Consider the following 50,894-nt stretch of genomic DNA (forward strand, 5'->3'; position numbering starts at 1 on the left):
CTCGTCGCTTTGTGCGCCTCGTTCGTCCTGGTCGGCTGCCCCGACAAGCAGCCCGCCGGCCAGGCGGATTCCGGCGTCGCCGAAGCGCCTCAGGACGTGCCGCCCGCGGCGCCTCCCCCCGCGTCCTTCACCGTCCGCTACCAGCTCACGGATGCCGGCACGGACCTCATTCCGCTGACCGCCGAGGAACGGCCCACCATCGAGCCCACGTCCTCGCTCGAGCTCCACAGCTCCATCGGCCTGCGCAATTACCGGATCCGCCTCTTCGATGAGGCCGAGCGCGCCATGATCTCCGATGACTCCGCCGAGGAAACCCCCGAGGCCGTCATCTACCGGATCGCCCTGCCGAACCCCCTGAAGTCCGGCCACAAATACACCCTGGTCGTCGATCCGCAGACCGGGACCAGCTTCACCGACACCCTGGGCCGCGAAGTTCAGGAACTCCGGCTCGAATTCCAGGTCGCCGGCGAAAAGGAAAAGGACAAGCCGGCGCCTGCCCCCAAGAACGAGAAGAAAAAGCGCCGGTAACAGGCCCTACCGGTCAATCGGCGTCAGCCGCAGCTCCGAATGCAGCGCCTGCAGCCGCCCCTGGATGAGCTGGATGTTCTTCGGCCCCATGCGCAACAGGTGCTTCTGGGCCCGGCTCAAGCCCTCGAGCTTCGGATCCGCGTACGCGTAGAGCCCGCCCTGCGGGACGACCTCCACGTCGCCCTCCGGCACCGGCACCGCCAACAGGTTCTGGATCGCCTGCGTGAACGTCTGCTCGAAGGTCCGTCCCGGCGGCGCGATCTCCGCGTAGACCCGGTCCACCAGCGGCTTCAGCTCCAGCCAGGCCCGCCCAGCCCCCGGCAGGTCCAGCGAGCCCACGACGCGCGCTACACCGTCGTAGCGCTCGTAACTCTTCGGATCGATTGTGGTTTTTCCCTTCGCTTCGATCACCTGGAAGCCCTCCACGGGCGCCAGGAACGACAGCACCATCCGAGGGCTCTCCCCATCGGCGATGTTGCTCACCGCCGTGGTGAAGCGCTGGAGCAATCCCTCCACGCTCAGCCACTTCGCGAAATCGGGATCCGTGGACAGCGGCCCCATCAACGCGCGCACCTTGGCGTCGCCCTCCGGCACCGATGGCGGCTCCAGGCTCGGCGGCGTCCCGGCATCCACCTGGACGGCCACGGGCGGCGGTGGCGGCTCGCTCGGCGGCACCTCGCGCTGCCGCAGCCGCATCACCGAATAAGCGACCCCGATCCCCACCAGCACCACCAGGGCCGCGATCAACACCACCGGCTTGCCGCGGGGCTTCTGCGTGGGCGGGAGTTCGCCTCCAGAACTCCCCGGCGTGGGACTGCCCGGATTCGACGGCTGGCTCATGGGACCCTCCAGAATGGCCCCATTCTGGCCCAACCCCGGCTCAGCCGTCGCGCAGATCCCGATCCTGGCTGCGCACCCGCGCGAGCGTCTGCATGTCCCGCTCCGTGGGGCCCAACTCCAGGATGATCTTGCTCACGTCGTACAGCACCTCGCCCCGATCGAACACCGGCAGCCGGGGCACGTCCTGGTTCAGCTCATCCGCGCCACGGTTGTACGCCACGTCCATCAACGTCCGGAGCTGGAACGCGTCATAGAGGTTGTACTCGACCAGGAACCGCAGGGCCTCCACGTCGCCCCGCGCCAGGTACGCGCGCCACAGCAGCACCGCGTCCCACCCGTTCACGCCCTTGAGGTGCGGCGGCCGGCCCACGCCCAGGTTGTCCTCGATCTCCTTCAGCCCGCCGCTCATGCGCAGCCGCTTCGTCACGAAGCGCAGATCCACATGCGCCTCCGGCACCGGGAACCGCGACTCGCCAAAGTAATCGCGCAGCACCGGCGCGTCGAAGCACGTGCCGTTGAACGACACCCACAGCCGCTTCGCCGCCATCGCCTCCGGCAGCGCGTCCATGTTCCGGCCCTTGATGAAGACGTGCAGGCCCTCGCTGTCGAACAGGCTCACCACCGTGGGCGCGTTGTCCTGCTTGCCGTCCGTCTCGATGTCGAAGAACAGCGCGTCCTGGGCGAAGTCCGGGTACATCCGCCAGTGCTCCCGGGACGGAATCAACTGCGCCAGCGCGCGCAGATCCCGCCGCTCCAGCGCCTCGCGGGACTTGCCCAGGACCTCGCGGGCCAGCTCATCCGCTTTTCGGCTCAGGGCCGGAGCACCCGTACCAGCCGCCGGAAAGTCGTCCCAGGTCTTGATGCCCTGAGACCACAGCTCCTTCTCCCGAAACGGCCCGACACCGGGAATCTGCTGGAACGTCCTGAACAACATCACGCCGACAGCTCCAGCCTTCCCGCCACCAGGTCCTCGAGCAGCGGAATGTCCGCCTCGCAGAACGGCAGCGCCTGCATCTCCGCCGGAGTCATGAACCGCAGCGCATGCGCGCCCAGCGGCTTGGGCTCACCGGACACCATCCGGGCCCCGTAAAGCACCAGCTCCACCGTAAGGTCCGGGTACGTGTGCCGGCCTTCCCAGAGCCGCCGGCCCACGTCGAGCTCCACGTCCAGCTCCTCGCGGCACTCGCGGGCCAGCGCGGCCTGCTCCGTCTCACCCGGCTCCACCTTGCCACCGGGGAACTCCCAGAGCAGCGCCCTGCTGCCACCCGGGAGCCGCTGCTGGACCAGGAACCGCGCGCCATCACCGGGCTGGGGAATCAACGCCGCCACCACCCGGACCGTCTTGACCACCCTTCCCGTCAACCGCCGCCCCCGCGCAGGTGCAGCGCGTACAGGTAGCCGTTGTTGGACAGGATGTACGCGGTGGAGCCCTCCACGCGCGGCGCGGCGCTGATGCCGTCGCCCGGGTTCCACGCCATGCGGGACTGGCCCGTGCGCGGATCCACGAAGAGCAGCGAGCGGTGGTTGGGGACCAAAAGCATTCCCCGGGCAAACACCGGAGCCCGCCCGGCCCGTTCCCCGAGATTGAGCGACCAGAGGAGCCGCCCGTTCTCCGACAGGTAGGCATCCAGCCGGCCTTCCCCCGTCGCGAAGAGCAATTCGCCCCGGGAGGTCAGCGACGTGAGCCCGCTCACCGCGTAATTCCACTCCACCTCGCCCGTCTCGGTGCTCAGGGCAAACAGCCCGCCCTGGTACGAGGTGACATAGAGCCGGCCCGCGTCATCCACCACGGGGGTGGCGTCCACGTCCAGGAACTCGGTGGCACCGCCCGCCAGAGAGCGCTCCCACTTCGCGGTCCCCTTGTCGGCGTCGAGCGCCACCAGGTACCCGTCCGAGAAGCCCAGGTACACCGTGCCGTCCTTCACCACCGGCGTGGAGAAGCCCTGGATGGTGAAGCCCGAGGGGGGATCGCGGCGGTACTGCCAGGCCCACTTGCCCGTCTCCCGCTCCACCGCGAAGAGCGTGTCGGCCTCCGAGGCCACCAGCACGAAGCCGCCCGCCAGCACGGGCGTGGTGCCCAGCGCCTCGCCGGCCTGGTACTTCCACTTCAGCTCGCCCTTGCGCGCATCCAGCGCGTACAGGAAGCCGTCGCCCGCGGGCACGTAGGCGATGCCCTCGTGTACCAGCGCGCCGGCCGTGAAGCGGTTGCCCGTCTTGAAGGACCACTCCACCTTGCCGCCGGCGGACACCCCGCGGATGTACCCATCCCGGGTGAGCGCAATCACCCGACCGGAGTCGGGATCCACCGCCGGGGTGGCGAGCTCCCGGGGCTCATACTCCCAGGCGGGCGGCTCGACGAGCGGCGTCCACCAGTCCACCTCGAAGAGGTTGGCCGGAGGCTGCTTGAGATCGGCGCTGACGGGGTTGCCGTACAGGGGCACGGCGCTGCACGCGCCCAGAAACCCGGTCGCCGCCGCCGCCCCGACCCACCGCTTCCACGCGTGCCGCTTCATGCCCCCCCGTCCTGCCCGGTCGCGCTGGGAGGCGCGGGAGGCGCGGGGATCTTCACACCCTCGGCCGCCAGCAGCGCCGTGCGCTCCGTGGAGAGCCGGGCCGCCGCGCTGTTCGCGTGGTCCACGGGGATCTTCACCAGCAGGCCGGCCGCCTCTTCCTTCTTGCCCTGGGCAATCAGGATGCGGGCGCGGTGGTACTCGCCCATGCCGGCCAGGTAGCCGCCGACGCTCGCCTTGGACATGTCCTCGAAAGCCTTGAGCGCCTCGTCGTACTTCTGCTGCGCCTCATAGGCGTAGCCGCGGCCCTCGAGGGCATCGGCGCGCAGCGGATCCTTATCGGCCGCGCCCTGGAGGAACGCGTCGAAGGAGGCAATGGCCTCCGCGTGCTTGCCCAACCGGTACTGGGCCTTGCCCAGCGGCAGGGCCGCGGTCGTCGCCGACTGCGTCTTGGCGTGGTCGGTGCGGAACTTGTTGAGCGCCTCCTCCAGCGCCTCGTCCTGCTTGCGCACGGACTCGTAGGGGGGCTTCTCACCCGGGGGCGGCGTGGGCTGCACGCCCTCGACGGGGGGCACCACCGGCCGCTCGAGCGGCTCGAGCGCCAGGCCCAGCTGCTTGGCGGCCTCGACTTCGCCCTTGTCGGAGAAGTAGCTCACCACGGCCGCGATCGCCCCGCCGATCAGCAGCAGCACCACGATGGTGAGGACGGCGGACTGGCGCTCGATGAGCCACTCTCGGGCATCCTCCCCCACACGTTGGAAGGCGTCGGGCTGCTTGAGCTCCCGCTGGGTCATCTTCTCAGGGTTGGCCACCGCGTATTCCTCTTCTTCTCTGGGACGAAAGGCGGCGCAATGTACGGAGCGCCAGCCGGGGGTGTCAACGCGAAGCCGCCTCAGCGCTTGCCGGACTTGGACTTGGGCTTGGACTTGAGGGTGAGGCGCTTGCGAGCCACGCGCTTGGCCTGGCCCGGCCGCTCCTTGAAGAGCAGGCGCAGGGGCACCCGCAAATCGAACGTCTTGCGGAGCTGGTTGGTGATGTAGCGCTTGTACATGTCCGGCACGCGCTGGGGGTAGTTGCAGGTGAGGGCGAAGGTCGGCGGCGCCGTGCCCACCTGGGCGATGTAGTACAAGCGCAGGGGCTTGCCGGCGACGATGGGGGCCGGGTTGGCGTCCACCATGTGCTCCAGCAGCCGGTTGAGCTGGGGGGTGGGCGCCCGGTAGCGGAACTGCTCGGCCAGCTCCACGGCGATGTCCAACACCTTCTCCACCTTGGAGCCCGTCAGGGCCGAGGTGAAGACGATGGGGGCATAGCCCACGAACTTCAGCGAGTGCTTGAGCGCCTCGCGGAAGGCCTCCTGGCGACGCTGGTCCGTGCCGATGAGGTCCCACTTGTTGATGACGATGACCAGGGCGCGGCCCTTCTCCTCGGCCAGGCCCGCCAGCTTGGCGTCCTGGTCCACGGCCGGCTCGGTGGCGTCCATGAGGAGCACCGCCACGTCGCTGCGCTCCATCACCTTGAGCGCCGCCACCACCGAGAACTTCTCCACCCGGTGGGCGATCGAGCTCTTGCGGCGGATGCCGGCGGTGTCCGTGAGGACGACCTTCTTGCCCTTGTACTCGAGCGTCGAGTCGATCGGGTCTCGCGTGGTGCCCGGCACCTCGCTGGCCACCACCCGCTTCTCCTTCAGCAGGGCGTTGACCAGGGTGCTCTTGCCCACGTTCGGCCGGCCGATGATGGCGATGCCAATGGCATCGTCGTCCTTCTTCTCGGCGTCCTCGCCCTCCTTCTTGGGCGGCAGCTTGTCGAGCAGCGCCTCCACCAGCCCGTTCACGCCCAGGGCGTGCTCGGCCGACAGGGGCAGCACATCGCCCAGGCCCATGCGGAAGAACTCCCCGGAGAGCGCCTGGACCTGCACCGACTCGCTGTCGAGCTTGTTGGCGGCCACCACCACGGGCTTGCCGCTCTTGCGCAAGAGCTCCGCCACCGCCTGGTCCGCCGCCGTGAGGCCGGCGCGCCCGTCGGTGACGAAGAGGATGGCGTCACACTCCTCCACGGCCAGCTGCGCCTGCTCGCGCACCTGCTTGAGCAGCGAGTCCTTCTCGCCGGGCACGAAGCCGCCCGTGTCGATGAGGGTGAAGGCCCGGTCTCCCCACTCCGCGTCGGCGTAGTGGCGATCCCGGGTCACTCCGGGCACGTCCTCCACGAGCGCCAGGCGGCGCTTCACGAGGCGGTTGAAGAGCGTGGACTTGCCCACGTTGGGGCGGCCGACGATGGCGACCAGCGGTTTCATCACTCGTATCCCAGCTTCTTGAGGCCGGCGGCGCTCTCGCTCCAGCGAGGCTCCACCCGGACTCGGAGCGAGAGGTACACGTGCGCCCCCAGCAACCGCTGGATGGCCTTGCGCGCGTCCGTCCCGATGGTCTTCAACATCTGTCCCTGCTTGCCAATGATGATGGCCTTCTGGCTGTCGCGCTCCACGTAGATGGAGGCGGCGATCCGGATGAGCCCCGCGAGGCCACTCGGAGGCGCGTCCGGCAGCGGCTCGCGCTCGGACTCGTCGAACACGTCCACCAGCACCGCCGTGGAGTACGGAATCTCCTGGCGGCAGTGGCGCAGCACCTGCTCGCGGATGTACTCGGCCACCAGCGTGCGCTCCTGCTGGTCGGTGAGCATGTCCTCGTCGAAGACGGGATCGCCCTCGGGCAGGTGCCCCAGCACCGCCTGGAAGAGCCGGTCCACCCCGTCGCCCTCCCGGGCGGAGATGGGCACCACCTCCGCGAACGGAAACTCGTTGCGGTAGCGCTCGATGAGCGGCAGCACCAGCGCCTTCGGAATGGCGTCGATCTTGTTGATGACCAGGAAGGTCGGCTTGCCGATGCGCTGCAGCCGCTCGAGGATCATCCGGTTGCCCGGGCCGATCTCCGGCTTCTCGCCGGGCACCGACTCGATGACGAAGAGGACGAGATCCACCTCCTCGGCGGCCTGGAGGGCCGTCTCCACCATGTAGCGGTTAAGCTCGCCCTTGGCCTGGTGGATGCCCGGGGTGTCGATGAAGGCCACCTGCCCCTCCGGACGCGTTACCACGCCCAGGATGCGGTTTCGGGTGGTCTGAGGCTTGGGCGAGACGATGGCGATCTTCTCGCCGGTGAGCTGGTTGAGCAGGGTGCTCTTGCCCACATTGGGTCGCCCGATGAGCGCGGCAAAGCCGCTGCGGTATTTCTTCGAAGCCATCGTTCTGAAGGTGGTCTGGGAGCCCTCCCAAGGGAGGACTCCGTGAAACTGCTCGGTCTGCATGCACTCCCCTGCCCGCCTGACGGGCAGGCGGGTTACCGCGGTGACGACGTCGAAATCGTGACCTTGTTGATTCTCACATCCTCCGTGGGCCGGTCGTTCGGGTCCTTCGGAAGCTCATTGGCGATACGGTCCACGACCTCATACCCGCTTACCACCTCGCCGAAGATCGTGTGTCGGTTATTGAGGTGGGGGGTGGGCACCACGGTGATGAAGAACTGGCTGCCGTTGGTGTTGGGCCCCGCGTTGGCCATGGCCAGCAGCCCCGGCTTGTCGAAACGCCTGCCGCTCTGGAACTCATCCTCGAAGCGGTAGCCCGGGCCACCGTTCCCCCGGCCGAGTGGGTCTCCCCCCTGGACCATGAACTCGGGGATACACCGGTGGAAGATCGTCCCGTCGTAGAGCGGGGTGCCGACCTTGCGCTCGAACGTCTGGGGGTGTTTCCACTCCTTCTCGCCCGTGGCCAGCCCGACGAAGTTCTCCACCGTCTTCGGGGCGTCCTGGGGGAACAGCTTCACGACGAACTGCCCCTCGGTGGTGTCGAAGGTGGCGTACAGTTCCCTACCTTCGCGCGCCTCGTCCATCATGCCCATGGTGGTGCTCCGGAAATGCTCGTGAAGGGGTCTACTGCTTCAGGTCCTTGGGCGGCTTGTCGCTCAGCTCGATCTTCGTGAGCGTCACCGGGGTGAGCGGCCGGTCCTTGTCATCCCGGGGGACCTGGGAGATCGCCACCGCCACCTCATAGCCCTGCACCACCTCGCCAAAAATCGTGTGCTTGCCGTTCAGGTACGTGGGCGTGGAGGTGGTGATGAAGAACTGGCTGCCGTTGGTGTTCGGCCCCGCGTTGGCCATGGCCAGCAGCCCTGGCTTGTCGAAGGTGCGCCCGCTCTGGAACTCGTCATCGAAGCGGAAGCCCGGGTGCCCCCGGCCGGTGCCGGTGGGGTCCCCGCCCTGAATCATGAACTCGGGGATGACGCGGTGGAACACGGTGCCGGGATAGAGCGGCTGCTTGGACTTCTCGCCCGTCACCGAGTGCTTCCAGAGCTTCTCGCCCGCGGCCAGCCCCACGAAGGTCGCCACCGTCTTGGGGGCCTCCTTGGGGAAGAGCCGGACGACGATGTCGCCCTGGCTCGTCTTGAAGGTGGCGTAGAGGTCCTTGCCCTTCTGGGCCTTCTTCATCCACTTGCCAGCGGGAGCGGCGCCGCTGGCAAGGGTGGCGGCCAGGAGGAGCGTGGTCGCGAGGAGGCGGGACATGGCGGGCGACCTTATTCGCCACCCTCCCCCCCGACCAAGGGGTTTCACTGGGGGGTGTCGTCCTTGCGAAGCATCTCCAGGGTGGCGCGGGCGGCGGCCTGCTCCGCCTCCTTCTTGCTGCGGCCGCTGGCGCGCGCGTACAGCTCCGAGCCGATGCTGACCTCCACCTCGAAGGTCTTCTCGTGGTCCGGCCCCGCTTCGGACACCACCCGGTAGCGCGGCGAGAGCTTGAGCCGGTTCTGCACGTCCTCCTGGAGCTTCGTCTTGTAGTCCAGGCCGCTGCGGCCCTGGGCCACACCCTCCAGGGCATCGGAGAAGTGCCGGTCCACCAGCGTCATCACCGCGTCCATGCCCGTGCCCAGGTACAGCGCGCCGATGACGGCCTCCATGGCGTCCGCCAGCACCGAGCTCTTCTCCCGGCCGCCCGTCATCTCCTCGCCCCGGCCCAGCAGCAGCAACTCGCCCAGGTTCAGCGCCCGGGCGATGCGCGCCAGCCCCTCCTCATTGACGATGAGGGCGCGCAGCTTGGACAGCTCGCCCTCGGAGGCGTTGGGGAAGCGCTCCATGAGCCGGTGGCTGATGGCCAGGTCCACCACCGCGTCCCCGAGGAACTCCAGCCGCTCGTTGTCCTGCATCCCGGAGTCCCGGTGCTCGTTGGCGTAGCTCTTGTGGGTGAGCGCCGCCAGGCCCAGGTCCTTGCGGAGGAAGGCCACGCCCAGCCGCCCCTCCAATGTCTGCACTCGCTCCTGAAGGCTCGGCTTCTCCACGCGCCTACTCCGAGAGCTGGCTCGCCAGTTCCTCGGCGAGCGCGTACGGATCGGCCTTCCGCTCGGCGATGCGCCCGGCCACCTCGTCCAGCCGGCCGCGCTCCCGCTCGAGTCTCGCCAGCGCCCCGCGCAGCAGTCGCTCCCGCAGCAGGGCGATGAACTGCATGGCGGCCCGGGCCCGCTCCTTGTCCTTGCGCAGGCCCGTCTCGTCCAGGAAGGCGCGGTGCTGCGCCACCGCCTCCACCAGCTCGTCCACGCCCGTGTCCTTGGCGGCCACCACCTTGAGGATGGGCGGCTCCCACTCGCGCGGGCCCTGCTCCTCCTCCACGTGGCGCCCCTCGGCCTTGGCCCGCACCATGCGGTGGTGCGCGTCGTGGTCCATGGGCGCGGCTTTCACCGCGTGGCGCAGCTCCAGCATCATCCGCAGCTCGCGCACCATGCGGTCCGCGCCGTCCAGGTCCGACTTGTTCACCGCGAAGATGTCGGCCACCTCGAGGATGCCGGCCTTGATGGCCTGCACGTCATCGCCCATGCCCGGCACCGTCACCACCACGGTGGTGTGCGCCATCTGGGCGATGTCGATCTCGTCCTGCCCCACGCCCACTGTCTCCACGAGGACGACGTCCTGCCCCATGGCGTCCATGACGCGGATGCAGTCGCCGGTGGCGCGCGACAGGCCGCCCAGATTGCCGCGCGTGGCCAGCGAGCGGATGAAGACGCCCGGATCCGTGGCGTGCTCCTGCATGCGGATGCGATCGCCCAGGATGGCGCCGCCGGTGAAGGGGCTGGTCGGGTCCACCGCCAGCACGCCCACCCGCTTGCCCTGCTTGCGGAACCTGGCGATGAGCCGGTCCGTCAGCGTGGACTTGCCCGCGCCCGGCGAGCCGGTGATGCCGATGATGTAGGCGTGACCCGTGCGTGGAAACAGGGCCTGCAGGTCCGCCTGCGCGGTGGAAACCCCGTCATCGATGTTGCGCATGAGCCGCGAGGCGGCCCGGATGTCACCGTCGATGACTCGCTGCGAGAGTTGCGTCGCCGTTGCCAAGCTCACTCCTGTGGCGCGTCCACGCCCACGGCCTTCACGGCCTCCGCGGGGACCTTCAGCAGGTCCGCCACCAGGCGGACGACGCCGGGGAAATCATCCAGATCGAATCGCTCCGACCACACCTTGCCCTTGGCGCCCGCCAGCAGGCCCCGGAACGTGCGGCCGGCCAGCCGGGCGGCGGCGAAGCGGTAGGGCTCGCCGTTCACCGACAGCTGCACCAGCACCTCCAGGCTGCTGCGCGGAGGCACCAGCGCCTGGGACCCGAAGGCCTCGGCCAGCTCCCCGTAGCTCACCAGCCCCTTGCTGGCGGGGATCGCCGCCTGCGAGCGGGACAGGGCCTCGTCCACCAGCGCCAGCAGGTAGCTGCTCAGCCCCGAGAGCTCTCGGAACTCGGACAGCTCGAAGCGGTGCCCCGCTCCGACCGTCAGTACCTCCTCGGCCTTCCGCACCTGCTCGACCTGGAAGTGCCCCTCCCGGTTCGCCGCCAAGGTGAAGGACATGGCTCCGGCCTTCAGCTCCGCGGTCAGCGCCAGCGTCTCCGGGTCCACGCTGGGGCTCAGTCCCAAGGCTTGGAGCTGCGCCGAGCGGCGCTCCAGGTGGAACAGGGACTCATCGAAGTCGTCGCTGATGCGCTGCGTCAGCGCCTCGGCGCTCTCCACGCCCTCGAGCCAGATGGAGGGCAGCCCCACCACGGCCGGAGGCGCCACGGGGACCAGCTGATCCCCCGAGACCTGAAACGTCACGCTCGGGATGGGCTGGTGGGTGAGTGGGTTCTCCAGGGCGGAGCCCTCCCCCAGCTCCAGCACCGCCTGGTCGCCGGCGGTGCCCTTCTCCACGCGCAGTCCGAGCTGCTCGAGCCGGGAGGTCGTCATCCGTCAGGCCTTGAAGATCTCTCGGGCGATGATGGAGCGCTGCACCTCGCTGGTGCCCTCGCCGATCTCACACAGCTTGGCGTCGCGCAGGTAGCGCTCGACGGGGAACTCGCGGGTGTAGCCGTAGCCACCGTGGATCTGCACCGCCTTGTTGCAGGCGCGCATGGCCGCCTCCGAAGCGAAGAGCTTCGCCATGGAGGCCTGCTGCGTGTACGGCTGGCCCGCGTCCGCCAGGTACGCCGCGCGGTGGACGAGCAGTCGCGCCGCATCCATCTCCGTCTTCATGTCCGCGAACATCCAGCGCAGGCCCTGGAACTCGGCGATGGGCTGGCCAAAGGCGGTGCGCTCCCGGGCGTAGCGCACCGACTCCTCCAGCGCACCCCGGCCCAGGCCCACCGCCAGCGCGCCGATGGTGATGCGGCCCTTGTCGAGGATCTTCAGCGTGTCGATGAAGCCGCGGTCCACCTCGCCCAGCCGCTGCGAGTCCGGCACCTCCACGCCCTCGAGGATGAGCTCCGCCGTGTCCGAGGAGCGCATGCCCAGCTTGCCGTGGATGGAGCGCTGGCTGAAGCCCGGCATCCCCTTCTCGAGGATGAAGGCGGTGATGCCCTTCTGCTTCTTCTCCGCCGAGGTGACGGCCAGCACCACGAACACATCGCCCACGGTGCCCTGGGTGATGAACATCTTCGAGCCGTTGAGCACCCACGTGTCGCCCTTGCGCACGGCGGTGGTCTTCATGCCGGCGGCGTCCGAGCCGGAGCCGGGCTCGGTCAGGCCCCACGCGCCCAGGAACTCACCGGTGGCCAGCTTGGGCAGGTACTTGCGCTTCTGCGCATCGTTGCCGAACACGCGGATGTGGCTGGTGCCCAGACCGTTGTGCGAGGCCACGGTCAGGGCCAACGAGCCGTCGTAGCGGGCGATCTCCTCCACCGCCACCGCCACGGCCAGGCTGTCCATCGCCGCGCCGCCATACTCCTCGGCCACCAGCATGCCCATGACGCCGAGCTGCCCCAGCTCGCGCACCACCTCCATGGGGAACTTCTCCTCCTTGTCCCATTCGCGGGCTTGGGTCTTCACCTTCCGCTCGCAGAAGTCCTTGAGAGCGGCCTTGAGGGCGCGGTGGCTTTCGGGAAGTTCGAGGTCCATGGTCGACGGTATCTAAGCGCAGAGAGTACCCGGCCATGTGGCCACGCCGGGGGGGAATGCAAGTTACGCTTCTCACACTGTCCGGGCCACGCTCATGGTGGCCCGGGAGAGCGTCCAGAGCTGGACGCTCGGCTGGCCTCAGACCGGGTACACGCCGTGCTTCTTCTCACTCCGGGGCTGGGTGCGGCGGGCGTAGACCTCGAAGCGCGTCGTCAGCTCATGACGCAGCCGGTCACCGGGGACGATCTCGTCCACCACCAGCTCGCTGGCCAGCTTGTAGATGTCCACGTCGGCCCGGTACTCGTCGCGGAGCTTCTGCACGTAGGCGGCGCGCTCCTCCTCGGGCTTCTCCTGGATCTTGTTGAAGTACACGGCGTTGACGGCGGCCTCGGGGCCCATGACGGCGATCATCGCCTGAGGCAGCGCCAGCGTGGCGTCGGGGGCGAAGCCCGGGCCGGACATGGCGTAGAGGCCGGCGCCGTACGCCTTGCGCACCACCACACAGATCTTCGGCACGCTGGCCTCGGACACCGCGGAGATCATCTTCGCGCCGGCGCGGATGATGCCCGCGCGCTCCACCTTGGTGCCGATCATGAAGCCGGGCACGTCCGCCAGGTAGAGCAGCGGGATGTTGAAGGCGTCGCACAGCCAGATGAAGCGCGCGGCCTTGTCCGCCGAGTCCACGAAGAGCACCCCGCCCTTGTACTTGGGCTGGTTGGCGACGATGCCCACCGCCCGGCCGCCGATGCGCGCCAGGCCGGTGATGATCTCCTGGGCGAACAGCTTCTTCACCTCGAACCAGCTCCCCTCGTCGATCAGCTCGGCAATCAGAGCGTGCATGTCGAAGGGCTTGTTCTGGTCGGCGGGGATGATCTCGTCCACCCGCTTGCCGCTGGCCTTGGGCGCCAGGGCGTCCTTCTGGGGCGGGAGCTGGCTGAAGTTCTCCGGGAAGAAGCTCAGGTACTTCTTGGCCGCCTCGATGGCCTCCGGCTCCGTCTTCACCAGCACGTCGCCGCAGCCGGACACCGAGCAGTGCATCTTCGCCCCGCCCATCTCCTCCAGCGTCACCTTCTCGCCAATGACCATCTCCGCCATGCGCGGGCTGCCCAGGTACATGGAGGCGTTGCCGTCCACCATGATGACCAGATCGCAGAAGGCGGGGATGTACGCGCCGCCGGCCGCCGAGGGGCCGAAGAGCAGGCAGATCTGCGGCACGAAGCCGGACATGTGGACTTCGTTGTAGAAGATGCGCCCGGCGCCGCGTCGGCCAGGGAACATCTCCACCTGGTCGGTGATGCGGGCGCCGGCCGAGTCCACCAGATAGAACAGCGGGCAGCGCAGGGTGCGGGCCGTCTCCTGGATGCGGAGGATCTTCTCCACCGTGCGGGCGCCCCAGCTCCCCGCCTTCACCGTGGAGTCGTTGGCCATGATGGCCACGGTGCGGCCGGCCACCTTGCCCACGCCGATGATGACGCCATCGGAGGGCAGCTCGGCGTCGGCGTTGTTGGCGAGCTTCGCGTCCTCGATGAAGGAGTCCGGGTCCACCAGCAGCCGGATGCGCTCACGCGCGAACAGCTTGCCCGCCTCCTGGTTCTTCGCGTGGTACTTCTGCGCGCCGCCCTTCTCTACCTCGGCGATCTTCTCGAGCAGCTTCTGGTCGTAGGACATGGCGGGGGGCCACATACCAGAAAGGCGCTTGGCTGGCTGCTCTCTCCTCGGGGGGAATGACCGCAAGCAGGCCTTCTCGCGCTCGCCTGCTCACTCGCTGGGAAAGATTTTTCACAGGGATGCCGGGCAGAGCACCCCTGCCTACCTTGAGAAAGCATCGGGGGGCGGTGACGCAGAGGGGCTCGGCGCCCCCCGAGTGTTCTGGCCCAGGAGGGAAACATGCTGTTCGCGAAGAAGGCGAAGTGGGCTGCCAAGAGCGGCCTGTACCGGAAGCTGCTGGCGGAGAAGATCATCAACGACATTCCACGGTTCGCCAAGGACAAGTGGGATGACTTCGACGCCGATGACGTGCTGCGCCATATCGGTCTCACCACCACCAAGCCGGTGAAGAGCAGCCTGGGCGGTCTGGGCGCGTTCATCATCGGCGCGGCCGTGGGCAGTGTGGTGGCCCTGATGCTGGCGCCCACGCCCGGCGTGGATCTGCGTACCCAGGTCAAGGACAAGGCCATGGGCTACCTGAACAAGCAGAACATCAACCTTGGCCAGGAGAAGACGGCCAACGCCTGAGTCGCTTCAGGTGGAAGTTGGAGCTTCACCGGAGGCCGGTGCGCGCTGCGTGCCGGCCTCTGTTATTTCGCTATCGCGCGCGGCCGCGAGTCCGGGGAGGCCCGGCACCGGGATCGCCGCGCAGCCGCGCGCCCTGCTCGGCGAGGCACCCGGCGTTGCGGAACTCGTTGGCGTTGGCGGAGGCCCTCATGAGCGCGCCTTTCGCCGCCGACGCTCCCGAGGTGCCCTTGGCGGCGTTGTAGGCCGCGCGGGCGGTGAGCACCCGCTGGTCCAGGTGCGACTGGTACTGGGCTTGATGGGACGGAGGCGGCGCATGCCGGCCCGGGAAGTTGGCGGGGGGCGTGGCGGCGGCGGCGTTGTCATCCGTCGCGTCCGCCACGTCGCGCTTCATCTGCTCCTCGGCCTTCTTGCGCCAGTTGTTGATGCACTTGGCGGCGGTGTTCCCGTCCACCACCTCGCCCGGGGCGCAGGTGGGGGATGACACATTGCCCAGGCCCGAGCCCGCGGCGCCTCCGGGGCCCCCGGCGCTGGCCGCCGAGCCTCCGGCCCCGGCTCCGCTGGAGGCACCCGCGCCGGGGGGCTGATTGCGAGCCTCCCGCTCCGCGCCGCGCCACTTCTTCTGGTGATCGCTGACGTAGCTCGAGGTGCGGCTGTCCTCGTCCGCGTGGCGGTCCCGCTGGCGGTAGTGCTCCTCCGGGCGGCCGTTCTCGTAGTTGTGCTGCCGCCGATCGGCGGTGTTCGAGTTCTCCAGGCCCGTGTGCCGCCCATGCTCGTGGCGAGGGTTGGCGGCTCGGCCTTGCTGGGGCACCGCCGGCGCCTCGTGGCTGATGTAGCCGTCCACGAGGTTGCGGCAGGGATCGCCACGCGCACTGCGGTTCAAGCCATCCGTGGAGCGCCCGGTCTCACGGAAGTTCGAGTCACGCACCATGTGGCCGGACTGGCAGGAGGCGAGGTACCGGTCCCCGGGCGTGGGCCGGTGCAGCGGGGAGCCGTCGCTGGCGGTGCCCGAGTCCCGCTCGGGCTGGGTGGCGCTGTCCCAGCGCTGGCACTTCTCGCGGGCGTTGCCGCAGAGCCGATCCACGTGCGAGTACGAGCCGAACCAGTCCGGGTTCAGCTTGGCGTTGATGAGCAGCTGCTGGCAGTGCCGCGAGAAGAAGGTGCTCCCGCCCCCTTCGAGGTAGTTGGCGGGTGTATGCGGCGCGGGAGTTGGGGCGTCACTCACCTGGGACTCCTACCAGAGCGGGGGTCGATCACTGAGGCGGGAGATGAAGCCCTCCAGGGGAAGGCGCCGGAACTTCTTCCCATCCTGGGAGTCCGCCAGGCACTCCGGGCTCGTCACCAGCAGCCGCTCGCGCACGTCGAACGCGCTGGCCCTCAGCGAGGCATCCGCCTCTTCGAGCGTGGGGCCCTGGAGCCGCAACAGTCCGTCCTCCTCCCCCGCGAGCCAGACGGTTCCGGCGTACTTCGCCACGTCCGTCACCATGCCCGGGGACTCCACCACCTCGGACCAGCCGTACACCGAGCCCTCCATCACCCCATTGTCCCCGCAGGCATACACCTCGTCCTCGGAGACCGCGTGGATGCCCGTGAGCACGGCCTGCGTGAAGGAAGGGACGGTGTTCCACTTCCCGCCGTTCCACCACGCGATGAGGCCGTTTCGCCCGACGGCATAGATGAAGTCGCGAGCCAGCCCGTGCATCGCGATGATCTCGCCCGGCGAGTCCCACTCCTGCCACCGCTTGCCGTCCCAGCAGAACAGCGCGGACTCCCGCTGGCCGACCTTGGGGCCCCACGCCAGCACGAACTGATCGTCCAGGCCCCACACCCCCATGGCCAGGAAGGGCAGCGCGTGGAACTTCCAGTCCGGGTGGAGCGGATCCTCGGCCCGGTTGATGTGCATCCCTCCCCGGAGGTGGCTGCCCTCGGCCACGTACACGCTCCCGGAAGGCGAGCGCCACAGACCGGTGAGCCACCCGACCTGGCCCAGCAGCGTGAAGACCTGCCCGTTCACCACCTGTCCCACCCAGGACTCGGCATGGTCCTCCACCCAGCCCGGGCCTTCCCAGCGATCGGCCAGGAAGTGGCAGTCCCAGGCCGAGGGTCCGCTGGCCTGCCGGAACTCGTGTGCCAGCTTCATGGAAGCTCAGGCCCCCGTGGCGCGCTTGACGTTGAGGTGGGCCTTGAACTGGTTGACCTCGGGGTGCGCCTGCTTCAGCGCCGCCATGCTCTGCTCGACGCGCTGAGTGACTTCAGGGTCCTCTTTGCGGAGCTTTCGACCGAAGACGAACATGTACATGATCGTGTCGGGCAGCGAGGGGTGTGGCACCGCGCGGAAGAAGAAGATGCGCAGGGTCGCCGGATCGTCCACGTCGATCTCCGCATCCGGCGTGAAGTGGCTGTTCTTCTCGAGGTAGTCCTGCAAGAAGCCTTCGGCGGTCTCTGCGACCTGCGCGATATCCATCGGCGACCCTCCTGCTCGCGGAGGCCTCTTGCGCCTCCGTGAATCCACGGCTGATAGTCCTACAGCCTTCGAGGGGTTGCCAGGAGCCAATGTGCCGACATCGGGAGGGATTTGAGGATGCGAGAGTCGCGTGGCCCAGGGGTCGACGTGCTCGCGGACAGTCCCGAGGTGAGCGTGACTCGCTGCGCGCTGGGGCTGACGCTGTACCTGGACGAGCCTTTCGTCTGGGCGAGCGAAGGCGCCCGGGCCCTGCTCGAGTGCTACCTGCAGCTGGCGCCGAGGGAGGCGCTGTCCTGGTACACCACCTCGACGCTCGATGCGTGGCACCGCTTCACGCCGGAGGCGGCCGAGAGCATCCTGGAGTCGCTGCCCGTGCCCTGGTCCGAGGAGCGCGTTCGCCACTTGTTCACCTTCCGTCTGGCGGACGAGCTCGGGGCTCCCGGACTGGGCTTCCTATATAAGGAGATGGATGCGGCCCGGGGGCGGCGGGGCTTCCTCCAACTGCTGCTGCCCGAGCGGCATGACCCGAAGGATCTGCTGCGGCTGGCGAACGAGATCGGCGAGCGCTGGCCCGTGCTTTGTGGCGTGGGTGGCTACATGGGCACCTGGAACGAGTGGCTCAAGCCCACCGCGTTCTGGAGCCTGCTTCGCTGGAGCAAGCGCTTCCTGGGGCTCGATATCCAGGATCCGGATCCCATGTGCTGGTTCGCCGCCGACGGGTTGCCTGGCAGCAACTGGCTGACGCTCGTGGGAGATGGCCTCGCCGAGCGGATCGGGCTGGACGTGCCGGCCCTCCAGGCGCAGCGGTGGACGGAGGGCACTCGGGTCCATGCGCTGCGGCGGGCCACGCTCATCCAGGCGGGTGCCGCGCCCACGCTGGGAGATGTCAACGCGCTGAGCTACCCCGCCGCCTACGCGGAGGTGGCTCGGGTGCTGGAGCCCTACTTCGTGAAGGAGGCGCCCGAGTACTGGGGCGGCTTCCACGAGGAGAAGAAGACGGCGCAGTGGCTGCGGCGCCTCGTCTACCCCGAGGACCTGCGCTGACGCGGGGGCTCACTCCTCCCGGGAGATGAGCACCACGCCGCGATCCCCGCTCGCGCTGGAGCCCGTGAGCAGGCAGGTGGCGGCTCCTGGATCGCCGCGCAACATGCCCTCCACGGCGATGGCGAGGCCCGTGGGCATGGCGGCGGCTCCGAGATCGCCCAGGCACTCCGAGAGGAACTCCAGCGCGGCCGTCGGCGGCATCACGTCGTGCGCCACCCGCGGCCAGGCGAGCTGGAACTCGTGGATGCGCAGCTCCTCGGCCGTCATGTCCGAGAGCCACCAATCCAGGGTGCGCTGCTCCTCGCGCAGGCGCTCGGACACCACCCGACCCGCGCGGGTGAGGCCCGTGGCCATGCAGGGAACCTCGTTGTCCCACCTGGCCGGCTCGCGATCGGTGGCCACCGTGTCGAGCCGCGCCAGCACGGGCCAGCGCGCCCGCTTCGCCACCTCGGGACGGGCCAGCGCGAAGAACGCCGCGCCCTCCCCTGCCAGGGCGGCATTCAGGTTCTCGCCGTCGAAGAGGCGCTGCTGGGCGATGAGCGTCTCCACCACCTCGGGATCGTAGGAGGTGTCCACTCCTCCCACGAGCGCCACGTCGACCTGTCGATTGCGCAGCACCGCGCCCGCCTCCAGCAGGGCGAAGGCGAGCGAGGCGTGTCCCCGGGGCTCGACGTGGACCAGGGGCTTCAACCCCCGCTCCTCCAACGGCTTCACCAGCGCCCGCTCCACCTGGAGGCGCTGTTCCCGGAAGGCCTTGTCCCCCAGCCGCTCGGGCAGGCAGATCACCAGCGCCACGGTGGCGTTCGGGGGCAGCTCGCCCAGGGAGTCCAGCAGTTGGGTGAGCGTTCGGGTGGCGATGGGCGCGAGGCGGGCGGCCCCGGAGTCCCTCGTGGGCAGGGTGCGGATGGGCGCCATCGTCACCTTCTTGCCGTTGGGCGCGCGGAACGGCGTCTCGGAGAAGGCGGACAGCTCCGCGCGCCGGAAGGCCCACGTCTGGTAGGGCGAGAAGGCCAGCCCGTTCCACGCGGCCGTCCCGACGATGACGGGGGCCGCGCCGAAGCGGCCTCCGAAGTGGGCGGACTCAGGAGGGAGCGGCGCGCTCACACCGGCTCCTTCTCGACGACCTGGATGTACTCCAGGCGGCGCGAGGGCCGGGGCACGGGCACCACGGTGCGCCACGTCAGCTCCAGCGTCTGCTCGTCCGAGGGCCGCAGCAGCACTGTGTCCAGCACCGGCCGGTACTCGGTGTTGGTGCGATCCGTGCGGGCGCTCACGCCGAAGTGCAGCTTGGGCAGGGCGAACTGATACAGCCCCTCGGCCGAGAGGTTGAGCAGGCGCACCATCTCGCTCCCCTTGAGGTACTCGGGGCAGATCAGCGCGGGCGTGGCGAGCTGGTGGTGGCGCTCGTCGAAGTCCAGGGGTAGCAGCGGCATGCGCTCCTTCATCCACCGCTCGTCCATTGTCCCGGTGTAGCGCCGGCGAGGCTCCCAGTGGCGCCCCAGCGCCCCTACCCCCGCGGGCGCGGGTTTCGTCCGCACCGTGGAGATCAGATCGGCCGGATCCTCGATCTGCGGGCCAAGCTGATGAACCAGGGCATTCGAGTCGCGCGTGACGCCACGGCCCAGGGGGTTGCGGGGCTCCTCCAGCGGCGGCTTGCTGGGATCGCTCGCGTCCACGCCGCCGTAGGCGTACTCCCAGCGCAGGGGCAGGCTCGTGAAGGGCTCGGGCGGACCGAGCGTCAGCCCGAGGGCGCCCTTGTACCAGACGCGGGTTCCGAACACGCGCAGGCTCTTGGCGACGGGCCCCACCTCCACGTGGACGTCGAGCTGCTTCACCGGCTCGCCGCCCTTGCTCATGGCGTGGCCCACCACCACCACGTCCGTGGAGGGCTTGCGGATGCACACGTCCGCCGGGAGCTTCACGCTGGAGGCCTCGGGCTTGTCCTTGTCCCAGGGCTCGTCGGCGTAGCGCACCTCCGCGCCACCGACGCGCGTCACCCGTGCGCTGCCCGGCTCGATCGAGAACAGCTCCTTGATGAGGACCACCACCAGGTTGCCCCCGTCCATTCCCAGCTGGGGGACCAGGGCCACCGTGGAGCTCGTGGCGTTGTGCAGCTCGGGCGTGTTCACGTCACCTCACCTCGCATACCGCGTCGCCCAGCCGTCGGCCTTGCTCCGCCGGGCCCCGGCCTCCACGTGTGTCTTCCATGCCTCCAGCTGGGTGAGCTGTCGCGCGACGAAGTCCCCGCGATCCAGCGGGATGGCTCCGCCCGTGCGCACGGCCAGCTCCACGTGGGCCAGCCGCCGCTGCGCGGGGAGCGCGTCCTGGGACTCCAACTCCCACAAGGAGATCCGTGGACTCCAGACGTGCCCGAATCGGTAGCGCGTGCCCGCCTTGGCGTTGCGGTCGTGCTTCGACCACCACGCCGACCAGATCGGAGCCTTGTCCGTGAGGTCCGGCACGAGCCGGGGCGGCTCGAAGGCGCGCAGGAAGGGCTGTGCCTCACGCGGGTACTCGGGGTCCGGCAGGTCCTCCGTCAGGGAAGCGCCCGTGAGCCGCTGCAGTGCCTCCAACGCCGCGGCCTTCGCTTCGGGCTCCTCTCCCGCGAGGTGCTTCAGCAGCGCGTCCATGAACTCGAGGCTGCCGAACCAGCCGAGCGCCCGCAGCACCGTGGGCGCTCCTCCCGCCGCCAGCGCCGCGCGAAATGCCTCCGCCCCGTTCTCGTCCGAGGCCACGGCCAGGAAGAGGGCGGCGTCCGCGAACCCTCCCCTCCCCTCCTGAGTCAGGGCGTAGGCGCGCTCCAGGCCCGTCTCGCTGCGCCTCAGTAGAGCGCTCTCCAGCGCCGCGCGGACGACCTCCTCATCCTCGTGACGCAGTGCGTAGGTGAGCGCCTCGTGAGGAGCATCGCCCTGCGTGGTCCCCAGTCCCTGGCTGGCGGCTCGCACCACCTCCAGCTCCGGATCCTCCAGGCCGCGTATCGCCTCGGCCGCCGAGAGTGCCCCTCGCCGCGCCAGCACGCGCAGGCCGATGGCTCTCCGGGCAACCCCTTCAGCCGCCAGCCATGGTCGCACGGCCCCCTCGATTCCCGGGTGCGGCGCGAGAGCCAGCGCGTCGGTCACGGCCTCGGCCATCTTGGGATCATCGAGCTCCACCGTTCTAATGATGCGCAGCGCCTGATCGAGCGCGTCCTGCCCCGCCAGCGAGCCGAAGAGGAACAGGTTGGCCCAGGTCAGCTCCGGATCGGGCTCCGGCCGCTCTTCCAGCATCTTCACCAGCCGCGGCAGCACCTGGGGGCCACAGGCGACGATGGCATCCACGCGGCGCACCAGCCGCCGCTCCGTGCGCTCACCGTTCCACCAAGCGGTCAGCGGATGGGGCCGGCGCATGAGGCCGAACATCCCCAGGTCCTCCATGCACGTGCGCGCATGGCCCAGCAGCACCTCCTGCTCCTGCTTCGCGGTGCCGAAGTGGAAGTGCAGGGCCTCGTCATCCGTGGCGGCGGGTCTGTCTTCTTCCGCTGGAGCTTCCTTGGGAGTGTCCTCGCCAGCGGCCTCGAAAGCCGCCAGCCGGGCCTGCGCCGCCGCCAGTAGCGCGTCGAGCTGCGCCGGCGTCGTCACCGGCGGTGGCGCCTCGGGAGCGGGAGGAGGCGACGCCTCGGGCTCGGGCAGCTCCGGCAGGGGGATGGCGGGCAGCAGCACCTCCCGTTCGGGATCGAGCAGCCGAGGCTCCCGGAGGCTGGCGCGCACGGGCTCGCGGACTCCCGCGCGCTCCTCGGGCCGCGCTTCGTCCTCCGCGAGCGGCTCGCCCACGGCCCGGATCGCCGCCTTCATGGCCTGCTGGATCAGATCCAGCTCGGCGATCCCGCCGGGGTCCGCCGTGGGCACCTGCGCCAGGAGCGTGGCCGCCATATGGAGGTGAGCGGCCATGGCCTTGAGGCTCTCGCGCTGGGTCGCCCAATCCCCACGCGCCGCGCTCGCCTCGTAGACCTCTCGCAGGGCCAGCGCGAGCTGCTCCTCGGCCTGGCGGACCGGCAGTGCGGGATCCGCCACCGCGCGCAGCCCCAGCAGCGCCTCGTCGAGCAGCGCCTGGACCGTCTGAATGCCCACCCGCCCGCTCACGCCCGCATCCTTACCGGGAGTCCCCGAAGCCCACGTTGCCCGTCACGCAGACGGGCTTGCCCTCGAAGTGGACGGTGACGGCGGGCACGGGCAGGCCCCATGCCACGCCACGGTTCACGCCCGCCACGGTGATGTCCTTGGTGAGCGCGACGCCGGGCTCGTTGCCCTTCATGTTCCCCGTCTTGCAGAACGAGCTGTGGACCTTCTTGCTCTCGATCTCGATGTTGCTGCACTTGACGCTCAGCGAGCCCGAGTCGCCCATGATCGGATACGGCATGGGCAGGGGGCTGGGCGCCGCGGGCGTGTGGCACATGTTGGGCGCCATGGGCACCACCTGGTGCTTGCTCTTCTCTCCAACGACGGTCAGGCCTAGCGCGGTGACGCTCATGGGCGCGGCTCCTAGTTCAGCTTGATGAGGGTGGCGAGGATCTTGGCCATCTCCCGCGCCCGAGTGAGCACGCGGTCGGCATACAGCTCGACCTCGGCCGGCATGATCTGCAGGAAGGCTCCAGGGACGCGCAGCAGCGCCTTCTCCTCGGCCGTGACGGAGAAGCTGCGCACGCGCGCGTTCACCGCGCCCTGGCGATCGATCGGCAGCGCGCGCTGGGTGGCGAGCAGGCCCGCGATGATCGGTGTCTCCGAGCCGTCCACGACGACCCGGGCCCCCGAGGCCAGCGCCTCATCGAGGAGCGCCGGATCCACCGAGGCATCCACCGGCAGCACGTGCTCCGCCGCGCCGATGCGCACCCGCCACCCCTCCCCTTCCCGCGCCACCAGTCGCCCGAGGCTCATGGCGGGCAGCGTCACCGAGGGCTTCGGCGCCAGGCGTACCTGCCGCTGGGGCTCCGTCGGGGACTCGGTCTCTTCAGGCTCCAGACTCTTGAGTGCCTGCATGGTCATGTCTCCCTGTTCAGCCCGGCATGATGGCCGGCGGGTTCATCTTGATCTCCGAGGAACCCTCGATGGTGACGCCCAACGCGCCCTTGATGGCCACGCCGCTGGAGTCGATGACGACCTCCGCCGCGCCGCACGACAGCGTGATCTTCCCCGAGGCCTCGAGGTTGACGGTGCTGGCCGTCACCACGCCCGCGGCGCCCGCGCTGATGGAGTGGCCTCCGGAGATGTCCTGGCTCTGGCTGGCCACGTTGATCGCCACGGCTCCCTTGGCGTCGATGGAGAGGGCCTTGGACACGTTCACGATGTAGGCCCCCACCGTCTCCAGCTTCGCCGCGCCGATCTGCTCGTTCTTGCCGCCGCCGACCAGCTCGATGCGCGCGGCGCCCACTGACTCCGTGGAGCTGCCGCCGACGGCGAAGGACACCCCGGTCGCGGAGTTGATGACCGCCAGCGCCCCGATGCTCTCGGTGACCGCGCCGTCGACCGTGGTCCCCCAGGTGCCAGAGCCGCCACCCCCACCACCGCCGCCACCCCCACCACCACCGCCTCCCCCTCCTCCACCGCCGCCTCCGCCTCCTCCGCCAGAGGGAGGAGTCAGGCCAGCCTGAGCCAGCGCGCCACTCGCCACGGCCTGTGCCATGCCTCCGGCCATGGAGGCAGCGGACATGTCATCCGAGGCCTCGGCGAGCTGCCCGACGGTCGATCCAAAGACCGCGACCGCCGGGTTGTCGCCCCCCAGCAGCGCCGCGGCCGGGCCCGCGAACTCCGCAGCGGTGCCGATGGCGTCTCTCGCGGCATTCACGGCAGGCGCCAGGGGCCCGAGCAGAGCCGCCTCGGCCCGGCTCGCGGCCATGGCGGCGGCACTGGTCGCGGCGGCGATGGCCTCCGAGGCGATGATCTCGAGCACGGCGGCGGCGGGGCTGCCGATCTGCATGTTCTCCATGCCGCCCACGCTCATGGAGACCCCGCCGGTGATCTCCTCGGTCACCCCACCGCTGACCTTGACCGCGCGCGTGGCCCCCACGTTCACCGTCTGGCTGCCGCCCACGGCGGCGTTGTGGATGCCCTGGACCGACACCGTCTCGTTCGCGCCGACGGACAGGGTGCGATCCGCGCCGACCGTGCGGTTCTGGTTCTGGGCGATCTTCGCCTTCTTGTTGTTGGCGACCTTGATGCTGATGTCGTGGGCGCCATTGATGTAGACGCGCTGGTTGTCCGACGAGTCGTCGAAGCTGACCTCGTTCGAGCCGCCCGCGCCGGGAGACGAGTTGGAGCGGTGCCCGGACACCGTCTTCTGCGCCGGCAGGCTGTAGTCCGGAGGGTTGAGCGGGTTGTACACGCGCCCCATGCAGACGGGGCGGTCCGGGTCGCCCTCGACGAACTCGACGAGCACCTCCCACCCGATGCGGGGGATCATGACCGAGCCGGTGGTGTGCGCCTGGGAGACGCGGATCCAGCAGGACGACTTGTCGTCCATCTTGCCGTCGCGATCCCAGTGGAACTGGACCTTCACCCGGCCGTGCTCGTCGCAGTGGATCTCCTGGCCCGCGGGGCCCGTGACGCGGGCAGTCTGGAGCCCGAAGATCCGAGGCCGCGGAGTGTCACGCCGAGGCCGGAACACCTGCGCCACGGGCACGACGTCGAAGGCCACCTCACAGCGGGCCTCGCCCTTGTCCACCAGCGGCCCCGCCAGGTCCGAGGCGTGGAAGCGCACGTGCAGGCGCGCCCCGCTGACGAAGTACTCGCCATCCGCGAACGGGTGTCCCTCCAGGGATACGCGCCGGCCCGGCGCCAGGGCGATGGCGTTGGTGCGCGCCTGGGCGGTCTGGCGTCGCCCGCGAAGCTCCTCCAGCCGCCGCTGGGCGAGCCGCTTGCCGTCCGCCGGCTGGGTGTAGCGGCCGGGGGCCTCGTACCACTCCGAGGAGACCGTATCCTCGGCCTCCTTCTCGGCGGCCAGCTTCTTGGAGGGCTGCAGCATGTCGTAGTCGTCCAGGCTCACCTTGGAGACGCTGGCGCGCACGCCGCCGCGCCAGTCCCACACCGCCACGGCGTCACCGCCATGGGCCACGTCATAGCGGAACGGGAGCGAGGCCGGCTCCAGCGTCTCCGCCGTGCCGCTGGCGTCGGAGAGCACCATCACATGCCCCTCGGCGCTGTGCTCGAAGGCGAACCAGATGCCCTCCTCTTCGAGGAGCCGGCACACGAAGTCCCACTCGGACTCGTCGTACTGAACGCAGTACTCGCGCTTCGGGTACGTACCCTCCAGGCGCCAGCGGAACAGGCGCTCCTCCAACCCCGCGTCCTTGAAGAGGGCCTTCACGATGTCCGGCACCGCCATCTCCTGGAAGATGCGGAAGCCGTACCGATAGGAGATCAGCCACGGCTGGGGTACCAGCGTGAGCCGGTAGCGCACGGGCCGGTCGGGATCGTCCGAGGCGATGACGTCGATGCGCTCCACCACGCCGTCCACGTCGCGCATCTGCCCGAAGGTGTCCTCGAGCACCACGTGGACGTTGCCGCCGCGCGCCTCCTCCAGCTCGAGCTCCGGCGTGGAGAGATCGAGCTCGAACACGAAGCGCCGAGACACCTCCTCCTCCCCGCGCAGGGCATGCACGACCAGCTCCCCGTTCTGTCCGGGGATGATGGCGGTGGCGGTCACGGCCTGTCGCGGTTCGCTCATGGGGCGGAGGGCCTCAGTTGCTCTTGTGCAGCACCTGGTTGAGCACCTTGTTGTTCTTCACGATGACGGTGGGAGCCTTGATGGTGATCATCCCACTGGCGAGCAACTCCAACGTGCAGCCTCCGCCCCGGACCACGAGCCGGGTCTGCGCCGAGAAGGTGATGTTGGTGGCCTTGACCTTCAGGCCGCCGCCGGCGGTGAGGGCCACGGCGCCCTTGGCGGAGTCGGTCCGGCTGCCTCCACATTTGATCTGCTCGGCGCCAGCGGTCATCACATAGGCGGCGCCGCACGAGACGGACATCTGCTTGGCCTTGATGAACTTGAGGGCGCCGATCGTCTCGGTGAACGTGGTGGACACGGAGACGAGGCGGCTCTTGCCCGCCAGCTCCAGCCAGGCGGCGCCGACGTTCGTCGAGGAGGCCCCCACCACCTTGCGCGTGTAGCCGGCGATCCCCGTTACCACCTGGAGCGCGGCCACGGTGCGATCCAGCGAGCCCGCGATGTTCTCTGCGAGGTCTCCGCCCACCTTCACCATGCGCGCGCCGCCGATAGTGAGGCTCAGGTCTCCCCCCACCCCGTCCGAGTAGTTGCCCCCGACGTTGACGTTCTGGTTGGCGCCCACGGAGAGCGTCCGGCTGCCGGAGACGTTGGCGTAGTGGTTGCCGCCCACGCTCAGCACGTTGCCCACGCCCACCGAACAGCTCTCCTGGTTGGCCACGGTCATCGCCGCGTCGTTGTCCACCAGCAGCGTGAAGTCCTTCGAGGCGTTGAAGAAGATCTCCTCGGCGCCCGCGGAGTCCTCGAAGCGCAGCTCGTTGGCGCCCGGCCCGCCGCCCGTGGTGGCGCTCTGGATGGAGCTGCGCGTGGCGCCGCCCGGCAGCGCATAGGGAGGCCCCAGCTCGGCGTTGTAGAGGTGCCCGGCGACGAAGGGCCGATCGATGTCCCCCAGCTCGAAGTCCACGAGGATCTCGAACTCCACGCGGGGGATGATCATGGAGCCGCTGAGCGGCAACTGACCCACGCGCAGCCACGTGGAGCTGCGGTCATCCGTGAGGCCGGAACGGTCCCACGGGAAGCGCACCTTCACCCGGCCGAACGAGTCGGTGTGGATCTCCTCTCCCGAGGGACCGGTGACGAACGCCAGCTGCGTGCCACCGATGAGCGGCTTGGGAGGGGCCTCGACGGGGCGGTACGGCACCTCGAAGGGAATGCCCGTCACCTCGTTCGAGTACAGCCCCTTGCCGTCGGCGCCGGCCTCGCTGGAAACCCGATGCACCACCCGGGTGATGAGGATGTCGAGGTTGGCCTCGGCACGGGCATGCCCCGTCACGGAGTACGTCCGACCGGGCTCCATGCGCGGGCACGAGCTCTCTCCTCGGAGCACCCGCGTCCCCACGCGAAGCCGCTGCAGCAGGCGCTTGGAGAGCGTGCGGCCGACCCCCGCCTCCAGGAAGTCACCGGGGTGCGCGTACACCTCGCGCCCCGAGGCTCCGTCGCCGCTCTGGGTCGCCGACAGATCGCTCGCGGGGCGCTTGAAGTCATAGTCGCGCAAGAACACCTGGTCGGAGGCCATGCGCTGGCGGTCCCGCAGGTCGATGATGACGTCCTCGTCCATGCTGCTGCTGTCGCGGTCCGTCAGCAGGTTGTCGCCGGGGATGGGCTTGAGCCGGGTGCTGTCATCGAAGAAGAGGATCCGCGCGCTGTCCGTGTCGTTGTGTACGGCGAAGGCGATGCCCTCGGCGTGGAGCAGGCGCGACACGAAGGCGTAGTCGCTCTCGTTGTACTGCACGACGTTGAGGCGGGGCGCGGGAGGCTCAGACAGCTCCCAGCTGTAGCCGTCGGCAAGCCCCGCCTCGTCCAACACGCTCGAGACGATGTCCTGGACGCTCTTCTCCTGGAAGATGCGCGAGTTACGCCCCAGCTTGAGCAGCTCCAGGGGCGCGGAGATGACCACGTGCAGCCGGAAGGCGTCCTGCCGGATCGCCTCCAGCGAAGCCTCCGTCACCACCCCGTGGAAGGGCCGGTCATCGCTGTCCTGCTCGAAGCGGATCCACAGCGAAGCCTTCGTGCCCAGCAGCGGGTCCAGCTCCAGCAACTCCGCCGTCTCCGCCTCGAGCTGGACGGAGCAGACCTCGGAGAGCGCCTCGGTGGCCTCCACCTTCAGCACACGGAAGACGCTGGGGTCGAACCCTTCCAAGGACAGCTCCAGGCTCAGGCGGCGCGCGCTCACGGAGTCCTCTAACCCTTGTAGTTGATCTTGCCCTTGAGCTTCACTTGGACGCCGCCCTTGAGGCCCTCGGCGTCCACGGTGATTGTCGAGCCCGACAGCTCGAACACCTTGCCGCCACCCTTCATCTTCGCGCCACCGGGAGCGGTGATCTGCACCGTGCGGGCTGAGAGCGCGAAGTCCTTGCCCACGTTCTCGGTAATCGGGCCCGCCGAGGTGATGGCCACCGCGCCCATGGCCTCCAGGAGCACGTCCTCCCCAGTCTTGAATTGGGCCACGCCCGTGGTGAGCGCCTTGGCGGCGCCGATGTCCTCGGCCTTGGGGCCTCCGAGCAGCTCGATCTTCGCGCCGCCCACCGTCTCGGTCTTGGCGGCGCCCACCGTCTCGACGATGGCGGTGGCGCTGTTGATGGAGAACGCCGCGCCCACGCTCCGGTCACAGCTCGCGTTGAAGCTCTCCAGCACGTGGTTGGCGAGCACGTTCATGATGCCGCCGATCGTCTCGGTGCGCGCCCCATCCACCTTCTGGGTGAGGTTGCCGGTAACGCCCCAGTCGTCCACGGCGCTGACCTGGACCTCCTTCGAGCCGGTGGTCTCCAGCACGGCGCTGCCCGTGACACTCAGCCCCTGGTTGGCGCCCACGTCGACCGTCTCGCCACCGCCCACCAGGGTGGTGAGCTGCACGCCCACTTCCTCCTTGGCGTCGTTGGTCACCTCCTCGGTGAGGTTATTCCCGGCGACGAACTTCAGGTCCTTGGAGGAGTGGATGAAGAACTCCATGCCCCCGTTGCCATCCTGGAGCCGCACCTCGTTGGTGCTCCCGCCTCCGGGCGAGGTGGCCGACTGGAGCGAGGACTGGGTTCGCTCGTCCGGCAGGCTGTACGGCGGCATCGTCTCCTGGTTGTAGATCTTCTGCAGGACGATGGGGCGATCCGGGTCTCCGTTCAGGAAGCCCACGCTCACCTCCCACCCCACGCGGGGCAGGATCATGCTGCCGCTGGTGTTCTGCTGCTGCACGCGTAACCAGCACGAGGCCTTCTCGTCCACGGCGCCCTCGCGGTCCCAGTAGAAGTGGACCTTGATGCGCCCGAACTCATCGACGTGGATCTCCTCGCCCGGAGGCCCCGTGACGACGGCGCTCTCCTTGCCCCAGGCACGAGGGCGCGGGGTGCGGCGCGGCGGCCGGAAGTCGGCGCCGGCAGCGGGGATGGCGCGCAGGCGGGTGCCATAGGTGGGCGTCTCCCCTGTCTCCGTGCGGACCACCTCGTAGTCGTGAACCACCTGGAGCAGCAGGTACTCCTGGCTGAGGTAGCCGGGCACGGCGTCGAGCACGGTGAAGGTACGCCCCGCCTGCAACCGGAGGCTGTTACTGCGGCCCTCGAGCACCATGCGCTCCTGCACCAACTCACTGAGCCGATTGCCCGCGCGCCGGGTGCCGTCCGCCGGTCCCAGGAAGTAGCCGGGGTATTCGTACCGCCGGGACGTCCCCTCGCTGGCGCCCTCCTCCGCCTGCAGGGGCTCCGAGGGCGTCTGCCAGTTCCAGTCCCGCGTGCTGAACTGGTCCTGCACGAGCCGCGAGGAGAAGACGAGCTCGGCCACGCGCTCCGTCTCGGCCTCGGCCAGGGAGCGGCGGGTGAACGCGAGCTGCGGCGGGCCCGAAATGGGCTGATAGGCAATGGAGGAGTCGGCCAGCTTCAGCACGTGCGAGGTGGGGCCGTGCTCGAACCAGAAGAAGATGCCCTCGTCCTCGAGCAGCCGGAGGACAAAGTTCAGCTCGCTCTCCTTCCACTGGGTGCAGTACTCGCGCTTCACGTAGTCCATCGAGAGCTGCCACTCGGTGGACTCGTCGGGCAGGCCCGCGCCCTCGAGCACGGCCTGGATGATCTCGACGGCGCTCTTCTCCTGGAAGATCCGGCTGCGGCTCCGGTACGCCAGCCCGTGGAGCGAGGGGCGCAGGCGCAGGCGGTAGACGAAGCCGTGCGCCGCGAGCTTGTGCAGGTACTCGGCCTCCTCGACCACGCCGTGGAAGCTGCGCGGCTCCAGGCTCCCATCCGAGACGACGGGCTCGAACGTCAGCGCGCCCGCCGTGCCGATGAGCGCGGCCAGATCGAGATCCGGGGTGTCGCACGCGAACTCGATCACCACCTCGAACAGCTCGGACAGCGCTTCGCGCGCGGTGGCCCGCAGGACGGTGGCCTGGGCCGGGAGGTCCGCATGGTCGATGTGGGCGCGTATCTGCATGGGCGAGCCCTCGGGAGCGGACACGTCCGCCCGCTCCCCAGTCTCACAGCGTAGCACCTTCCCCTCGTCAGCAGCCCGTGTAGACGTGCCTACACCTCGTCCATCAGCAGCTCTTCCAGATCCATCCACGCTTCTGTCCAAGAGCCGCTGCCAGTCGACCATCGCTCCCTTGATGCGCTCGAAGCCACCGTTCTCGTTCGAACACACAGCTCGTACCGTGGCTGCATCGGCCTTCCAGCGTTGACTGAATATTCTTGGCTCCAATGAGGCCGAGTGTCGTCCCCTCCGGCCTCTGCTCTCGAACCCCAGCCTGAAGGTGCTCGCATGGGTCTGCCCCCCAGGACCTTGTCGTGGCCGTACATGGCTTCACGCGCTCCGGGCGCGGCTCTCAGGAGGCTCGGCCTCACCCTGGCACTGGTGCTGGCGGCCAGTGCTTGTGGCTGGGAACCTGGCGCCGGCCTTTCTCCACAAGAGGACGGGGCGGAGCTCACGAGACAGCCGCAGGCGATTGAAGGGATGAACAGCCTGAGCGTCAACGGCCTGAGCGTCAACGGCCTGAGCGTCAACGGCCTGAGCGTCAACGGCCTGAGCGTCAACGGCCTGGCGACGAGCACCTTCGTGAGCTGGTTCGAGGCGAATGCCCCGGCGCATGACGAGGTGATGCGCTACCTGGTCCGCTGCGCCGTGCCCGCGGGAGAGGTGCGGACCTATACCAGCTCCACCACGGGCCTCACCTATGCGTGGCAGGGAGGGCTCGGGGTGGCTCCCGCCTGGGCTCAGGGGACGCCCGCCACGGTGGCGGAGCAGCAGGTGGTCTCCGCGTGCCTGGCCGCGCACGTCAACACCTACGGCTACCACATCCCCATCTCCATCACGGGGCTGAAAGGCAATGCGCAGCCGCTCTCGTTCTCGAAGGACGAGGATCGCGCGTACGTCATCCGCGAGGCCTGCTTCTTCGGCAACCTCTTCACGGGAGAGGGCATCTATGCCGCCAACGATCAGAGCGAGATGGCGGAGTACCTGAGTTCCCCGCGCCGCTGTGGGTGGTCGCATCAGCAGTCCGGGTTGGATCCGGCCTGCCCCGCCATCGTTCGCGCGGGCACATGCGCACAGCTGGGCTGCAAGCAGAGCAAGAACTCGCCCTACTACAGCGAGTGTACCTACAACGGCATCACCTACCGCCCGCTCACCACGCGCATCCGCAACACGGACATCTATGTCTGCGGTGATGGTGTCTGTCAGGTCACCGAGAGCTGCGGCACGGGCATGGCGATGGACAACTGCATGGACTGCGGGCCCTGTTCCCAGCCCTGACCGAGGGGACCGTCTTCACCCCGAGAAGCTTTGCAATCAGCGCACGCCCAGCATGATGGAGCGTGATTCCTCGAACCGCTCGGCGAGAAAGCCCATCAACGCGCGTACCCGCGGCACCTTGCGGGCCTCGCGCGAGGCCACGAGCCAGACGTCTTCCAGGGGCAGCTCCACCTCCGGGAGGACGGGCCGCAGCTCCGGGTGGAGAAAGGCCAGCGCGCAAGGCAGCGCCGCCACCCCCTGATGGGCGGCCACCGCGCCCGCCACGGCCACGGCCGCGTTGCTGCGAAAGGCGAAGCGCCCGGCGCCCCACTCCTCCAACCAGCGCAGCTGCGGCATGCGCGAGAGTGCCGCGTCGAAGCCCACCACCTGGTGATGGGCCAGATCTCCCGGTGAGCGCAGGGGCGCGGCGCGCTCCAGGTAACGAGCGCTGGCGTAGAGCCTCCAGGCGAGCTGCCCCGCCTTGCGCGCCACCAGGGAGTTGCCCTTGGGTCGTACCGTGCGCACGCCCAGGTCCGCCTCCTGGCGCGCCAGGTCCAGCAGCCGTGTGTCCGTGGACAGCTCCACGCGCACCCCTGGGTGGCGCTCCCGGAAGCGCGCCAGCCAGGGATTGAGGAACGCGACGAAGCCGTCTCCGGTGGTCAGGCGCACCGGCCCCTCGAGCTGCCCCTCCTCGTGCTTCAGCCCACGCTCGGCGCTGTGGAGCTGGGACTCGATGGCCGCGGCGGTGCGCACCAGCGCTCGGCCCTCGGGCGTCAGCCGGACGCCTTCGGGGACACGGGCGAGCAGCCGGGTGCCCAGGCGCCGCTCCAGCGCCGTCATGCGGCGGCCCACGGTGGAGGTGACGACGCCCAGCGCGCGAGCCGCCGCGGACAGCGAGCCGGCCCGCTCCACGGTGAGGAGGTAGCGGAGATCATCCCAGTTCATTCGGAGGCCCTTGCATGAATGCAACACCAGTTTGCCCAAGTGGCGTGGAGTGCAACAGGGGCGATACCCAGGGTGCTCACGAGGGCAGCCCACGCCGGGCTCCCCCATGCACGGAGACTCCTCCCATGAAGACGGCATTCGTCACCGGCTCCACCGGACTGCTCGGAAACAACCTGGTTCGCCTGCTCGCGTCTCGAGGCGTGAAGGTGAAGGCGCTGATACGCTCGCCCGAGAGGGCGCGGAAGCTGCTGGCCGGTGTGCCGGTGGAGCTCGTCGAAGGCCACCTGGAGGACGTCGAGTCCTTCGCGCCCGCGATGCGGGAGTCGGACGTGCTCTTCCATACCGCCGCGTACTTCCGGGACAGCTACAAGGGCGGCAGCCACGCCGCGGGGTTGATGCGCATCAACGTGGAGGGTACGCGCGCACTGCTGGAGGCGGCGTACCAGCAAGGCGTGCGGCGAGTGGTACACACCAGCTCCATCGCTGTGCTGGCGCCCCGTCCGGGTCACCCGCTCATCAACGAGACGATGCGGCGTGACGCGGAGCACGAGCCGGATGCCTATTATCGTTCGAAAATCCTCGCGGACCGGGAGGTGGACGCCGCCCTGGAGCGCTACCCGGACCTGCACGCCTCGCTGGTGCTGCCAGGCTTCATGAACGGACCGGGCGATTCAGGCCCCACGACGGCGGGACAGCTCGTGCTGGACTTCCTGCACGGCCGGTTGCCCGGCGTCATCAACACGCGCTTCTCCTATGTGGACGCGCGGGACGTGGCCGCCGCGCTGGTGGCCGCCGCCGAGAAGGGACAGCGAGGCGAGCGCTACCTGGCGGCGGGCAGGGACCTGCACGTGGGTGAAGCGCTCGCGGTGCTCTCGTCGGTAACGGGACTGCCGGCGCCGAAGCGGCAGGTCCCGGATGGGCTGCTGGGAACGCTGGCACTGCTGAACGAGGCCTGGGCAAGGCTCTCCGGGCGCCCGGTGCTGGTGAGCTGGCAGGGCTTCCGCACGCTGCGCCGCGAGCGGACGAACACGGCCTTCGACGCCTCCAAGGCCGAGCGGATGCTGGGCATCCGCTTCCGGCCCCTCGAAGAAACCTTCACGGATGCCGTGGAGTGGTTCGCCAGGCACGGGTACGTGGACCGGGCGCGCCTGCCTCGGGCCGTCGCCTCGACCGTTCCTCGGATGTCCTGAGCCGAGGCCCCACCTTGCTGTGCCAGACAGAGCCTAGGAGACGAGGCGCCCCGCGTGGGCGAGCCGGAGCAAGCCGGCGCGGGCGTCGGACCACTGCCGCATCAGCGCCTCGGACGGCTCGCCGATCCTGCTCGTCGCGTCGAGCAGCGGGAACGTCGAGGCCAGTGCGCCCGGGCTGGGCGAGTGATCGACCGTCGGGAGGATCGTGGTCATCCCGGCATGGGCCTGGCGCTCGACGCGCACGACGCCGTCGGGCCAGCGCTCGACGAGGGCATTGACGACGGTCGCGACCGCAGCCTCGGGCAGTCGCTGCTCGGTTGCCTCGGCCCACCGCACCAGGACTGCAAGCCCGCGCAGCACGTCGTAGAAGTAGAAGCGCGGGAACGTGAGCGCGCGCCAGGCCACCGCCGCGCCGCGCTCCTCGGCGTTGTGCATGGTCTGCGAGCCGTGGATGAGGGCTCGCTTGAGCATGAAGCCCCCGGCGCGAGCGACGAAGGCGCGCTGCTCGCTCGCCCCGGCTCCGCCGATCAGCATGGCCTCGAGCGGAGCGACAGTCCCGACCATCGAGCTCGGGCACTCGCCAGTTTGGAGGTATGCGGTGGTGTCACAATTGAGGCCGCCATCGGCCATCTGGTACCGCACGAACCAGGGCCTGACCCAGGGCAGCGCACGCTCGACGTCGATGCCGCACGCGGCCAGCACCGGGTAAATCGTGCCGAGGGCGCAATGACAAGCACTGTCGCGCTGCAGATCGACGCCCGGAGCATCGCTCGCGTGGATCGGGAAGAAGTGCAAGAGGCGATCAACCCTGGCGGCTAACGCCTCGGAGGCGCGCGCCGGGATTTGGCGTGCTTCGCCGAGTTCGTGGAGCAGCAGCATGTGCCACCATGGGGAGTGCCACTTGGGCCAGTACGGATCGAGCTCAATGCTGCGCTGCGCAGCGTCCGAACCGAGGTAGGCGACGGAATCAGCAATCCCACGCTCGACTTCAGCGCTGCGGAGCGGAGTGGGACTGGGAACGGCGGCAAGCTTCTCGAGGTCGATCATCATCCGCGACTCTGGCCCGGGAAGCCTCGCGGATCTAGCGCTAGGGTACGTCGGCATCTATGGCCCACGCGTCCGGGCCCACGTCGGCCAGGAGCGCCGCGTTGCCAGTTCCCGCCGTGCAGGCGGGCCTCCCCGCCGCGCAGTTCCACTTCGTGCCGGACACGGGGGCACGCCTCGGCGGTGTACGCGGGACCGGCGTCGCGCGGGCCGCGCGCCCGGGGTGGCACCTCGGGCTGCGTCTGGCGTTCTGACCCTGGCCGGCGCGGGGGTGGCTTGCGCGACGCGGGGCGCGGAAGTACAGCAAGGCCCCATGGCACTCTCCGCGACCATGTACCACGTGCAGGTGAACCTCTCGGACGTGGATCGCGGCGTGTATCAGCCCCTCGATCTGCGCCTGGCACGCCACCCGTCCGAGAGCATGCGCTACCTGCTCACGCGCACCCTGGCCTACTGCCTCTCCTATGAGGAGGGGATCTCCTTCAGCAAGGGCGGTATCTCCTCCACCGACGAGGCGCCCATCTCCGTGCGCGATCCCACCGGAGTGCTGCTCGCGTGGATCGACATCGGGTCCCCGTCCGCCGAGCGTCTGCACAAAGCATCCAAGGCAGCCCGCCGGGTGGCGCTCTTCACCCACGTAGAACTCGCGCTGCTGCGCCGCGAGGCGGCGACCAAGGCCATCCACAAAGTCGAGGACATCGAGGTGTGGCGGTTCAGCCCCGCGTTCCTCGATGCGCTCGAGGCGAAGGTAGGCCGCGCCACCAAGCTGGAGCTGACGCGCACCGACGGTCAGCTCTATGTCACCCTCGACGGAGAGACGATCGAAGCGGCGCTTGCACGAGAGAGCCTCGTGGAGGATGCGGCGGGGAGCTGACCTCAGGCCCTACCGTTTCTTCGCCGGCGAGCCATTCTGGGCCACCGCGGCCTTTACGAGTGCCTTGAACGCGCGCGCGTCGACCTTCTCCCCTTCTCGGATGTCGATCGCCCTTCGCGTGTTGCCTTCCAAGCTGGAATTGAAGAGGCGCGATGGGTCTGGGAGCCCGGCCCCCCGGGCGAACGTAAGCTTCACGACCTTCGTGTACGCCTCCCCGGTGCAGACAATCCCGTGGTGCGACCAGACCGGAGTGCCCCACTTCCACTCCTCGGTCATCTCGGGGTCGGCGTCCAGGATCAGTGCCCGCATGCGGGCCAGGGTCTCCCCGCGCCATCCCCCCAGCTCGAGGATCCGCTGGTCGATGAGCTGGGAAGCGGATTGCCCGGTCGCGCCTGCCTTCGGCGGGGACTTGGACCGGGTGGCCGACTTGCGTGGCTTGCTTGGGCGCGACGTGCTCTTGGCCTTCGGCTTCGCCTTACCTGTCGTGCGCACGGAACCCGCTGGCGCCTTCATGAGGATCTCCTCCTGGGTTGAGCATAGAGAATCGGAAGCGTTCCAGGCCGACTCAGCGCGGGGTGATCTTGAGCAGCTTGCCGTTGGTGGCGTCGGTGAGCAGGTAGAGCGCTCCCTCGGGGCCCTGCACCACCTCACGGATGCGCGCGCGCAAGTCCGTGAGCAGCCGCTCCTCGCCCACCACGCGGTCATTCCTCATCATCAGCCGCACCAGCGCCTGGCCGGACAAGCTTCCAATGAAGACATTGTCGCGCCACTCGGGGAAGAGCTCCCCGGTGTAGATGGTCATCCCCGAGGGCGAGATCACCGGATCCCAGTAGTACACGGGCTGCTCCATGCCCGGGCCCTGCGGGCTCTCGTGGATGGGCGCGCCCGAGTACTCCTCGCCATAGCCGATGGTGGGCCAGCCATAGTCCTTCCCCGCCTCGGGGCGGTTGAGCTCGTCTCCCCCGCGCGGCCCCATCTCCACCGTCCACAGCCGCTGCTGGCGGTCGAGCGCCGCCGCCAGGATGTTGCGGTGCCCCACCGACCAGATCTCCGGCTTGGCTCCTGCGGTGTTCACATACGGGTTGTCCTGCGGCACCGAGCCGTCGGGGTTGATGCGGACGACCTTGCCGAAATGGCTCCGCACATCGCGCGCCTGCACCCTGCCCTCGAGGATGGACCGCTCGCCCAGCGTGACGAACAGCTTACCGTCGGGGGTGAACACCAACCGCCCTCCCGCATGCAGGGTCGACTCGAGCGTGGGCATCATGCGGAAGATGACCTGCACGCCCTCCACGCGCGGCTGCGCACCCTCCACGAGCTTGGCGCGTGCCACCGCCAGACCATTGCCGCCCTGGCGTGGCTCGTAATAGGTCCAGTAGATGAGGCTGCTCTGGGCGTAGTCGGGGCCCACCTCCACGTCGAGCAGACCGCCTTGTCCACGGCCGTCCACGGACGGCAGTCCCGCGACGGCGGGAGACTTCGCGCCCTGGGGCGTGACGATGTAGAGCGCGCCGGTGGGCTTCTCCGTCACCAGCATGCGCTGGTCGGGGAGGAATGCGATGGCCCAGGGATTCCTGAAGCCCAAGGCGATCTCGGTGACCTGCAAGGCCGTCTTCGTCTGGATGGCCGGAGCGCGCGTCTGACCGGCGAAGGCCGGCTGAAACTCGGGCACGTTGGGAGGGCCCGTTGGGACAGGGGGGCCGCTGGGAAGCGCGTCGTCGGGCGGCACCGGGTCCTCGGGGGTTTGCGGCTTGTCATCCGAGGGATTGGGGGTCTTGCCGCTACAACTCCACAGGAGGGCGGCGAGCAAGAGGGTCATCGACAAGGTTCGCATGGGACTCGCTCCAAGACAGGGACTGAAAGGGGCACCGCGTTGGAGGCAGATAAACAAGGTGGGAGAGGCGCGCCATCAGAATGATCTGGCGGTGTCCGCTATGAACGTGAAGTACGAGCATCGCGAGAATGCCCCCGCGGCTCTGACGACTCAGGGGAACAGACGGCGCCACTGGCTGTACAGTGTCGCCGCGGGACGGGGGCGCAGCTGGGCCCGGTGGAGCGGGGCTAACGACGCCTCCCATGAAGGGGCTCGCGCGGGATCGAATACGCCGCTGTAGCCCCCCACCACGGAGCGCACGAGCGGGACGCCGTACTCGCGTGAGCGGGCCGCGCCCATGGCCAGCGTCATGCGGTGCATGACAGCGCTGTGGAACCAGCTCTCGTTCCCGGCGTTGAGCAGCACCGTGGGCTGGGGACCGGGCTGGATCAGCTCGGTGAAGGCGACCTCGTAGCAGAGCAGAGGGTGCAGGGTGACGCCGCTGACCTCGGGGGCAGTCTGGGGCTGAGGCCACAGGGCCACGTCCGTCTTGAGGGTGTTGACGCCGAGCGCTCCGAAGAGCTGGCGGAAGGGCTCACCGGGCAGGTACTCCGAGAACGGGACACGCTTCTGCTTGTAGTAGACGGGCCTGCCGCTCGGCAGCTCGACGAGGGCGTTGTACCGGCCCAAGGGTGCCGCGAGCAGCGCACCGGCGAAGACCTTGCCGCCGCGCAGGGCCAGGGTTGATCCAAGTGGGGCAAGCGTCGCCTCACCGTCGCGGATGACGGACTCGGGCCAGAACGTCCAGTCGGCCTGGGCCTCCCGGGTGGCCATGACGTAGCGGGAGAGCAGGCCGAGATCATCCCGCGCGCTGTCGCTCACCTGGTTCGGCTCGACGCTGACGATCGCGACCTGGAGGGTCTGGGGAGGTGGGCTCGGAGCGGGGCTCGCCGGGAACAGGAGGGCCATGCAGAACACGGCCACGGAGGCCAGCGCGTGCTGAGGAGCCCTCGGGGTCTGGCTCCAGAGCCCCAGGCACGCGGCGATGTGGAGCAGGAGCAATCCCGAGCCCCAGGCCCCCAGCAAGCTCAGCCAGTCACCGAAGGGACCCAAGGCCAGCCAGTAGCCGTGGTGCAGCCAGGGAAAGCCAAGCCAGGCGTCGTGGATGAGCGCCTGAGCCAGCAGCAATCCCGGCGCGTGCAGAAAGAGCCAACGGGAGGTGGCACCGCGTGGCAGGAACCCTGTCACGAGGCCCCACAAGCCGTATGGCAGCGCGATCAGCAGCAGGAACCCACCCACCACGGCGGCGCCGACGATGCGCTCGCCGAGCGTGAGCACGTAGAGCACATCGGTGAGCCAGTACAGGCTGGTGGCCGCGAGGAGCACGCCGAACACGGCACCCGCGAGCCCCGCCGCGCGCGGTGTCTCGCTGCGGCTCAGGGCGCGGAAGTAACAAGCGAACCCGCCCACGAGGCCGAGCAAGTTGGCGGGGAAGACGAGGATCAGGTGGGCGGAGAGCCCCACCAGCAAGGCACCCGCCCCCGCCCACAGGCAGTTCCGTCCAACAGAAGGGAGCGCCTGTGGGCTCATCCGCCGGTCCTAACAGCCGGGCTTCACCCGCAGCCAGCGGCCATAGTGGTCCGAGTGGGTGAAGAAGGGCCACTTGGGCTGGTTGCTATCGAGCGTTCGCCACGCGGGAGCCCATCCACTGTACGAGATACTGGTCGGCATGCACGAGCCGAAGGCAGACGGCTTCCCTACCAGCACGGTGTCGAAGTCGCCCACGGCGCCAGTGGCCATGCCATTCGGGCCGGTGTCGACAGAGGTGCCGGTCCAGTTGGACCGGAAGCCCGGGGTCTCCCAGCCGCCCATGGTGCCGCCCCCGAGCCGGTAGTCATAAGGCTCGTAGAAGGAGGCCTGCGCGTTGGCCTGGCCGAGGAGCTGGTAGCCCTTGGAGTAGCTGTTGTTGCTGGCGAAGTCGGCGTTGAAGTCCCCGCTGAAGAGGACGAGCGCGGGCGGATAGCTGGCCTTGTTGGCGTGTACCCGGTCGCGAATGTAGGCCAGCGATTGCACCATGTTGGAGATGCGCGAGGTGTCGGAGGTGGCATCCCCATCGAGGTGGCTGTTGCTGCCATAGGTGAAGTGCGTATTGAAGACGTAGTAGTAGCGGCCCTCCTTGGCGAAGATCGCGCCCCACACGCCCTTCTCCTTGTGTACGTCGGCGCCGTTCACCGTGGTGAACGCCTGGAACGTGAGCTCCCGGACCAGCGTGGTGCCGCTCTTGTAGAAGATCACCAGGCCGCTGCAGTCGTTCTCGATGGCGCCCTCGCCGGAGTCGTCACAGTAGAAGCCGCTGGGCGTCAGCATGCTGTAGCCGCGGGCAGCCAGGTCCGCCTTGGGACCGTCCTGGATGATGTCGTCGTAGTCCCAGGCCTCTTGGTACAGCAGCACGTCGGCGCACTTGCTCACCTTGCCGAGGCTCTGCTCCATCTCGTCGCCGAAGTCGGTGATGAAGGGCACGTTGTGGAAGATGTTGTAGGAGGCCACCGAGAAGAACCCGGCGTCGTTACACGTCTCGTTGAGCTGCCAGGAGCGGGTGATGGAGGGGTTGAAGTACTCGAACTCGGTCGCGGCGTCGAACCACTCCTTGGGGTGGTTCGAGTAATAGGCGTCGAACGCGGGTGTGCCCTCGGCCTGCGCCTGGCTGGCGAACATCAGCACCAGCGCGGCGGCAAGCACGCTGTGGCTCCACTGCCTCTTGCGACACTCCATCGGCTGGCTCCTTCGTGACGACGGTAGGGATTACCGCAGGCGGTACTTCTCGAAGAGGGGCGGATCGAGCTCGGCCATCCGCTGGCGGCGCTGCTCCGGGGTGAGTCCCTCGCGGGAGAGCTGCTCCAGCAGCTGATCGCGCTCCTGGTTGAAGGCGCGCAGGCGCTCGCTCCGGTCCTGTTGCTCACGCTGGTGCTCCAGGTAGCGCTGGGCGACCTCGGTGCCCGCGTAGCGCTCGAGCACAGCCCGCTGCTGTTCAGGGCCCAGGGGGCCGGCGGTCTCCTGGATCCGCAGCGCATGCTTCGCCAACTCCACCGGCTCCACCACGGAGGCGAGCCGTACCCCGTGCTCGCGCTCGATGCGCTGGAGCGTGCTCTCGTAGGCAGCGAGCTTCTGCTCGGCGGAGGCGCGCGCGTCGCGCAGCAGGTCGTCCACCTCGAAGGGCAGCAGGAGCACCTCGTCCGCGAGCCCGAAGAGGTGCCGGTCGAGCTCTGGCCCGACGATGGCGCGGCGGGCCTCCCGGAAGCGCCCGTAGGCGGCGCGGAAGGCCTCGTCCCGAGCGGCGGCGGGGTCCGCGACGACGAGCCGCTCATAGGCGGCATCCACCTGCTCCAGCATCTCCCAGAACCGAGCCTGGGAGGTGTCCTCCGGCAGGCCCAGCCGCTCCTTCAAGTGCGAGAACAGGAGCTCACGGCACACGCCCGCACTCGCATGGCGCTGGACCAGCCCGCAGCGCTTCGCGAGGAGGCTGCGCAAGATGCGGCCAGGAGCCAGGGCGAAGTCTCCATGCGCGGCGGCGCGCTCGTAGGCCTGACCCAGTGCGAGCTGGGCCTTGGCCGCCAGCAGCTGGGCCTTGATCTCCTCCGCCTCGGGGAGCACGGCCTCCGCCCCGCCGCTCGCGGCTGGCAGTGCGCCCGGCGAGGCCGCAAGCGAGGCGGATGCACCTGGAGAGACGCTGGCGAGCGGCGCAGGGGCTTCGGAAGGGGCGAGAGACCTCCAGACCCCGAGGCCCAGGAGCGCGATCGCCACCAGGATTCCAGGGACTCTCATTACGGCACGAACGAGTTGCTCGAGACCTTGTGTCCGCTCAATTCCTCGTCCGTGAAATACAGGCTCGGTGCCTTGTTCCGCCGCCAGAGCTCAATTTCGTCCGCGTGGTGGGTGCTCTGCGGATCGAAGACCTGCCCACCCGGCAGCGCGTTCCACGCTCGCGGCCCTTCGGGGGTCATCTCCACCACCAGCCGCTGTACCGGGCCGTTCTCGTAGGAGAACTTCTCCGCGTTCGACATCCCAAAGTTCGAGGCATCCACCCCGAAGTTGTCACCTGGACGCGGGTACCCGGTCGGGAACATCGCGGAACCGGGCGCGGGGAGCGTCACCGCGCTCTCACCGGTGGTTGACGGAACCAGCGACGCCAGCGTGAGCGTGTGCAGTTTGCCCCACCGCCACTGCTCCGGGTCCGCCCCGAGCCGATCCCGCAGGTAACCTGCTCCCAGCATCATCGCGACCGCGATGCGCTCATCCCGAGTCTCGGCCACATTCGTCGTCGAGAGGTCGTCCCACAGCACCGTATCGCCCCGCGTGGCGTTGTACGTCGCCAACCGGGTCGGCTCCAGGATGGCGAACTGCAGCGTCCTCGCCAGCTTCCCGCTGTCCGGACGCCGCCCGATGGCAGCGATCTCATCATCGAATGCGAGCTTCACGAGCCGCAGCATCGAGGCATTGAACAGCGCCGTCGCGATGGAGTCCGAGACCTCCGCCGCGGCCGGCTCGCCGTCCCCGATGTTCACGCCCGGTGGCGTCTCGTACGTCCACGCCGCCAGCCGGTTCGCTACCTGCCTGAGCGTGTCCAGCTCCGCCGCCGAGGTCCGCTGGACCAGCCCCGCCAGGTCGGGGTGCGTGCCCGGCTGAGACCGCTCCTCCTGCACCCGCCGCGCCGCGGCCACGAACTTCGGCGCCAGCAGGGCCCCCAGCGGCGAGCGGTGGTCGCCTTGAACGGAGATCATGTCCTGCGGCGTCACCCCTCCCCTGTCCGCGAGCGACTGGAGCCTCTCGGTGATCCGGGAGATGCGGTGGCCGAGATCGTAGTCCCACCCGAGGTAGCGCGCGTCGTTGAACGGGTTGCCGTCCTTCGTCGTGCCCACGAGATCATTGTTGGCCGTGGCGATGAAACCCTTCGCCGGGTTCGCGTCCTGCGGAAGGTCGCGGTCCTCCACGTCTCCCATCCACTCGTAGCTCCCGTCGCCCGGCAGCACCATCGCGGGTGACAGCCCTGTCTGCGTCACCGCGTCATACGTCAGCGCCCGAGGATCCCGCACTGGCAGCCGGGACTGGGTCGACCAGAAGATCTCCCCTTCCCGCGTCGCCACCACGAAGCTCTGCGCGCCCACCTTGAACTTCGTGAGCGCCGCGCGCGCCTCCGCTGCGTTCGTCGCCGTGTTCAGCCCCAGGAAGGCCGCGATCTCGTTCGACACCTCGTCACCCGTCCACCGCACGGACAGCGCGCTGCTCGCCGTCCGCGGGACCACTGCGCCGCCCTCGATCTTCGGAAGGATGATTCCGTGGTGCGGGACGTTCTCCAGCTTGAGCACCACGTCCGGCTTGCCCGAGACCTTGATCGTCTCCGTGATGATCTCGATCGGCACCTGCTGGCCCTTGAAGCGCACCGTGGCCGGCGCCCCGTTCGTCCCCTCCGTGATCGTCTCCTCGTACACGTCCGTCACGTCGTGGTTCGCCGTCGTGCTCCCCCACGCAATGCGGTCATTGAACCCCAGCATGACGCCGGGCACGCCGACCAGCGAGATGCCCTCGGCGTCCAGGTTTCCTCCCGCCTTCTTCGTGTTCAGATGCGAGTACCAGAAGAGCGGAGGGCTGGGCAGCGACAGGTGGGGATCATTGGCCAGCAGCGGCGCCCCCGAGGCCGTCTTCGCCCCCGACACCACCCAGTTGTTCGCGCCCCGGCTCTCGTCGCCGAGCACCCCTCGCAGCCGCCTCGCCGCGTCGAAGAACCCCTGCGCATTCGAGAGCACCGTGCTACTCGGCAGCATTGCCTGTGACAGGCCCCTCTGGTGGGCCTTCGCTCCTCTTGTCAGGCTCTCCGCGCTCCGTCCCTCGGACGAGAGCCCCTCCCGCGTGAACACCTCGCGCGCCGGGGCGAACGACCAGAGATCGCGGAAGATCCCCGCGCGCGGATTTCCCTGGGGGAAGGCCGCGGCCGAAGCAGCCATCGCCTGGGTCAGCGCGACGTCAGCCTCCGCCGAGTACGACAGTGCGTAGGACAGATACCGCCCGATGGCCAGAGAGTCCTGGGGTGTCCAATCGGTGAAGGCCGCGGGGTTGCTCACCAGGGACTCCAGCAGCTCCGCGCCCTGGGGCAGCTTCGACGTCCCGCTGCGCACCTCCGCGATGTACACGTTCACGCCCGCGGCGAACCCGTCGAGCACGGCCTTCTCCGGCGCGTCCGCGGGGAGAGAGGCGTAGATCCGATCGGCTACGCGCTTGTAGCCGATCACCCGCGCGGCGACGTCACCCTCCAACGCGGACGCAGACACGGTGCCCAGAAGCTCGGCCATGCGCCCGGTGACGTTCCGCTTGAGGATCTCCATCTGCGGGAACCGGTCGCGCGCCATGAGGTAGCCCTGCATCAGCGCCGCGTCGTGCTGCGACGACGCGTAGATGTGCGGCATCGCGCGATCATCCACGATGACCTCCACCGGCCCCTTGAGCCCGGGCAACTTCGTGCCCTTGGGTGTCTCCTCGTCGGGTGTCTCCTCGTCGGGCGTCTCCTCGTCGGGCGTCTCCTCGATAGGGGGAGGCGCGGGGGAGTCGGAGCTGCAGCCGCTCGCGCCTCCGAGCAAGGCCAGTACCACCAGACCAACCGAAGACAGCGAAGCAAGGTGTCGCACGAGAATCTCCGCGCCAAGGGGGATGCGAAGCTAGCACAGCCGCGTGACTCACCTGAGCTACTGCCGCGACAACGCCTGGTAGACCTGGGCGGGGCACTGATCGATGGTCTCGTCGTCAAGGTCCCAGAACTGGGAGGTGCAGATGCCGATCAGCTTCGAGCCTGGGTCCACCCAGAACCGGGAGCTGAAGATCCCCACCCAGAAGTAGGTGCCCACCGGGCCGAGGGCTTTCGCTCGCGCGGGGTCATCATTGACGGCGAATCCCAGGCCGAAGCCCGAGTCAAAGAAGTTGGCTCGCAAGCGGCCAATCTGGTTGGTCGTCATCAGGTCCACGGAGGCGGGTGACAGGAGGCGCTGGTCCTTGTGTCCCCCCTTGTTGGCGATCATCCGCAAGAAGATGGCGTAGTCACTCACCGTGGAGAGCAAGCCTCCGCCGCCGGAGACGTACGTCCGCGGCCCGGCCGTCTGCACATCCGACGCGTACACGGCATCCCCGTCGCTCAAATTCCTGCCCGTGACAGGTACGCGCTCCAGCGTTCTCTCCGGACCGAGGCGGTAGAGCACGGCCACCTCGTCAACACGGTTCTCGGGGGGATAGAAGAAGGTGTCCTGCATGCCGAGCGGCTCGAAGATGCGCTCCTCCAGGAACTTGTCGAGCGGCCTGCCCGAGACGGCTTCGATGACGCGGCCGAGGATGTCCGTACTCAGGCTATAGGTGTAGTGCTCGCCCGGCTCGTGGAGCAGCGGCAACGCGGCGAGTTTCTGGGACTGCTCCGCGAGCGTGCCCTCCGTGTGGCCGACACCATCACTGACGCCGGCCCGTGCGTAGATATCCGCCAGGGGTGGGCCCATGAAGCGGTAGCTCAAGCCCGAGGTGTGCGTCAGGAGGCTCCGGACGGTCAGCGGCTGCCGGGCGGGGCGCGTACTGTAGCTTCCATCGGGGGAGACCTCGCCCAGCACGGTGGGGTGAGCCCACTCGGGCAGGTACCTGCCCAGCGGGGCGTCGAGGTCGATCTTCCCCTCTTCCACGAGCATCATCACCGCGGTGCTGGTGATGGGCTTGGTCATCGAGGCGATGCGGATCAGCGTCTTCTCATCAAAGGACCGGCCGCGCTCACGTTCCATGGAGCCGAAGGTCTCCAGATAGCGCTCACTGCCGTCGAGCCGCTCCACGAACACGAGGGCGCCAGGAAGCTTCTGCCTGGCCACGGCCTGGCGGAAGAAATCACCGACAGGGGCCAGCTTCTGGGCCAGCGGACCGTGGGACTTCGAAGCTTCCTGGACCTGGCCACCGCGCGGTGATGCGCAGGACAGGACCACCAGCAATGAAAACGGCAGGGACAAGCATCGGCGCATGAGACTCCGCTCCAGGTGAGTGTTGCGCATAAGTAAGGATAGGGGCTCGAGCGTGCGTCGGCGTCACGAATGCCGCGTCGCGACTCTGGCCAGGGGAAGCAGTGTCGATTGTAGCGCCACCGTTCGTCGCTCGGTGCTCGGTCCCTGCCAGGCCAGGCGCATCCCTACACGCCCGGAGGCACCCTCGCGCTGAGCAAAAGAGAGGTCACCATGTCTGTCTGTTTTCAATGCGGAGTGGAGAACGCCCCCGGTTCACGCTTCTGTAGCCAGTGCGGCCAGGCCCTCAGCCCAAGCCTCCCCGAGCCGCCGGAGGCGCCGTCGGCCTTCAGCCAACCCGCCCCGGTGGGAGGGCCGCCAGTGGTGGCAACCCCGTTCACCCCTATTCCGGTGTCCTCCTCTTATGACAAGGCGGCGGTGGACCCGGCCGTGAAAGCCCTCGTCATCATTGGCACGCTGTTCGTGCCGCTGCTGGGAATCATCCTGGGCGCCATCTACCTGGCCTCGGGGTCTCCTGAGAAGCAGGCGGTGGGGCGCCTATGGCTCATCGTCGGGACCTCCTTGATCGGCCTGTACCTGCTCTGCGTGGCCGCGGGGGCATGACCATGGCGGGCACGAAAGGCCTCACGGTCAATGCGGTCCACCTCGGTCCGGAGGCCAGCCAGGCCTTCGAGGCCGCCTGTGGAACACTTTTGGGGAGCGGTGATTATTGGTACGACCCGCTCTCGGGCCTCTGGGGGGCGTGGGGAGGACCGGCCTTCCCCCGGCCGATCGCTCCAGGGCTGAGGCTGGGGGGGCCCCTGCCGTTCAACGCCTCGGGAGGACAGACGGCTGTCGTGGTCAACGGGCGGGCGCTCCACCCCACCGAGTTCATGCAGCTCATCGCCACATACGGCGATGCGGTTCCCGGGCGTTATTGGCTGAATGCCCATGGGGACATCTTCGCCCAGAACGGGCTGTTCCTGTTCAACGTCCAGGGGACACCCCAACGCGCGCCCGCTCCCGTGCTCCCGGAAACACGCTCTGACTCGGAGCAAGGCGCCCTCGCGCAGGGAATGGAGGAGCTGAGAAAGCAGCTCCGCGAGCTTGGGGATGCGGGACAGCTGAGCCCGGATCGCCAACAGGTGCTCGCGTCGGTGGTGGAGGAGGCCCAGCACAGGCTCCTCACCCCTTCCAGCGATCCCCAGGCCAGCCTGCGGCACATGCGTACGCTCCTCGAGCGTGTCACCTCGTTGGACTCGCACAGCCATCCGGGCCCCCCCACTCCCCGCAGGCTCACGCGCCGAGCGCCTCTCCGCCGTGGCAGCCGAACTCCGGCGCCATCTGACCGTGGAGCTGGTGGATGCCCGGGCGTCGCCCGAGGACAAGCAGGAGCTGATGAACCTCTACACGCGCGTGGGCCACGCCGACGCGGCGCTCCACTCGCCGCGCATGAGCGATGACCGCGCGGCGCTCGCCTACGAGCGCGAGGTGCTTCGCCGGCTCGCCTTGGACGTGCGCACGTACGTGCTGCGGACCCACCTCATGATCGCGGAGCCCTTCTGGGACTCGCCTCCCAAGCCGAGGGATCCCAACACGGTGTGCTTCTCGGGCGGCGCGGACGTGCTCCGGCTGATCCAACCGGTCTGTGCCGAGCGTGGGCTGAAGCTCTTCCCCTTCGCCAGCAACCAGGACTCCGGCCAGGAGCGATGGAACCAGCTCTGTGCCAGCAACATCGCCATCTTCGATCTGACGGTACCGCCCGGGCCGGAGCTGGCCTCCGTCTGCTACGACCTCGGTCTGGCGTTCGCCCTGGGCCGTCCTGCTCTCATCGTGGCCACGCTCGGGCAGCGGCTCCCCTTCGATGTGGATGTCCCTCCCGTCGAACTTCGGGGGGATGGCGGGGACATCCGCCGTCTGGGCGAGGCGCTGGATGAGAGGCTCTACGGCCAGCAGCGAAACGTCGGGCAGAGCGCCATCCAGGGGACGGTGGCCTACGCGTTGCGGCGGCTCGGCCAGGGACGTGGCGACTGGCGGACGCTGGGAAGGCTGCACGCGCTCGGCGAGCAGCAGAACCCCGGTGCCCTGGAAGCCCGCGGCCTCCTGGAGACAGTCCTGGAGCACTCCCGCGAAGGGGCGCTCCGACTCATCCACCCTGCCTGGGTGGGGCGCTATCCCTCGCCCGGAGAGCGCCGCTGCTTCCACGTCATGCCCTTTCGCGAGCACTGGTCCGCTGACGCCATGCGGCTCACCGAGCAGGAGTGCCAACAGCGGGGTGTCCAGTACATCCGAGGCGATCGCGTCCAGGATCCGCGCATCAACCACTCCATCTGGGAGGAACTCTGTCGGGCCTCCCACGTGGTCGTGGATCTGACGGGCTACAACGCCAACGTGGCACTGGAGCTGGGCCTGGCCGATGCCCTGGGACGCCACGCCCTGATCGTCGGACAGGGCGATACCGTGGAGCGGCTCTTCCCTGCCCTGGCCAAGAGACGCGTGCATCCCTACGCCCTCGCGAACGGGGACGCGCGGATCCACGAGCTGCTGGCCACATTCCTGAGCCCGAGCCGGGACGAAAGCCTGGAGGGCCCGCTGAGCCTCGGGTGAGCGTCGCAGACGGATGCCGTGGGCTCGCGTCACATCCGGCTGGGATCGACTCCTTCAACGGGGGGACGTGTGTCCTCGCACCGAACCCCTCCGCAAGGAGAGCCCCATGCCTCGTCATCGCGCAGCAGCCCTCTGGAACCTCCCGTGGGAGGCATGCCTGCCCATCTGTCGAATGGTCGCTCGACACCTGGGATGGCGAATCACGAGCGAGAGCTCGACCTGGGTGGCCTTCGTGGAGGAGCGCCAGAACGTGTCCCTGACCGCTCCGGTCACGGTGACCGTCATGTTCTTTGGCACGGGGCCCATGACCACGCGGCTCGTCCTCGATGTCTCCAGCATGGGACCGCTCCAGTCGAGCTACGTGAAGCAACAGGCGGACAGGGTGGGCCAGCTGCTCGAACAGACCGCCGCCCGGTTGCCCGGGCGCAAGGTCGCATCCCGAGGCCAGGTTCCGCTGCCACAAGGGCCCTGCTCCCGGAGCTTCGTCGTCAACGGGGTGCGCTTGAGCGATGCCCAGCTACAGGCGCTGGAGCGCACCTACCACACGCGATTCCAGAATGGGCGCTACTGGTACGACCACTCCTCGGGAGCCTGGGGAGTCGAGGGAGGGCCTGGGGTTGGAGTCATCCCCGCGGATCTCCCGATCGGTGGGCCGCTGCGCGCGGATGCCTCGAACGGAGATACCGGCTTCTTCGTCAATGGCCGTGAACTGCACTCAGCGGATGTCGCGGGACTCAAGCGCATCTGGCCGGCGGTGTTCCCTGGGCGCTACTGGATCGACGCGCGGACGAACTACGGCATCGAAGGTGGCCAGCTGCTCGGCAACCTTCAGGCGCAGTTGCAGGCGCGAGTGCAGGCACAGGCCATGTCGCTGGCAGGGGGTGGGGTCGGCGGGCCGTGGAGCGTCTCCTCGGGCGGAACAACCGTGGGCGGAGACGGACAGGGCTTCATGTACGCCTCGGTGAGCGGCTCCTCCAACATGTGGTTCAGCAGCTAGCCCATGCCCTTCCACGAGTCTGTCTGTCTGCTGCGATTCGGCTCGGATGGGTCCGTCAGCCAGAGCCTAGGAGACGAGGCGCCCCGCGCGGGCGAGCCGGAGCAAGCCGGCGCGGACGTCGGACCACTGACGCATCAGCGCCTCGGACGGCTCGCCGATTCTGCTCGCCGTGTCGAGCAGCGGGAACATCGAGGCCGGTGCGCCCGGGCTGGGCGAGTGATCGACCGTCGGGAGGATCGTGGTCATCCCGGCATGGGCCTGGCGCTCGACGCGCACGACGCCGTCGGGCCAGCGCTCGACGAGGGCATTGACGACGGTCGCGACCGCAGCCTCGGGTAGCCGCTGCTCGGTTGCCTCGGCCCACCGCACCAGGACTGCAAGCCCGCGCAGCACGTCGTAGAAGTAGAAGCGCGGGAACGTGAGTGCGCGCCAGGCCACCGCCGCGCCGCGTTCCTCGGCGTTGTGCAGGGTCCGCGAGCCGTGGATGAGGGCACGATCGATCATGAAGCCCCCGACGCGAGCGACGAAGGCGCGCTGCTCGCTCGTCCCGCCTCCGCCGAGCAGCATGGCCTCGAGCGGCGCGACAGTTCCGACCATCGAGCTCGGGCACTCGCCGGTCTGGAGGTATGCGGTGGTGTCGCAATTAAGGCCGCCATCGGCCATCTGGTACCGCACGAACCAGGGCCTGACCCAGGGCAGCGCACGCTCGACGTCGATGCCGCACGCGGCCAGCACCGGGTACATCGTGCCGAGGGCGCAATGACAAGCACTGTCGCGCTGCAGGTCGGCGCCCGGGGCATCGCTCGGGTGGATCGGGAAGAAGTGCAAGAGGCGATCGACCCTGGCGGCTAATGCCTTGGAGGCGCGCGCCGGGATTTGGCGTGCTTCGCCAAGTTCGTGGAGCAGCAACATGTGCCACCATGGGGAGTGCCACTTGGGCCAGTACGGATCGAGCTCAACGCTGCGCTGCGCGGCATCCGAACCGAGGTAGGCGACGGAATCGGCAATCCCACGCTCGACTTCAGCGCTGCGGAGCGGAGTGGGACTGGGAACGGCGGCAAGCTTCTCGAGGTCGATCATCATCCGCGACTCTGGCCCGGGAAGTCTCACAGATCTAGCGCCAGGGTAACCTCGGGCTGCGTCTGGCGTTCTGACCCTGGCCGGCGCGGGGGTGGCCTTGCGCGACGCGAGGCGCGGAAGTACAGCAAGTCCCCATGGCACTCTCCGCGACCATGTACCACGTGCAGGTGAACCTCTCGGACGTGGATCGCGGCGTGTATCAGCCCCTCGATCTGCGCCTGGCACGCCACCCGTCCGAGAGCATGCGCTACCTGCTCACGCGCACCCTGGCCTACTGCCTCTCCTATGAGGAAGGGATCTCCTTCAGCAAGGGCGGTATCTCCTCCACCGACGAGGCGCCCATCTCCGTGCGCGATCCCACCGGAGTGCTGCTCGCCTGGATCGACATCGGGTCCCCGTCCGCCGAGCGTCTGCACAAAGCATCCAAGGCAGCCCGCCAGGCCTGATTCATAGTCAGGGGCTGCGGAGACCAGAAGGTGAGCGGGGTCGGGCACTTGTGCTGGAGGAGGCCTGTCCTGGTGCTCACCGCTCGATGGTGTGCCGGATCCTGATCGCGCCCCTTGGGTGTCGTTGGAGGTAGGCGAGCAGGCATCCTACCTGTCCGGTTCCCTGTAGGGAACAGGTGAGTTACAGCGCCCCGGGGAAGAAGGCGGAGGGATGGAGCAGGCGAGCCCCATCCCCCCAAGTGGCTTCCGCTGGAAGAAGGCGCAGGAGCCGGGAGCAGTGGAGCATGAGAGGAGTGCCAGGACAACGGCGGCGAGCGCTGCGCTGGGCCGAGTTGGAGTGGAGCCAGCAGTTGGTGGACCCGAGGCAGGCGCGAGGCAAGAGGTACGAGCACCACGGGCTGCTGATGCTGCTGGTGGCGGCGTTCGCCTGTGGGCTGAAGA

Annotated in this window: 46 protein-coding genes (1 of these 46 only partly in view); 11 read left to right on the forward strand and 35 right to left on the reverse strand. The window is 68.8% G+C overall.

Annotated features, from left to right (window positions below):
* On the forward strand, positions 1–528 hold the 3' portion of the coding sequence (locus SYV04_RS32450) for a hypothetical protein (RefSeq protein ID WP_321549851.1). 24 nt of this gene lie to the left of the window's left edge; only the last 528 of its 552 coding nucleotides appear in the window; its start codon lies beyond the left edge, outside the window; its stop codon occupies positions 526–528.
* 6 nt (positions 529–534) lie between these two features.
* Here the strand turns inward: SYV04_RS32450 and SYV04_RS32455 are convergent, their stop codons facing one another.
* The 14 genes from SYV04_RS32455 to SYV04_RS32520 form a co-directional block, all read right to left on the reverse strand.
* Positions 535–1,368, reverse strand: a complete 834-nt coding sequence (locus tag SYV04_RS32455) for a DUF3014 domain-containing protein (RefSeq protein ID WP_321549852.1) — start codon at positions 1,366–1,368, stop codon at positions 535–537.
* Between the two features lie 40 nt (positions 1,369–1,408).
* Positions 1,409–2,302, reverse strand: coding sequence for a ribonuclease H-like domain-containing protein (locus tag SYV04_RS32460; RefSeq protein ID WP_321549853.1), 894 nt, complete (start codon positions 2,300–2,302; stop codon positions 1,409–1,411).
* Positions 2,302–2,718, reverse strand: coding sequence for a (deoxy)nucleoside triphosphate pyrophosphohydrolase (locus SYV04_RS32465; RefSeq protein WP_321549854.1), 417 nt, complete (start codon positions 2,716–2,718; stop codon positions 2,302–2,304). The genes SYV04_RS32460 and SYV04_RS32465 overlap by 1 nt, the downstream gene beginning before the upstream one ends.
* 8 nt (positions 2,719–2,726) lie before the next feature.
* Positions 2,727–3,881: an outer membrane protein assembly factor BamB family protein gene (locus SYV04_RS32470; protein WP_321549855.1), complete on the reverse strand. Its 1,155-nt coding sequence runs from the start codon at positions 3,879–3,881 to the stop codon at positions 2,727–2,729.
* A complete protein-coding gene (locus SYV04_RS32475; protein ID WP_321549856.1) occupies positions 3,878–4,690 on the reverse strand; it encodes a tetratricopeptide repeat protein in 813 nt (270 codons plus the stop codon). Before SYV04_RS32475 ends, SYV04_RS32470 begins: the two co-directional genes overlap by 4 nt.
* Positions 4,691–4,770: 80 nt before the next feature.
* Positions 4,771–6,168, reverse strand: a complete 1,398-nt coding sequence (gene der, locus SYV04_RS32480; RefSeq protein WP_321549857.1) for a ribosome biogenesis GTPase Der — start codon at positions 6,166–6,168, stop codon at positions 4,771–4,773.
* The gene (gene era / locus SYV04_RS32485; RefSeq protein ID WP_321549858.1) at positions 6,168–7,109 is read right to left on the reverse strand and encodes a GTPase Era; all 942 of its coding nucleotides are present in this window, start codon (positions 7,107–7,109) and stop codon (positions 6,168–6,170) included. Before era ends, der begins: the two co-directional genes overlap by 1 nt.
* A gap of 95 nt (positions 7,110–7,204) precedes the next feature.
* Positions 7,205–7,762 carry a peptidylprolyl isomerase gene (locus SYV04_RS32490; protein WP_321549859.1) on the reverse strand — a complete coding sequence of 186 codons (558 nt, stop codon included), beginning with the start codon at positions 7,760–7,762 and terminating at the stop codon, positions 7,205–7,207.
* A gap of 31 nt (positions 7,763–7,793) precedes the next feature.
* Positions 7,794–8,423: a peptidylprolyl isomerase gene (locus tag SYV04_RS32495; protein WP_321549860.1), complete on the reverse strand. Its 630-nt coding sequence runs from the start codon at positions 8,421–8,423 to the stop codon at positions 7,794–7,796.
* A gap of 44 nt (positions 8,424–8,467) precedes the next feature.
* Positions 8,468–9,190 carry a ribonuclease III gene (gene rnc / locus SYV04_RS32500; RefSeq protein ID WP_321549861.1) on the reverse strand — a complete coding sequence of 241 codons (723 nt, stop codon included), beginning with the start codon at positions 9,188–9,190 and terminating at the stop codon, positions 8,468–8,470.
* A 4-nt stretch (positions 9,191–9,194) separates the two neighbouring features.
* Positions 9,195–10,235: a methylmalonyl Co-A mutase-associated GTPase MeaB gene (gene meaB, locus SYV04_RS32505; protein ID WP_321549862.1), complete on the reverse strand. Its 1,041-nt coding sequence runs from the start codon at positions 10,233–10,235 to the stop codon at positions 9,195–9,197.
* A gap of 2 nt (positions 10,236–10,237) precedes the next feature.
* Positions 10,238–11,107, reverse strand: a complete 870-nt coding sequence (locus SYV04_RS32510; protein ID WP_321549863.1) for a hypothetical protein — start codon at positions 11,105–11,107, stop codon at positions 10,238–10,240.
* Between the two features lie 3 nt (positions 11,108–11,110).
* The gene (locus SYV04_RS32515) at positions 11,111–12,253 is read right to left on the reverse strand and encodes an acyl-CoA dehydrogenase family protein (protein WP_321549864.1); all 1,143 of its coding nucleotides are present in this window, start codon (positions 12,251–12,253) and stop codon (positions 11,111–11,113) included.
* A gap of 138 nt (positions 12,254–12,391) precedes the next feature.
* A complete protein-coding gene (locus tag SYV04_RS32520) occupies positions 12,392–13,921 on the reverse strand; it encodes an acyl-CoA carboxylase subunit beta (protein ID WP_321549865.1) in 1,530 nt (509 codons plus the stop codon).
* Positions 13,922–14,140: 219 nt separating this feature from the next.
* On the opposite strand from SYV04_RS32520, the gene SYV04_RS32525 reads away from it, so the two are divergent.
* Positions 14,141–14,488: a YtxH domain-containing protein gene (locus tag SYV04_RS32525; RefSeq protein ID WP_321549866.1), complete on the forward strand. Its 348-nt coding sequence runs from the start codon at positions 14,141–14,143 to the stop codon at positions 14,486–14,488.
* Between the two features lie 70 nt (positions 14,489–14,558).
* Here SYV04_RS32525 and SYV04_RS32530 read toward each other — a convergent pair whose 3' ends face one another.
* The 3 genes from SYV04_RS32530 to SYV04_RS32540 are packed head-to-tail and all read right to left on the reverse strand — an operon-like array spanning position 14,559 to position 16,949.
* Positions 14,559–15,710 (reverse strand): hypothetical protein, encoded by a 1,152-nt coding sequence (locus tag SYV04_RS32530; protein ID WP_321549867.1) that lies wholly within the window; start codon positions 15,708–15,710, stop codon positions 14,559–14,561.
* A 9-nt stretch (positions 15,711–15,719) separates the two neighbouring features.
* Positions 15,720–16,625: a hypothetical protein gene (locus tag SYV04_RS32535; protein WP_321549868.1), complete on the reverse strand. Its 906-nt coding sequence runs from the start codon at positions 16,623–16,625 to the stop codon at positions 15,720–15,722.
* A gap of 6 nt (positions 16,626–16,631) precedes the next feature.
* Positions 16,632–16,949, reverse strand: a complete 318-nt coding sequence (locus tag SYV04_RS32540) for a hypothetical protein (RefSeq protein WP_321549869.1) — start codon at positions 16,947–16,949, stop codon at positions 16,632–16,634.
* A gap of 117 nt (positions 16,950–17,066) precedes the next feature.
* Between SYV04_RS32540 and SYV04_RS32545 the strand changes: the two genes are divergently transcribed.
* Entirely contained in the window at positions 17,067–17,993 is a 927-nt protein-coding gene (locus tag SYV04_RS32545) for a type VI immunity family protein (protein ID WP_321549870.1), read from the forward strand.
* 9 nt (positions 17,994–18,002) lie between these two features.
* Here SYV04_RS32545 and SYV04_RS32550 read toward each other — a convergent pair whose 3' ends face one another.
* The 8 genes from SYV04_RS32550 to SYV04_RS32585 are packed head-to-tail and all read right to left on the reverse strand — an operon-like array spanning position 18,003 to position 30,179.
* Positions 18,003–19,097 (reverse strand): hypothetical protein, encoded by a 1,095-nt coding sequence (locus tag SYV04_RS32550; RefSeq protein ID WP_321549871.1) that lies wholly within the window; start codon positions 19,095–19,097, stop codon positions 18,003–18,005.
* Positions 19,094–20,122 carry a DUF2169 family type VI secretion system accessory protein gene (locus SYV04_RS32555; RefSeq protein WP_321549872.1) on the reverse strand — a complete coding sequence of 343 codons (1,029 nt, stop codon included), beginning with the start codon at positions 20,120–20,122 and terminating at the stop codon, positions 19,094–19,096. The genes SYV04_RS32550 and SYV04_RS32555 overlap by 4 nt, the downstream gene beginning before the upstream one ends.
* A gap of 6 nt (positions 20,123–20,128) precedes the next feature.
* Complete coding sequence (locus SYV04_RS32560) at positions 20,129–22,111, reverse strand: hypothetical protein (protein WP_321549873.1); 1,983 nt, start codon at positions 22,109–22,111, stop codon at positions 20,129–20,131.
* Between the two features lie 10 nt (positions 22,112–22,121).
* On the reverse strand, positions 22,122–22,499 hold the full coding sequence (locus SYV04_RS32565) for a PAAR-like domain-containing protein (protein WP_321549874.1): 378 nt from the start codon (positions 22,497–22,499) through the stop codon (positions 22,122–22,124).
* A gap of 11 nt (positions 22,500–22,510) precedes the next feature.
* Entirely contained in the window at positions 22,511–23,005 is a 495-nt protein-coding gene (locus tag SYV04_RS32570) for a hypothetical protein (protein WP_321549875.1), read from the reverse strand.
* A 16-nt stretch (positions 23,006–23,021) separates the two neighbouring features.
* The gene (locus tag SYV04_RS32575) at positions 23,022–25,688 is read right to left on the reverse strand and encodes a type VI secretion system Vgr family protein (protein ID WP_321549876.1); all 2,667 of its coding nucleotides are present in this window, start codon (positions 25,686–25,688) and stop codon (positions 23,022–23,024) included.
* A gap of 13 nt (positions 25,689–25,701) precedes the next feature.
* Positions 25,702–27,918 (reverse strand): type VI secretion system Vgr family protein, encoded by a 2,217-nt coding sequence (locus SYV04_RS32580; protein ID WP_321549877.1) that lies wholly within the window; start codon positions 27,916–27,918, stop codon positions 25,702–25,704.
* A gap of 8 nt (positions 27,919–27,926) precedes the next feature.
* Positions 27,927–30,179, reverse strand: a complete 2,253-nt coding sequence (locus SYV04_RS32585) for a type VI secretion system Vgr family protein (protein WP_321549878.1) — start codon at positions 30,177–30,179, stop codon at positions 27,927–27,929.
* 492 nt (positions 30,180–30,671) lie between these two features.
* Here SYV04_RS32585 and SYV04_RS32590 point away from each other — a divergent pair, with 492 nt between their 5' ends.
* Positions 30,672–31,469, forward strand: coding sequence for a hypothetical protein (locus SYV04_RS32590; RefSeq protein ID WP_321549879.1), 798 nt, complete (start codon positions 30,672–30,674; stop codon positions 31,467–31,469).
* A 36-nt stretch (positions 31,470–31,505) separates the two neighbouring features.
* Here the strand turns inward: SYV04_RS32590 and SYV04_RS32595 are convergent, their stop codons facing one another.
* Positions 31,506–32,393 carry a LysR family transcriptional regulator gene (locus tag SYV04_RS32595; RefSeq protein WP_321549880.1) on the reverse strand — a complete coding sequence of 296 codons (888 nt, stop codon included), beginning with the start codon at positions 32,391–32,393 and terminating at the stop codon, positions 31,506–31,508.
* A 125-nt stretch (positions 32,394–32,518) separates the two neighbouring features.
* On the opposite strand from SYV04_RS32595, the gene SYV04_RS32600 reads away from it, so the two are divergent.
* A complete protein-coding gene (locus tag SYV04_RS32600) occupies positions 32,519–33,583 on the forward strand; it encodes an SDR family oxidoreductase (RefSeq protein ID WP_321549881.1) in 1,065 nt (354 codons plus the stop codon).
* A gap of 33 nt (positions 33,584–33,616) precedes the next feature.
* On the opposite strand, the gene SYV04_RS32605 is transcribed toward SYV04_RS32600, so the two are convergent.
* A complete protein-coding gene (locus SYV04_RS32605; protein WP_321549882.1) occupies positions 33,617–34,633 on the reverse strand; it encodes a hypothetical protein in 1,017 nt (338 codons plus the stop codon).
* Between the two features lie 98 nt (positions 34,634–34,731).
* Here SYV04_RS32605 and SYV04_RS32610 point away from each other — a divergent pair, with 98 nt between their 5' ends.
* Together SYV04_RS32610 and SYV04_RS32615 are read left to right on the forward strand one after the other, a co-directional pair.
* Positions 34,732–34,881: a hypothetical protein gene (locus tag SYV04_RS32610; RefSeq protein ID WP_321549883.1), complete on the forward strand. Its 150-nt coding sequence runs from the start codon at positions 34,732–34,734 to the stop codon at positions 34,879–34,881.
* Between the two features lie 59 nt (positions 34,882–34,940).
* The gene (locus SYV04_RS32615; RefSeq protein WP_321549884.1) at positions 34,941–35,501 is read left to right on the forward strand and encodes a YaeQ family protein; all 561 of its coding nucleotides are present in this window, start codon (positions 34,941–34,943) and stop codon (positions 35,499–35,501) included.
* A gap of 9 nt (positions 35,502–35,510) precedes the next feature.
* Here the strand turns inward: SYV04_RS32615 and SYV04_RS32620 are convergent, their stop codons facing one another.
* The 7 genes from SYV04_RS32620 to SYV04_RS32650 form a co-directional block, all read right to left on the reverse strand.
* Complete coding sequence (locus tag SYV04_RS32620; RefSeq protein ID WP_321549885.1) at positions 35,511–36,014, reverse strand: DUF1801 domain-containing protein; 504 nt, start codon at positions 36,012–36,014, stop codon at positions 35,511–35,513.
* A 52-nt stretch (positions 36,015–36,066) separates the two neighbouring features.
* Positions 36,067–37,335, reverse strand: a complete 1,269-nt coding sequence (locus SYV04_RS32625) for a PQQ-dependent sugar dehydrogenase (protein ID WP_321549886.1) — start codon at positions 37,333–37,335, stop codon at positions 36,067–36,069.
* Between the two features lie 150 nt (positions 37,336–37,485).
* On the reverse strand, positions 37,486–38,904 hold the full coding sequence (locus SYV04_RS32630; protein ID WP_321549887.1) for an apolipoprotein N-acyltransferase: 1,419 nt from the start codon (positions 38,902–38,904) through the stop codon (positions 37,486–37,488).
* A 9-nt stretch (positions 38,905–38,913) separates the two neighbouring features.
* Positions 38,914–40,086 carry an exonuclease/endonuclease/phosphatase family protein gene (locus SYV04_RS32635; protein ID WP_321549888.1) on the reverse strand — a complete coding sequence of 391 codons (1,173 nt, stop codon included), beginning with the start codon at positions 40,084–40,086 and terminating at the stop codon, positions 38,914–38,916.
* 30 nt (positions 40,087–40,116) lie between these two features.
* Complete coding sequence (locus tag SYV04_RS32640) at positions 40,117–40,965, reverse strand: lipase secretion chaperone (protein ID WP_321549889.1); 849 nt, start codon at positions 40,963–40,965, stop codon at positions 40,117–40,119.
* A gap of 170 nt (positions 40,966–41,135) precedes the next feature.
* On the reverse strand, positions 41,136–43,991 hold the full coding sequence (locus SYV04_RS32645; RefSeq protein ID WP_321549890.1) for a penicillin acylase family protein: 2,856 nt from the start codon (positions 43,989–43,991) through the stop codon (positions 41,136–41,138).
* A 57-nt stretch (positions 43,992–44,048) separates the two neighbouring features.
* Complete coding sequence (locus SYV04_RS32650) at positions 44,049–45,347, reverse strand: serine hydrolase domain-containing protein (protein ID WP_321549891.1); 1,299 nt, start codon at positions 45,345–45,347, stop codon at positions 44,049–44,051.
* Positions 45,348–45,707: 360 nt separating this feature from the next.
* Between SYV04_RS32650 and SYV04_RS32655 the strand changes: the two genes are divergently transcribed.
* The 3 genes from SYV04_RS32655 (at position 45,708) to SYV04_RS32665 (ending at position 48,927) form a co-directional block, all read left to right on the forward strand.
* Entirely contained in the window at positions 45,708–45,947 is a 240-nt protein-coding gene (locus tag SYV04_RS32655; RefSeq protein WP_321549892.1) for a hypothetical protein, read from the forward strand.
* Between the two features lie 696 nt (positions 45,948–46,643).
* Complete coding sequence (locus SYV04_RS32660; RefSeq protein WP_321549893.1) at positions 46,644–47,930, forward strand: hypothetical protein; 1,287 nt, start codon at positions 46,644–46,646, stop codon at positions 47,928–47,930.
* 106 nt (positions 47,931–48,036) lie between these two features.
* Positions 48,037–48,927, forward strand: a complete 891-nt coding sequence (locus SYV04_RS32665) for a hypothetical protein (protein WP_321549894.1) — start codon at positions 48,037–48,039, stop codon at positions 48,925–48,927.
* A gap of 66 nt (positions 48,928–48,993) precedes the next feature.
* On the opposite strand, the gene SYV04_RS32670 is transcribed toward SYV04_RS32665, so the two are convergent.
* Positions 48,994–50,010, reverse strand: a complete 1,017-nt coding sequence (locus SYV04_RS32670) for a hypothetical protein (RefSeq protein ID WP_321549895.1) — start codon at positions 50,008–50,010, stop codon at positions 48,994–48,996.
* A 131-nt stretch (positions 50,011–50,141) separates the two neighbouring features.
* On the opposite strand from SYV04_RS32670, the gene SYV04_RS32675 reads away from it, so the two are divergent.
* Positions 50,142–50,453, forward strand: a complete 312-nt coding sequence (locus SYV04_RS32675; protein ID WP_321549896.1) for a YaeQ family protein — start codon at positions 50,142–50,144, stop codon at positions 50,451–50,453.
* Positions 50,454–50,894: the final 441 nt, after the last annotated feature.

Origin of the sequence: Hyalangium ruber, from assembly GCF_034259325.1 — a bacterium.
In the GTDB taxonomy this organism is placed as follows: domain Bacteria; phylum Myxococcota; class Myxococcia; order Myxococcales; family Myxococcaceae; genus Hyalangium_A; species Hyalangium_A rubrum.

Bases quoted from the DNA above. Each gene is read 5' to 3' on its own strand.
- SYV04_RS32455 (WP_321549852.1), bottom strand. From the start codon at position 1,368: ATGAGCCAGCCGTCGAATCCGGGCAGTCCCACGCCGGGGAGTTCTGGA.
- SYV04_RS32460 (WP_321549853.1), bottom strand. From the start codon at position 2,302: ATGTTGTTCAGGACGTTCCAGCAGATTCCCGGTGTCGGGCCGTTTCGG.
- SYV04_RS32470 (WP_321549855.1), bottom strand. From the start codon at position 3,881: ATGAAGCGGCACGCGTGGAAGCGGTGGGTCGGGGCGGCGGCGGCGACC.
- der (WP_321549857.1), bottom strand. From the start codon at position 6,168: ATGAAACCGCTGGTCGCCATCGTCGGCCGCCCCAACGTGGGCAAGTCC.
- era (WP_321549858.1), bottom strand. From the start codon at position 7,109: ATGGCTTCGAAGAAATACCGCAGCGGCTTTGCCGCGCTCATCGGGCGA.
- SYV04_RS32490 (WP_321549859.1), bottom strand. From the start codon at position 7,762: ATGGGCATGATGGACGAGGCGCGCGAAGGTAGGGAACTGTACGCCACC.
- SYV04_RS32495 (WP_321549860.1), bottom strand. From the start codon at position 8,423: ATGTCCCGCCTCCTCGCGACCACGCTCCTCCTGGCCGCCACCCTTGCC.
- SYV04_RS32510 (WP_321549863.1), bottom strand. From the start codon at position 11,107: ATGACGACCTCCCGGCTCGAGCAGCTCGGACTGCGCGTGGAGAAGGGC.
- SYV04_RS32515 (WP_321549864.1), bottom strand. From the start codon at position 12,253: ATGGACCTCGAACTTCCCGAAAGCCACCGCGCCCTCAAGGCCGCTCTC.
- SYV04_RS32520 (WP_321549865.1), bottom strand. From the start codon at position 13,921: ATGTCCTACGACCAGAAGCTGCTCGAGAAGATCGCCGAGGTAGAGAAG.
- SYV04_RS32525 (WP_321549866.1), top strand. From the start codon at position 14,141: ATGCTGTTCGCGAAGAAGGCGAAGTGGGCTGCCAAGAGCGGCCTGTAC.
- SYV04_RS32535 (WP_321549868.1), bottom strand. From the start codon at position 16,625: ATGAAGCTGGCACACGAGTTCCGGCAGGCCAGCGGACCCTCGGCCTGG.
- SYV04_RS32540 (WP_321549869.1), bottom strand. From the start codon at position 16,949: ATGGATATCGCGCAGGTCGCAGAGACCGCCGAAGGCTTCTTGCAGGAC.
- SYV04_RS32545 (WP_321549870.1), top strand. From the start codon at position 17,067: ATGCGAGAGTCGCGTGGCCCAGGGGTCGACGTGCTCGCGGACAGTCCC.
- SYV04_RS32565 (WP_321549874.1), bottom strand. From the start codon at position 22,499: ATGAGCGTCACCGCGCTAGGCCTGACCGTCGTTGGAGAGAAGAGCAAG.
- SYV04_RS32570 (WP_321549875.1), bottom strand. From the start codon at position 23,005: ATGCAGGCACTCAAGAGTCTGGAGCCTGAAGAGACCGAGTCCCCGACG.
- SYV04_RS32575 (WP_321549876.1), bottom strand. From the start codon at position 25,688: ATGAGCGAACCGCGACAGGCCGTGACCGCCACCGCCATCATCCCCGGA.
- SYV04_RS32590 (WP_321549879.1), top strand. From the start codon at position 30,672: ATGAACAGCCTGAGCGTCAACGGCCTGAGCGTCAACGGCCTGAGCGTC.
- SYV04_RS32595 (WP_321549880.1), bottom strand. From the start codon at position 32,393: ATGAACTGGGATGATCTCCGCTACCTCCTCACCGTGGAGCGGGCCGGC.
- SYV04_RS32600 (WP_321549881.1), top strand. From the start codon at position 32,519: ATGAAGACGGCATTCGTCACCGGCTCCACCGGACTGCTCGGAAACAAC.
- SYV04_RS32605 (WP_321549882.1), bottom strand. From the start codon at position 34,633: ATGATGATCGACCTCGAGAAGCTTGCCGCCGTTCCCAGTCCCACTCCG.
- SYV04_RS32615 (WP_321549884.1), top strand. From the start codon at position 34,941: ATGGCACTCTCCGCGACCATGTACCACGTGCAGGTGAACCTCTCGGAC.
- SYV04_RS32620 (WP_321549885.1), bottom strand. From the start codon at position 36,014: ATGAAGGCGCCAGCGGGTTCCGTGCGCACGACAGGTAAGGCGAAGCCG.
- SYV04_RS32625 (WP_321549886.1), bottom strand. From the start codon at position 37,335: ATGCGAACCTTGTCGATGACCCTCTTGCTCGCCGCCCTCCTGTGGAGT.
- SYV04_RS32630 (WP_321549887.1), bottom strand. From the start codon at position 38,904: ATGAGCCCACAGGCGCTCCCTTCTGTTGGACGGAACTGCCTGTGGGCG.
- SYV04_RS32635 (WP_321549888.1), bottom strand. From the start codon at position 40,086: ATGGAGTGTCGCAAGAGGCAGTGGAGCCACAGCGTGCTTGCCGCCGCG.
- SYV04_RS32650 (WP_321549891.1), bottom strand. From the start codon at position 45,347: ATGCGCCGATGCTTGTCCCTGCCGTTTTCATTGCTGGTGGTCCTGTCC.
- SYV04_RS32665 (WP_321549894.1), top strand. From the start codon at position 48,037: ATGCCTCGTCATCGCGCAGCAGCCCTCTGGAACCTCCCGTGGGAGGCA.
- SYV04_RS32670 (WP_321549895.1), bottom strand. From the start codon at position 50,010: ATGATGATCGACCTCGAGAAGCTTGCCGCCGTTCCCAGTCCCACTCCG.
- SYV04_RS32675 (WP_321549896.1), top strand. From the start codon at position 50,142: ATGGCACTCTCCGCGACCATGTACCACGTGCAGGTGAACCTCTCGGAC.